This is a genomic window from Streptomyces sp. NPDC012827 (genome assembly GCF_042900905.1).
In the GTDB taxonomy this organism is placed as follows: domain Bacteria; phylum Actinomycetota; class Actinomycetes; order Streptomycetales; family Streptomycetaceae; genus Streptomyces; species Streptomyces gulbargensis.
Genome location: NZ_JBIBBY010000003.1, coordinates 400065 through 456718, shown reverse-complemented (window position 1 = coordinate 456718; position 56654 = coordinate 400065). Strand labels below are relative to the sequence as shown.

48 protein-coding genes and 2 tRNA genes (1 of these 50 only partly in view) are annotated in these 56654 nt (G+C 73.8%); 14 read left to right on the top strand and 36 right to left on the bottom strand.

What is annotated here, in order from left to right; translation table 11 throughout:
• A protein-coding gene (locus ACFY60_RS08600) for a putative bifunctional diguanylate cyclase/phosphodiesterase (protein ID WP_388608977.1) crosses the window boundary here: on the bottom strand, nucleotides 1–128 show its 5' portion. It extends 1912 nt beyond the left edge of the window; 128 of the gene's 2040 nt are visible here — the first part of the coding sequence; it begins with the start codon at nucleotides 126–128; its stop codon lies off the left edge, out of view.
• Nucleotides 129–483: 355 nt separating this feature from the next.
• On the opposite strand from ACFY60_RS08600, the gene ACFY60_RS08595 reads away from it, so the two are divergent.
• Nucleotides 484–1734 (top strand): M6 family metalloprotease domain-containing protein, encoded by a 1251-nt coding sequence (locus tag ACFY60_RS08595; RefSeq protein WP_388609230.1) that lies wholly within the window; start codon nucleotides 484–486, stop codon nucleotides 1732–1734.
• Between the two features lie 67 nt (nucleotides 1735–1801).
• Here ACFY60_RS08595 and ACFY60_RS08590 read toward each other — a convergent pair.
• The 6 genes from ACFY60_RS08590 to ACFY60_RS08565 form a co-directional block, all read right to left on the bottom strand.
• A tRNA-Lys gene (locus ACFY60_RS08590) sits at nucleotides 1802–1875 on the bottom strand.
• Entirely contained in the window at nucleotides 1866–2492 is a 627-nt protein-coding gene (locus ACFY60_RS08585) for a hypothetical protein (RefSeq protein ID WP_388608975.1), read from the bottom strand. Before ACFY60_RS08585 ends, ACFY60_RS08590 begins: the two co-directional genes overlap by 10 nt.
• Before the next feature lie 174 nt (nucleotides 2493–2666).
• Entirely contained in the window at nucleotides 2667–3023 is a 357-nt protein-coding gene (locus ACFY60_RS08580) for a hypothetical protein (RefSeq protein ID WP_388608973.1), read from the bottom strand.
• A 106-nt stretch (nucleotides 3024–3129) separates the two neighbouring features.
• Entirely contained in the window at nucleotides 3130–4461 is a 1332-nt protein-coding gene (locus tag ACFY60_RS08575) for an AAA domain-containing protein (RefSeq protein WP_388608971.1), read from the bottom strand.
• Nucleotides 4458–6050 (bottom strand): hypothetical protein, encoded by a 1593-nt coding sequence (locus tag ACFY60_RS08570; RefSeq protein ID WP_388608970.1) that lies wholly within the window; start codon nucleotides 6048–6050, stop codon nucleotides 4458–4460. Before ACFY60_RS08570 ends, ACFY60_RS08575 begins: the two co-directional genes overlap by 4 nt.
• Nucleotides 6041–7171 carry a hypothetical protein gene (locus ACFY60_RS08565; RefSeq protein WP_388608968.1) on the bottom strand — a complete coding sequence of 377 codons (1131 nt, stop codon included), beginning with the start codon at nucleotides 7169–7171 and terminating at the stop codon, nucleotides 6041–6043. Before ACFY60_RS08565 ends, ACFY60_RS08570 begins: the two co-directional genes overlap by 10 nt.
• A gap of 158 nt (nucleotides 7172–7329) precedes the next feature.
• Here ACFY60_RS08565 and ACFY60_RS08560 point away from each other — a divergent pair, with 158 nt between their 5' ends.
• A complete protein-coding gene (locus ACFY60_RS08560; protein WP_309052771.1) occupies nucleotides 7330–7926 on the top strand; it encodes a histidine phosphatase family protein in 597 nt (198 codons plus the stop codon).
• A 164-nt stretch (nucleotides 7927–8090) separates the two neighbouring features.
• Here ACFY60_RS08560 and ACFY60_RS08555 read toward each other — a convergent pair whose 3' ends face one another.
• Nucleotides 8091–9380, bottom strand: coding sequence for a tetratricopeptide repeat protein (locus ACFY60_RS08555; RefSeq protein WP_388608967.1), 1290 nt, complete (start codon nucleotides 9378–9380; stop codon nucleotides 8091–8093).
• A 225-nt stretch (nucleotides 9381–9605) separates the two neighbouring features.
• Here ACFY60_RS08555 and ACFY60_RS08550 point away from each other — a divergent pair, with 225 nt between their 5' ends.
• The gene (locus ACFY60_RS08550; protein WP_388608965.1) at nucleotides 9606–10064 is read left to right on the top strand and encodes a hypothetical protein; all 459 of its coding nucleotides are present in this window, start codon (nucleotides 9606–9608) and stop codon (nucleotides 10062–10064) included.
• Nucleotides 10065–10307: 243 nt separating this feature from the next.
• On the top strand, nucleotides 10308–11174 hold the full coding sequence (locus ACFY60_RS08545; RefSeq protein WP_388608963.1) for a spermidine synthase: 867 nt from the start codon (nucleotides 10308–10310) through the stop codon (nucleotides 11172–11174).
• Nucleotides 11175–11187: 13 nt separating this feature from the next.
• Here ACFY60_RS08545 and ACFY60_RS08540 read toward each other — a convergent pair whose 3' ends face one another.
• Nucleotides 11188–11769: a hypothetical protein gene (locus tag ACFY60_RS08540; protein ID WP_388608962.1), complete on the bottom strand. Its 582-nt coding sequence runs from the start codon at nucleotides 11767–11769 to the stop codon at nucleotides 11188–11190.
• A 78-nt stretch (nucleotides 11770–11847) separates the two neighbouring features.
• On the opposite strand from ACFY60_RS08540, the gene ACFY60_RS08535 reads away from it, so the two are divergent.
• Nucleotides 11848–12600, top strand: a complete 753-nt coding sequence (locus tag ACFY60_RS08535; protein WP_388608961.1) for a response regulator transcription factor — start codon at nucleotides 11848–11850, stop codon at nucleotides 12598–12600.
• Complete coding sequence (locus ACFY60_RS08530; RefSeq protein WP_388608959.1) at nucleotides 12597–14000, top strand: ATP-binding protein; 1404 nt, start codon at nucleotides 12597–12599, stop codon at nucleotides 13998–14000. Before ACFY60_RS08535 ends, ACFY60_RS08530 begins: the two co-directional genes overlap by 4 nt.
• Before the next feature lie 231 nt (nucleotides 14001–14231).
• On the opposite strand, the gene ACFY60_RS08525 is transcribed toward ACFY60_RS08530, so the two are convergent.
• The 5 genes from ACFY60_RS08525 to ACFY60_RS08505 all read right to left on the bottom strand — a co-directional run bounded on the left by ACFY60_RS08525 (nucleotide 14232) and on the right by ACFY60_RS08505 (nucleotide 21046).
• Nucleotides 14232–15887, bottom strand: coding sequence for a bifunctional aspartate transaminase/aspartate 4-decarboxylase (locus ACFY60_RS08525; RefSeq protein ID WP_388608957.1), 1656 nt, complete (start codon nucleotides 15885–15887; stop codon nucleotides 14232–14234).
• A 73-nt stretch (nucleotides 15888–15960) separates the two neighbouring features.
• The gene (aspT, locus tag ACFY60_RS08520; protein WP_388608955.1) at nucleotides 15961–17643 is read right to left on the bottom strand and encodes an aspartate-alanine antiporter; all 1683 of its coding nucleotides are present in this window, start codon (nucleotides 17641–17643) and stop codon (nucleotides 15961–15963) included.
• Between the two features lie 154 nt (nucleotides 17644–17797).
• A complete protein-coding gene (locus ACFY60_RS08515; protein WP_388608953.1) occupies nucleotides 17798–18655 on the bottom strand; it encodes a carbohydrate ABC transporter permease in 858 nt (285 codons plus the stop codon).
• Nucleotides 18622–19629 (bottom strand): carbohydrate ABC transporter permease, encoded by a 1008-nt coding sequence (locus tag ACFY60_RS08510; RefSeq protein WP_388609229.1) that lies wholly within the window; start codon nucleotides 19627–19629, stop codon nucleotides 18622–18624. The genes ACFY60_RS08515 and ACFY60_RS08510 overlap by 34 nt, the downstream gene beginning before the upstream one ends.
• A 91-nt stretch (nucleotides 19630–19720) precedes the next feature.
• Nucleotides 19721–21046: an ABC transporter substrate-binding protein gene (locus ACFY60_RS08505; RefSeq protein WP_388608951.1), complete on the bottom strand. Its 1326-nt coding sequence runs from the start codon at nucleotides 21044–21046 to the stop codon at nucleotides 19721–19723.
• Nucleotides 21047–21224: 178 nt separating this feature from the next.
• On the opposite strand from ACFY60_RS08505, the gene ACFY60_RS08500 reads away from it, so the two are divergent.
• Nucleotides 21225–23903 carry a cellulose binding domain-containing protein gene (locus tag ACFY60_RS08500; RefSeq protein ID WP_388608948.1) on the top strand — a complete coding sequence of 893 codons (2679 nt, stop codon included), beginning with the start codon at nucleotides 21225–21227 and terminating at the stop codon, nucleotides 23901–23903.
• Between the two features lie 93 nt (nucleotides 23904–23996).
• On the opposite strand, the gene ACFY60_RS08495 is transcribed toward ACFY60_RS08500, so the two are convergent.
• The 5 genes from ACFY60_RS08495 to ACFY60_RS08475 form a co-directional block, all read right to left on the bottom strand.
• Entirely contained in the window at nucleotides 23997–24443 is a 447-nt protein-coding gene (locus tag ACFY60_RS08495) for a hypothetical protein (protein WP_388608947.1), read from the bottom strand.
• A gap of 103 nt (nucleotides 24444–24546) precedes the next feature.
• Nucleotides 24547–24619, bottom strand: a tRNA-His gene (locus tag ACFY60_RS08490).
• A 105-nt stretch (nucleotides 24620–24724) separates the two neighbouring features.
• Complete coding sequence (orn, locus tag ACFY60_RS08485) at nucleotides 24725–25327, bottom strand: oligoribonuclease (RefSeq protein ID WP_309050206.1); 603 nt, start codon at nucleotides 25325–25327, stop codon at nucleotides 24725–24727.
• Nucleotides 25328–25468: 141 nt separating this feature from the next.
• Nucleotides 25469–26638 carry a helix-turn-helix domain-containing protein gene (locus ACFY60_RS08480; protein WP_388608945.1) on the bottom strand — a complete coding sequence of 390 codons (1170 nt, stop codon included), beginning with the start codon at nucleotides 26636–26638 and terminating at the stop codon, nucleotides 25469–25471.
• Between the two features lie 377 nt (nucleotides 26639–27015).
• Nucleotides 27016–27417, bottom strand: a complete 402-nt coding sequence (locus tag ACFY60_RS08475; protein WP_388608942.1) for a hypothetical protein — start codon at nucleotides 27415–27417, stop codon at nucleotides 27016–27018.
• A 341-nt stretch (nucleotides 27418–27758) separates the two neighbouring features.
• Here ACFY60_RS08475 and ACFY60_RS08470 point away from each other — a divergent pair, with 341 nt between their 5' ends.
• Entirely contained in the window at nucleotides 27759–28280 is a 522-nt protein-coding gene (locus ACFY60_RS08470) for a universal stress protein (RefSeq protein WP_309050209.1), read from the top strand.
• Nucleotides 28281–28458: 178 nt separating this feature from the next.
• Here the strand turns inward: ACFY60_RS08470 and glmS are convergent, their stop codons facing one another.
• Nucleotides 28459–30276: a glutamine--fructose-6-phosphate transaminase (isomerizing) gene (gene glmS / locus ACFY60_RS08465; RefSeq protein WP_388608939.1), complete on the bottom strand. Its 1818-nt coding sequence runs from the start codon at nucleotides 30274–30276 to the stop codon at nucleotides 28459–28461.
• Nucleotides 30277–30356: 80 nt separating this feature from the next.
• Entirely contained in the window at nucleotides 30357–30632 is a 276-nt protein-coding gene (locus ACFY60_RS08460; protein ID WP_309050211.1) for a hypothetical protein, read from the bottom strand.
• Nucleotides 30633–30825: 193 nt separating this feature from the next.
• Here ACFY60_RS08460 and ACFY60_RS08455 point away from each other — a divergent pair, with 193 nt between their 5' ends.
• Complete coding sequence (locus ACFY60_RS08455; protein ID WP_388608937.1) at nucleotides 30826–32484, top strand: beta-N-acetylhexosaminidase; 1659 nt, start codon at nucleotides 30826–30828, stop codon at nucleotides 32482–32484.
• A 53-nt stretch (nucleotides 32485–32537) separates the two neighbouring features.
• Here the strand turns inward: ACFY60_RS08455 and ACFY60_RS08450 are convergent, their stop codons facing one another.
• The 6 genes from ACFY60_RS08450 to ACFY60_RS08425 all read right to left on the bottom strand — a co-directional run bounded on the left by ACFY60_RS08450 (nucleotide 32538) and on the right by ACFY60_RS08425 (nucleotide 39608).
• The gene (locus ACFY60_RS08450; RefSeq protein ID WP_388608935.1) at nucleotides 32538–34322 is read right to left on the bottom strand and encodes an IucA/IucC family protein; all 1785 of its coding nucleotides are present in this window, start codon (nucleotides 34320–34322) and stop codon (nucleotides 32538–32540) included.
• Nucleotides 34319–34849 carry a GNAT family N-acetyltransferase gene (locus ACFY60_RS08445; RefSeq protein ID WP_388608933.1) on the bottom strand — a complete coding sequence of 177 codons (531 nt, stop codon included), beginning with the start codon at nucleotides 34847–34849 and terminating at the stop codon, nucleotides 34319–34321. Before ACFY60_RS08445 ends, ACFY60_RS08450 begins: the two co-directional genes overlap by 4 nt.
• The gene (locus tag ACFY60_RS08440; RefSeq protein ID WP_388608931.1) at nucleotides 34846–36129 is read right to left on the bottom strand and encodes a lysine N(6)-hydroxylase/L-ornithine N(5)-oxygenase family protein; all 1284 of its coding nucleotides are present in this window, start codon (nucleotides 36127–36129) and stop codon (nucleotides 34846–34848) included. The genes ACFY60_RS08445 and ACFY60_RS08440 overlap by 4 nt, the downstream gene beginning before the upstream one ends.
• A complete protein-coding gene (locus ACFY60_RS08435) occupies nucleotides 36116–37555 on the bottom strand; it encodes a pyridoxal phosphate-dependent decarboxylase family protein (RefSeq protein ID WP_388608930.1) in 1440 nt (479 codons plus the stop codon). Before ACFY60_RS08435 ends, ACFY60_RS08440 begins: the two co-directional genes overlap by 14 nt.
• 143 nt (nucleotides 37556–37698) lie before the next feature.
• Nucleotides 37699–38550, bottom strand: coding sequence for a siderophore-interacting protein (locus tag ACFY60_RS08430; RefSeq protein ID WP_388608928.1), 852 nt, complete (start codon nucleotides 38548–38550; stop codon nucleotides 37699–37701).
• 2 nt (nucleotides 38551–38552) lie between these two features.
• A complete protein-coding gene (locus tag ACFY60_RS08425) occupies nucleotides 38553–39608 on the bottom strand; it encodes an ABC transporter substrate-binding protein (RefSeq protein WP_388608926.1) in 1056 nt (351 codons plus the stop codon).
• 194 nt (nucleotides 39609–39802) lie between these two features.
• Here ACFY60_RS08425 and ACFY60_RS08420 point away from each other — a divergent pair, with 194 nt between their 5' ends.
• A complete protein-coding gene (locus tag ACFY60_RS08420) occupies nucleotides 39803–41449 on the top strand; it encodes a hypothetical protein (protein ID WP_388608924.1) in 1647 nt (548 codons plus the stop codon).
• A 38-nt stretch (nucleotides 41450–41487) separates the two neighbouring features.
• Here the strand turns inward: ACFY60_RS08420 and ACFY60_RS08415 are convergent, their stop codons facing one another.
• From ACFY60_RS08415 to ACFY60_RS08400, 4 genes are read right to left on the bottom strand one after another with little or no spacing between them, the layout of a single operon-like run.
• Entirely contained in the window at nucleotides 41488–42648 is a 1161-nt protein-coding gene (locus ACFY60_RS08415; protein ID WP_309054052.1) for an acyl-CoA dehydrogenase family protein, read from the bottom strand.
• Nucleotide 42649: 1 nt separating this feature from the next.
• Complete coding sequence (locus ACFY60_RS08410; RefSeq protein WP_388608922.1) at nucleotides 42650–43588, bottom strand: hydroxymethylglutaryl-CoA lyase; 939 nt, start codon at nucleotides 43586–43588, stop codon at nucleotides 42650–42652.
• Nucleotides 43585–45579, bottom strand: a complete 1995-nt coding sequence (locus tag ACFY60_RS08405; RefSeq protein WP_388608920.1) for a biotin carboxylase N-terminal domain-containing protein — start codon at nucleotides 45577–45579, stop codon at nucleotides 43585–43587. Before ACFY60_RS08405 ends, ACFY60_RS08410 begins: the two co-directional genes overlap by 4 nt.
• 14 nt (nucleotides 45580–45593) lie before the next feature.
• On the bottom strand, nucleotides 45594–47201 hold the full coding sequence (locus ACFY60_RS08400) for a carboxyl transferase domain-containing protein (RefSeq protein ID WP_388608918.1): 1608 nt from the start codon (nucleotides 47199–47201) through the stop codon (nucleotides 45594–45596).
• 89 nt (nucleotides 47202–47290) lie between these two features.
• Between ACFY60_RS08400 and ACFY60_RS08395 the strand changes: the two genes are divergently transcribed.
• Together ACFY60_RS08395 and ACFY60_RS08390 are read left to right on the top strand one after the other, a co-directional pair.
• On the top strand, nucleotides 47291–47878 hold the full coding sequence (locus ACFY60_RS08395; protein WP_388608917.1) for a TetR/AcrR family transcriptional regulator: 588 nt from the start codon (nucleotides 47291–47293) through the stop codon (nucleotides 47876–47878).
• A 105-nt stretch (nucleotides 47879–47983) separates the two neighbouring features.
• A complete protein-coding gene (locus ACFY60_RS08390) occupies nucleotides 47984–48766 on the top strand; it encodes a phosphatase (protein ID WP_388608915.1) in 783 nt (260 codons plus the stop codon).
• Between the two features lie 76 nt (nucleotides 48767–48842).
• On the opposite strand, the gene ACFY60_RS08385 is transcribed toward ACFY60_RS08390, so the two are convergent.
• From ACFY60_RS08385 to ACFY60_RS08370, 4 genes are all read right to left on the bottom strand, one after another.
• The gene (locus tag ACFY60_RS08385; RefSeq protein ID WP_388608913.1) at nucleotides 48843–49787 is read right to left on the bottom strand and encodes a cation diffusion facilitator family transporter; all 945 of its coding nucleotides are present in this window, start codon (nucleotides 49785–49787) and stop codon (nucleotides 48843–48845) included.
• Between the two features lie 21 nt (nucleotides 49788–49808).
• Entirely contained in the window at nucleotides 49809–50681 is an 873-nt protein-coding gene (locus ACFY60_RS08380; RefSeq protein WP_388608910.1) for an acyl-CoA thioesterase, read from the bottom strand.
• On the bottom strand, nucleotides 50682–51839 hold the full coding sequence (locus tag ACFY60_RS08375) for an acyl-CoA dehydrogenase family protein (protein WP_309052499.1): 1158 nt from the start codon (nucleotides 51837–51839) through the stop codon (nucleotides 50682–50684).
• Nucleotides 51840–51939: 100 nt separating this feature from the next.
• Nucleotides 51940–53112 carry a helix-turn-helix domain-containing protein gene (locus ACFY60_RS08370; RefSeq protein WP_388608908.1) on the bottom strand — a complete coding sequence of 391 codons (1173 nt, stop codon included), beginning with the start codon at nucleotides 53110–53112 and terminating at the stop codon, nucleotides 51940–51942.
• A 164-nt stretch (nucleotides 53113–53276) separates the two neighbouring features.
• On the opposite strand from ACFY60_RS08370, the gene ACFY60_RS08365 reads away from it, so the two are divergent.
• Nucleotides 53277–53885: a hypothetical protein gene (locus tag ACFY60_RS08365; protein ID WP_388608906.1), complete on the top strand. Its 609-nt coding sequence runs from the start codon at nucleotides 53277–53279 to the stop codon at nucleotides 53883–53885.
• Between the two features lie 6 nt (nucleotides 53886–53891).
• On the opposite strand, the gene ACFY60_RS08360 is transcribed toward ACFY60_RS08365, so the two are convergent.
• Complete coding sequence (locus tag ACFY60_RS08360; RefSeq protein WP_388608904.1) at nucleotides 53892–55403, bottom strand: PucR family transcriptional regulator; 1512 nt, start codon at nucleotides 55401–55403, stop codon at nucleotides 53892–53894.
• A gap of 119 nt (nucleotides 55404–55522) precedes the next feature.
• Between ACFY60_RS08360 and speB the strand changes: the two genes are divergently transcribed.
• The gene (gene speB / locus ACFY60_RS08355; RefSeq protein WP_309053322.1) at nucleotides 55523–56500 is read left to right on the top strand and encodes an agmatinase; all 978 of its coding nucleotides are present in this window, start codon (nucleotides 55523–55525) and stop codon (nucleotides 56498–56500) included.
• The last annotated feature ends 154 nt before the right edge of the window (nucleotides 56501–56654 follow it).

The following is a 56654-nucleotide window of genomic DNA, read 5'->3' as shown; positions in this document are numbered from 1 at the left end:
CGGCGTAGGGCAGGAGGCTCGGTGCGGGGGTCGGCGTTGGGGTCGACGTGACGCTCCGTGAGCGTGGGCTCGGCGGGCGTCACGCCCGGCGGCTCAGGATGCACCGGTCCTTCGGGGGTTCCGCTCACCGCTCGCTCCCGTAGTGCAGTCGGGCCGTTCACATGTGGTCGGGATGGTCGGCCAAGGAAAGTGAGCCGATCATAGAGGCAGGCCGGGGGGCCCTTCCAGCTTCCGGGGCCTCCGCAGGGGCCCCGGCGGCTGTGAGGCTCCCCACCGTCCGGCCCTGCCCGATCGTTTCTGCTCGGGTCTGACACGGGTCGACGGCGACCTGATCGAATGTGACTTTCCGTGAACTGTTCTCCGCTCGTGTCGCGTCGACCGCGCGAGGCGCACTCACCCGACCGGGGCAGCGGAAACATGCGAAACCTCGCAAACCACCACAAGGTGGGTGGGGTGTCCCGCATTGCCGAACCGGAGGTCCACGTGAGGGGTCAGCAGCCACCCGGGGGAGTGGAACGCGCACGGCTGCGCGCCGGCGCGGCGGCCTTCACCGCCCTCACCGCCCTCGCCGCCACGGGCCTGGTCGCGGGCCCCGCCTCCGGCGCGCCCTGGGCCGGCCCCTGCGCCCTGCCCCGTACCACCGCGCACCACTCGCTCGGCCTCGACACCTGGAACGACGCGTATCCGCGCCCCGCCCGCACCCTCGACGCCGTCATGATCTTCCTGTCGTTCCCGGACGCCACCCCGCTCACCACCCCCGCCGAACTGGCCGCCGACCACTTCCCTGCCACCAGCGACTACTTCGCCCGCTCCTCCTACGGCCGGTTCACCCTCCGCGCGCACCCCCAGGCCACCTGGACGCCGATGCCGCGCGCATCGACCTCCTACGCCATACGGCGGGACTGGGACCCGGGAAAACGCGCCGCCTATCTGCGGGACGCGATCGCCGCCGCCGACGAGACCGTGGACTTCTCGCGGTACGACATCGTCTACCTGGTCGCCGACCCCGACGCGCCCGGCGTGGACTCCGACGCCACCAAGGTCGTCAACCTCGAACGGCCCCTGGAGGTCGACGGCGCGGGCATCGAGCGGGTGGTCACCGTCTTCGAACGCCACCCGCCCGACCGGAACGTCCTCGCGCACGAGACCGGTCACGTCTTCGACCTGCCCGACCTCTACCGCCGCCCGGCCGACGGCAGGGGCGACTGGGACACCCACGTCGGGGACTGGGACGTCATGGGCAGCCAGTTCGGGCTCGCCCCCGACCTCTTCGCCTGGCACAAGTGGAAGCTCGGCTGGCTCACCCGCGCCCAGGTGACCTGCGTCCAGGGCACCGAACCCCGGGTGGTCGGTCTGGAGCCGGTCGCCGCCGGGCCCAGCGCCGGCGGCAGCGTCGGTACCCGGCTCGCCGTCGTCCGCACCGGCCGGGACAGCGCCCTCGCGATCGAGGCCCGCGCCGCCACCGGCAACGACACCGACACCTGCACCGAGGGGGTCCTCGTCTACCGGGTCGACGGCGGTGCGGCCTCCGGTGACGGTCCGGTCGAGGTGGTCGACGCCCACCCCGCCACCGAGGCCTGCTGGGAGCGGTCCGTCTACCCGCCGCTCGCGGACGCCCCCCTGGAGGAGGGCGAGGCGCTCACCGTGCCGGGCACGCCGGTCCGGGTGGAGGTCGTGGAGCGCACCCGCACCGGCGACTGGACGGTCAAGATCAGCCCGGCCGCGACCCGCTGAACCCCGCCGCGGCCTTCTCCGGAGCACGAAGAAGCCCCCCGCCTGCGCGAGGGGCTTCTTCTGTCGGTGCGCCGCCAGGGACTCGAACCCCGGACCCGCTGATTAAGAGTCAGCTGCTCTAACCAACTGAGCTAGCGGCGCCTGCTGACGTCGTAGACATTAGCACCCGGACCGGCGGGAGGAAAAATCGATACCCGCACGTCGGCGGCGGAGGCCGCCCGGACGGCCCGCACGCACGCCCACAGCACGACCTCGGGCCCGGGCAGCCACGGGTACCGGGTGTCGGGGGCGACCAGCCAGCGCGGCCCCGCCGTACCGGCGGGCGCGAGCGCCGGCACCGTCACCGCGTCCCCGACCCCGAGGCAGAGCGGCCGGGGCACGGCGTCGCCCCACTCCTCCCACTCCAGGAGCGCCGGTAGACGCTGGGCCGTCCCGGGCGCGGCGAACAGCAGCATCCGCCCCCGGTGGACGGCGACCGGCCCCGAACCGGGCCCCTCCTCCCACAGGCGGTCCAGCATGCGGCGCCCGAAGACCGGGTCCACGTTGACGACGTCGAAGAGCGTCCCGCAGGGCAGCACGGCCGGTGAGGCCGGCCGGGCCTCCCAGCGCTCCAGGGCCCCACCCCGGTCCCCGGCGGCCGAGGCCAGCCAGGCGGCCCCCGCGGTGGTCACCCGGGCGGTCTGGTGGCGCCCGTCGTCGCCCTCGCGCAGGAAGCGGAAGATGTCGTGCGGGGTCTCGTCGCGCAGCCAGGTCGTCATGCGTCCACATCTACCCGGGGTGACGATCCGGTCGCCGAGAGTTCCGGAAATCCCGGACAGGAGCCCCGGCGGGGGAGTACCGTACGCCCCGCATATGCCAGACGGCCGGTGCCTCCGGACCGGTCCGGCCCCGCCCGGCGACCCCTTCGTGCGCCCCCGGCCCCCGGCCGCCCCTCAGTCCTCCGCCGGGCGTCCGTTCGTACGGATCAGGTCGCGGCCGAACTCGATCATCTTGCGGGCGTAGTCCTCGGTCCACTCCGCCCGCTCCGCCACGGCCGCCACCGTCAGCCGGTCGAACCGCTTCGGGTCGGCCAGCTGCGCCGCCGCCACCGCCTGGAACTCGATCGCCCGGTCCGTCGCCGCCCGGAAGGCCAGCGTCAGCTCCGTCGCCCGGGCGAGCAGCTCCTTCGGGTCCTCGATCGACTCCAGGTCGAAGAAGTGCTCCGGGTCGGCGGTCGCCTCGGCAGGCTCGAAGATCAGCGGAGTCGGCCTGAGCCGCCGCTGACCGCTCCGTTCCGCGGATTCCGCCATCGCACTTCTCCTCCTCGCGCACACGGACGGCCCGGAACCCCGGGCCGTCCTCCATTGTCCCGCGCCCCGCAAGGGCGCGTCGTGGCCCACGCTCCGGGCCCCGGCCTCACGGTGACCAGCTCACCCGGTGCTCGGCCAGATGGGACAGGACCGCGTGGTTCGCCTCCCAGCCGTCCGGGAACTTCACCGTGACGCCCAGCTGCACCGGCTCCGTCGACGGATGCTCGTCCAGCAGCTCCGCCACGCCCGCCCGGCACACCACCACGCACGCGTGGCGGTGGCGCGAGGCCAGCACGCACAGACGGCCCGTCTCCAGGTGGAAGGCGGTCGCGTCCGGGCGCCCGGAGAGCGGGTGGAGGACGACCGTCACGTCGTACTCGCGCCCCTGCAGACGGTTCGCCGTGTCCACCGTCACCCCCGACACGCCCAGCTCCGTCAGCGCCGCCCGCACCGCCGCCGCCTGGTCGCGGTGGGCGGTGCCGACCGCGATCCGGTCCGGGGTCAGCGGCACCGGGTGCTCCGACCGCTCCGAGACCGCCGCCCCGCCCCGGTCCAGGAGCCGCCGCACCACCAGGGCGACCGCGCCGACCGCCTCCGGGTCGGTGCGCGGGGTGTGCCGGGCCGGCAGTTCGAGCAGCCCCCACCCCGAGGCGGCGGCCTCGTCCAGGACCCGGTCCGGACCCGAACCGTCCGAGGCCACGCCGAAGGAGAGCCGCCGGTCCCCGTGGCCGGTACCGCTGCGGAACGGCGTGTACGGGTAGAAGGCGTCCGACACCAGCGGCGCCGCCGAGGCGGGCAGCCGCCAGGACACCGGCAGCCGGTGCTGCGGCAGCTCCGGGTTGTGCGCGAGCAGGGTGGAGACGGCCGAGGCCGACGGGTCGTACGAGAGCCCCGCCCACTGGTCCGCGCCCACCACCGAGAACGGGTCCAGCTGCCCCGGATCGCCCACGAACAGCGCCCGCTCGAAGAGGCCCGCCACCGCGAGCAGCGCGTCCGAACGCATCTGGTACGCCTCGTCCACGATGGCGTACGACCACGGCTCCACGTTCTTCACGTGCGCCCACTTCGCGGCGGTCGAGATCACCACCGGCAGCCCGGTCAGTTCCCCCGGCTTCGCCGACTTCCGGACCTGCGGCAGGTCGTCGAGCGCCTTGTCGTACGCGTCGCGGTCGTTCGAGTGGAGCCGCCCCACCTCCAGGTCGGGCTGCTTCTCGGCCAGCCGCAGCACCAGGTCGTCCACCTGGGCGTTCGTCTGGGCCACCACCATCAGCGGCCGTCCGGCGGCCGCCAGCTCCAGGGCCGCCCGCACCACCAGGGTCGACTTGCCGGCGCCCGGCGGGGAGTCGACCACCACACCCCGGGAGGTGCCGTGCAGGGTGTCGGCCAAAATCGCGGACGTCGCCCGCGCCGCCTCGGCACCGGGATCGAACAGGGTCACAGCAGGTCCTCGGGGGTCACGGCGTCGGGCAGTTCGGCGGTGTCGGCACCGGCGGGCGGCCCGCCGTGCGTCCAGGGCGTCTCGTCCGGGTCCGGCAGCCGCGGCCCCACCCGCTGGTCGTGCTCGAACAGGGTCCAGGCCAGCAGCTCGCCCTTCTCCGGCACCGAGCCCTCGGCCGGCTCCTTCGACCGGCCCATCCGGTCGAGCAGCCGCAGCACCAGCGCCCCGTCCTCCTCGTACCGGACGAACTCCGCCGCCTGCGGCTTGCCCTCCAGGGAACGGAAGACCTTCACCCCCTCGGCCAGGTGCGGCCGGTCGTCCGTGCGGACCGTGAGCAGCGGGCGCGGCGCCGGCCGCTTCGACTCCGTCCACGCCATCGTCACCTCCACCACCTCGGCGGCGAACGCCTCGCCCGCGAGCCGGCGCCCGGCCAGGACCAGCGGATCGTCCAGGGCCTCCTGCGCCTCCAGCTGCGCCTGCGCCCGCTCCCGGGCCGCGAGCTTCGCCGCCGCCGCGACCGCGCTGTCCCGGCGCGGCTGGGGCGGCTCACCCGCGGCGACCCGGTCCCGGTGGGCGGTGAAGGACCAGCGGTCACCCGTCCAGCGCTCGGCCACCCGGGCCCCCTCCGGCAGCCCGCGCAGCAGCCCGAGCGCCCGCCACACCGCGTCCCACGTGGGCTCCAGCTGGGAGGCGACGAGGCGCCGCAGCTCCCGCTCGGCCCGGTGCAGCCCGGCGAGACCGCGGTCGGCCGCCTCGCCGTCCTCGGCCGCGCCGAGCGCCTGCCGGGCCCGGTCGTAGCGCTCGATCGCGGGCGCGAGGAGCCGGTTGTCGAAGGCCGGATCGGTGGCCGGCCCGGCCGGCGGGCACAGGAGCCCGCCGTCCGCGTCCCGGCCCAGCTCGGCCCGCAGGGCCGCCTCCGCGCCCGACGCGCCCTCCGGCGGGTCGATCCAGGCGAGCAGCGCGGCCAGGTGCTGGTCCTCCAGGGAGGACTGGCCGGTCGCCCAGTGCCGGTTCAGCAGGTCGGTCGCCGCGAGCAGCAGGGAGGAACCGGGCACCCGGGCCCGCTCCCCGTAGTGGGTCAGCCAGCGCCCGAGCAGCGGCACCCGGGGCGGCGCCGGGAACGGCGCGTCCGGGTCCTGCTCGGCCGTCCGCCGGAAACGCATGGACCGCCCGAGGAGCCGTACGTACTCGACGCCCGCCCGGCTCGGCACGATCAGCTGCGGCGCGTCCGCGCACAGCTCGGCCTCGACCCTGGTCCGCCTGCCGGTCGCGGGATCCGTCTCGTTGCGTTCGACGATCTCCACGACGTCCGTGTACGCGTCGAGGTACGGCAGGACCTCCTCCGCCAGGTCGGCGAGGAACGCGAACCGCAGCTCCCGGTCCCGGGGCTGCGGCACCACCAGGAGCCGGGGCCGCTCGGGATCGGTGCCGACCAGGGCGCCGAGCGGGGCGCCCGCCTCACCGGCGGTGGTCAGCGGGACGAGGACGAGCGGCCGGTCGGACAGGTGCCGGTGCCGGACGGTGGCCAGCGGCTGCGCACGCCCGGACTCCACCGCCTCCAGCCGGGCCAGGGTGGCGATCAGCGACATGCGGCGGCCCCCGTCCCCGCGAGGGCCTCGTCGCGCAGGGCCCGGGCCCTGCGCAGGGCCGCCACCGCGGGATCGCCGGGGTCGCCCTCCTCGCCGCGCGCCGCCGCCAGCACGGCGCCGACCGTGGTCAGGCCGCCGAGCTCACCCCGTACCGAACGGCCCAGGGTCTCCACGGCGCCCGCCTCACGGGCGCGTGCCCGGCAGTGGAAGGCCAGCTCGCAGGCGGACAGGCACTCCGGGGCGTAGGCGTGGGGCACGCACTCCACCGCCTCGGCCAGTTCCGCCGCCGAACGCTCCGTCACATCGAAGCCGGTGCCTTCCGGCAGCGCGTCCGCGATCTCCTCGATGCGGGTCAGCCGGGCCAGCTGGCGGCGGGTGACCGCCCGCTGCTTGCGGACGTCGACCCGGGAGGCCGTGGGCGCGTTGGAGAAGTCCCGGGGGCAGACCAGCAGCACCGTGTGCGCCACCTCCGCGCCCTCGGTCACCGCCGCCGTCCGCTCCAGGGCCAGCACGTACACGGCGGCCTGGCGGGCGGCGGCGCCCACCTTCGCCGCGTCGGCCGCGCCGTCGATCATCGGGAAGGACTTGATCTCCACGACCGTCCACCGCCCGTCGGGACGGACCAGGACCGCGTCGGGCTCCAGGTACACGGGCGATCCGGCCACCTCCAGGACCAGCATGGGATGGTCGAGCAGCGACCAGCCGCCGGCGGCGGTCGCCTCCCGCAGCGCGAGCGCCGTCCGGGCGGCCCGCCCCTGCGGCCCGGACGCCGCCAGATCCGGTACGGAGACGGTGCCGGGGTCCTCCACGCCGAGCAGGCGCAGCAGCTCGCGCCCGCCGTCCGCCTTGACCTTCGCCTCGAAGGAGTTGCCCCGCACGATCGCGAACTGCGACTGCCCGAACGGCGCCGGCGAGCCGAGCTTGGAGGCCAGGGCCGCCTTGTCGACACCCGCCCCGTCGAGCAGGGCGCGCCGGCGGCAACCGGGGTTGGCGGCGAGCGCCGCCAGCGCCCGCGCGTCCAGCGGGCGCGGCGCGACCGCCGGTCCGCGCAGCTCGGCGAGCAGCTGCCGGAGGGGTGGCTGCGGCGATCGGGACGGGCCGTGGTCCAGGGAAGTGCTCACCCGTGGAAGTCTCGCATCCGCCACCGACAACCGGGGGCGGTTCCGCCACGGAGCCGGCCGCCGTGACGGGTACGGGGCCCGCCCCGGCGGGTGCCGTACCGGCCTGGGCGATGATGGAGGGGAATCCCTTGAACCGTGAACCTCTGGAGAGCCCTTCCATGGCACCGCGCATCCTGCTCGCCCGGCACGGCCAGACCGAGTGGTCGCTTCTCGGCCGGCACACCGGCAGGACCGACATCCCGCTGCTCGACGAGGGCCGGCGCGGCGCGAAGCTGCTCGGCGAGCGCCTGCACCGGGGGCCGTGGCAGGGCCTGCCCGGCGTCGAGGTGCGCACCAGCCCGCTGGTCCGGGCGAGCGAGACCTGCGCGCTCGCCGGCTTCGCCGACCGGGCCGAGCCGTGGGACGCGCTCATGGAGTGGGACTACGGCGCGTACGAAGGGCTGACGCCCGCGCAGATCCACGAGCGCCGGCCCGGCTGGCTGATCTGGCGCGACGGCGTCCCCGAGGGCGAGACGCTGGAGCAGCTCTCCGCCCGCGCCGACGAGATCGTCGCCTGGGCGCGCTCGGCCGACCGGGACGTCCTCGTCTTCGCCCACGGCCACATCCTGCGCTCGATCGGCGCGCGCTGGCTGGGCGAGGACGTCTCCTTCGCCTCCCGCATCCGCCTCGACCCGACGAGCCTGTCCGTACTCGGCTGGGCGTACGGCGCCCCGGCGATCGAACGCTGGAACGACACGGGCCACCTGGAGCGCTAGGCCCCCGGGCCGGGGCCGCCGCCGTGCTGGCCGGCCCGGTCCGGTAGCGCGCCGCCGAGTCCTGGCGCGGAGCCACTCGGTGCCTGAACCGACCGCGCCGGGTCGCTTCCGGGTCCCGGCCCCGGCCACCCGCGTCCGGCCCCGAGCCGTACCGCCGCCGCTTCTCAGTACGCGGCCAGGACCCGGCGGGTGTCGGTGAGGAGGCCGTCGATGCGGGCGGAGGCGATGCCCGCCAGGGACTCCTCCACGCGGCGGGCCTCCGCCTCCGCCTCGTCCGGGCGGCCCGCGCGGGCCAGGTTTCCGGCGAGCTGCGCGCGGTAGAGCGCGAGGTTGCGGGCGAAGTGCGGGTTCTGCAGGACGGTGGCGCGGTGGGCGTGGCGGGCCGCGCGGCCCCAGTCGCCCAGCGCCGACCAGCAGTGCGCCTCCAGGGACTCCCGCTCCGGTTCGCCGAAGAACGACATCCACTCGGGGTCGTCGTCGGCCGTGCCCCGCTCGAAGTGGGTGTGGGCGCGGCCGAGGGCCTCCTCGCAGGCCGACCGGTCCCCGAGGCAGGCCCAGGCGGCGGCCTCCCGCAGGCAGAGCAGGGAGAGCAGCCGGGCCGAGCCCAGCGGCCGGGCCGCCCGCAGCCCGGCCTGCGCGGCGCGGACCGCTTCGCGGTGCCGGCCGGTGTCCCGGGCCAGGAAGGACGTGTTGCAGAAGGCGTGGGCCTCCAGCGCCGCGTTACCGGCGACCCGCGCGGTGGCGAGCGCCTCGGCGTAGTGGGAGCGCGCGTCCTCGTGGCGGCCGGAGTCGTGCGCCAGCCAGCCCACGGAGAGCGACAGTTCACCGGCACCGGCGTGCAGCCGGTCCTCGGTGGAGCGGCGGGCCGTGGTTCCCGCGTCCAGCAGGGCGTAGGCGCTGCGCAGCGGCTGCGCGGCGACCTTGTACAGCCCGTCGCCGCCGTGCCGGTCGTCCAGCAGCCGGATCTGGCGTACGGCCTCCTCGACGGCCCGCACCTCGGCCTCGCCGATCCGGTGGCCGCTGCCGCGGGGGGCGGGGATCGCGACGGCCGTGCCGCCGAGTCCCAGCGAGGCGGCCGCCAGGGCGGCGGTCCCGCTCGTCATGAATGCGCGACGCAGCACGTCGCTCTCCTCATCGTTCCGGGTCGTGACGGCGGGGGGCGGTGGCACCGCGGCCGTGAGCGCCTGCCGTCGGCCGCGCACCGCCTCCCGTGCGGAGAAGCCCAGGTCGGCGAGGGTCAGTCCGGGGAACATGTGCAGGAAGACCCGCTCGTACGCGTAGTTGGGGCAGCGGATCTCGCCCGCCTCCACGCGCCCGATGTAGCGGGCGTCGCACGCGACCTGTTCGCCGATCTCCCGCGCCGCCCGGCGGACCGCGGCGGCGAACTCCGCCGGCGAGTGCTGTCCGCGGAGCCGCCGGAAGGCGAGATTGGGAACTGCCCGTGACATGGCCATGGCCGAGCCCTCTCCTGGTGCTGCCGGGTGTTCCGGCGGCAAGAACGTACCTGCTGTGACCGGATGCGTACGCTGAGTTTGACCACAAAGCGGATATCTCGCCCGCGATCTGCCATGAACTGCCATCCTTTGCGGCGGCGTGCCGCCGTAGCCGTTGACGCGTACGGGCGTTGAACCGTATGGAGAGACGGAACGCGTCTCCTCCGGAGCGAGGAGGGGTCCCCCATGTCGGAGATCGGATCGCAGTCGGCCGCCGCCACCTGGCCCGCGCCCGCCCCGGAGACCGGCGCGGCGCCCCCCGCCACCGGGCCCGCCGGCCCCTGCGACCTGGTGACCGTGCCGGTCCGCCAGGGCCTGGAGGCCGTCGACATCCTGCGGCGCGGCGGTGCCCCGGTGGTCGGGCCGGTGCTGCACGACGGGGACTGCGACACCCTCGGCTTCCTGGTGCCGCCCGGGACGGCGGCCGCCTGGGACATGCCGGGCAGCGCCTGTACGCAGACCTCCGGCCGGGGACTGCGCCTGCCGGAACTTCCCGAACTGCCCGAACCGGCGGGCGACGCGCCGCGCCCGGCCGGCTGGCTGCTGCCGCCGGGGGACAGCGGCACGGTCACCGACCCGGCGGTCCTGCGCGAGGCCCTCGGACAGGCGGCCCGCATGATCGAAGCGGCCGACGGCTGCCGCTGACCCGCTGATCCACCCGGCACCCGTCTTCGCGGAACCCGCCGGCGATCGCCACGGAGCCGCACCACCCGCCGTCGCAGGACGTCGCACCGCGCACGTCACGCCCGCCACGCCCGTACCGGCCCCAGGTCACCGACCCGCTCCCGGCCCGGGCCTTCCGTCATGCCCGCAGCACGCCACGGCCCACGCTCCGGGCGCCGGCCGCCTCCGGGGCACCGGCACCGGCCGGGCGCGGATAATGGGGCCGTGGCCAGGAACAAGCAGCGGGACCGGGCGGCCGGAGCCGCGTCCGTCGTCGAGACCGTCGACGGCGGCCTCGCCGAACTCATACCCGACCGGGAACGGCCCCGCGCCTGGACGCTGCTCATCGACGGCGCCCCCCAGTCGCACGTCGATCTGGACGACCCGGCCCACCTCTCCTTCGAGTACCAGCGGCGCCTCGGCCACGTCGCCGACCTCGCCGCCCCGCCGAACCGGCCGCTCCAGGCCGTCCACCTCGGCGGCGGCGCCTTCACCCTCGCCCGGTACGTCGCCGCGACCCGGCCCCGCTCCACCCAGCAGATCGTGGAGATCGACGCGCCGCTGGTCCAGCTGGTCCGGCGCGCCCTGCCGCTCGACCCCGGGGCCCGCGTCCGCGTCCGGTCCACCGACGCCCGCGCCGGGCTCGGCAAGGTGCCGGACGGCTGGGCGGACCTGATCATCGCGGACGTCTTCAGCGGGGCCCGCACCCCCGCCCACCTCACCAGCACCGAGTTCCTCACCGAGGTACGCAGGGCCCTGCGGCCCGGCGGTCTCTACGCGGCGAACCTCGCCGACGGCCCGCCCCTGGCCCATCTGCGCGGCCAGGTCGCCACGGCCGCGGGCGTCTTTCCCGAACTGGCGCTCGTCGCCGACCCGACCGTGCTGCGCGGCCGGCGCTTCGGCAACGCGGTGCTGGTCGCCTCCGACCGGGAACTCCCGGTCGCGGAGCTGACCCGCCGGGTCGCCGGCGACCCGCACCCGGGCCGGGTCGAACACGGCCGCGCCCTCACCGACTTCACCGGCGGGGCGGCCCCCGTCACCGACGCCGGCGCCAAGCCGTCCCCCGTGCCGCCGCCCTCCGTCTTCCGGTAGGACGGGACGGCGACTACGCCCGCCGGTCCTCGATCTGCACGCGGGGCGCGGTGTCGTGCCACACGCAGAACACCGACTGCTCCCGGCCGTCGCGGGTGAACGTGACCCGGATCCAGGACGGCTGCTTCCACACCTGCATCCGCCAGCCGGACGCGGGCGTCGCCGACACCAGCTCGGCCGAGGACTCCCCGAGATCGAAGGTGACCCGGCCGCCGTCCACCGTGTAGCCCCGCGCGCGGGACGGCGGAGCGGCCGGCGGGGTCGTCGCCGGCGCCGCGGGCGCGGACGACGGAGGAGCGGAGGACGGTGCACGGGTGCCTGCGCCCCCGTCCCCCGACGGTTCCGGGGTGGCGGGGCCGGAGGAGGCCGGCGACGGCGGCGGAGGCGAGGAAGGAGGCGGGGAGGGGCGGTGGGTGGAGGACGCCCGCTGTTCCTCGCCGCCGGTGGCGACGGCCGGCAGGGGCAGCGCGCGGGGCGGGTCGTAGGCGGTGCCGGCCAGCACCGTGTGCACCCCCCACCAGGACAGGGTGACCGCCGCGCCGGTGGCGAGCGACCAGGCCAGCGCGTGCACGAGTCCTCTTCGCATCCGGGCCATACTGCACCACCCCGCGCCGGCGCGGGCGGTCGGGTGGACCCGCGTAGCCCGTCCCCCGGATGGCGTACGGTGCCGCCCATGGCAAGTGTGCTCGTGGTCGAGGACGACCCGTTCGTGCGCTCCGCCCTCATCAGGCACCTGACGGCGCTGCCCGCGGAATCCCACACCGTACGGAGCGTCGGCACGGCTCTGGAGGCGCTGCGCGAGGTCGCCCATGTCCGCTTCGACGTCGTGATCCTGGACCTCGGACTGCCCGATCTGGACGGGGCCGAGGCGCTGAAGATGCTGCGCGGCATCACCGACGTACCGGTGATCATCGCGACGGCCCGGGACGACGAGGCCGAGATCGTACGGCTCCTCAACGCGGGTGCCGACGACTACCTCACCAAGCCGTTCTCGGTGGACCACCTCTCGGCCCGGATGGCCGCGGTCCTGCGCAGGGCGCGGGCCGGGAGCGGGGAGGTGCCCCCGTCGAGGGTGCTCAGGGTCGGCGGGCTCACCGTCGATCCGTTGCGGCGTCAGGCCGAACTGGACGGGGCCGTGCTCGATCTGACCCGGCGCGAGTTCGACCTGCTGGCCTACCTCGCCGGGCGGCCCGGCGTGGTCGTCCCGCGCAGGGAGCTGCTCGCGGAGGTGTGGCGGCAGGCGTACGGGGACGACCAGACCATCGACGTCCATCTGTCGTGGCTGCGCCGGAAGCTGGGCGAGACGGCGGCGCGCCCGCGCTACCTGCACACCCTGCGCGGGGTCGGGGTGAAGCTCGAACCGCCCCGGGAGGCCGGGGCGGGGGCGGGAACGGGCCCGGACGGCGGCGCGGGGCCGCGCTCGTGAGATGGGCCCTCGTCAAGGTGGCCCTCGCGGTCACCGTCATGGTCGTCGTCGCCTTCGCCGTCCCCCTCGGCCTGGTCGTCGCCGAGATGGCCCGCGACCGGGCCTTCTCCAACGCCGAGCGCAAGGCCGCCGGTCTCGCCCCGGTCCTCGCCATCACCACCGACCGCGCCGAACTGGAGAGGGCCGTCGCCACCACCGAGGACGGGGCCGCCGGGCGCCTCGCCGTCCACGTGCCCGGTGCCGGGCCGGGCGGGCGGGCCCTGGAGATCGGCGCCCGCCGGGCCGGTACGGCCGACCTCGCCACCACGCGCGCGCTCGGCCGCGCCTCCATCACCGAGGTGCCGGGCGGCTTCGCGCTGCTCCAGCCCACGGCGGTCGGCAGCGGCCAGGTCGCGGTCGTCGAACTCTTCGTGCCCGAGGGCGAGGTCAGCAACGGCGTCGCCACCGCCTGGCTCGTTCTCGCCGGGGTCGGCGCCGCCCTCGTCGTCGGTTCCGTCGCCGTCGCCGACCGGCTCGGCGTCCGCATGGTCCGGCCCGCCCAGCGCCTCGCGGGCGCCGCCCACGACCTGGGCGAGGGGAAGCTCGGCGCGCGCGTCCCCGAGGAGGGGCCGCCGGAACTCAAGTCGGCCGCCGTCGCGTTCAACGCCATGGCCGACCAGGTCGTCCAGCTGCTCGCCAACGAACGCGAACTGGCCGCCGACCTCTCCCACCGGTTGCGCACCCCGCTCACGGTGCTGCGGCTCAACGCGGCCTCGCTCGGCTCGGGGCCGGCCGCCGACCAGACCAGGGCCGCCGTCGAACAGCTGGAACGCGAGGTCGACACCATCATCCGTACGGCCCGGGAGGCGAAGCCGCAGACCCAGGCCACCGGCGCGGGTGCGGGCTGCGACGCGGCCGAGGTGGTCCGCGAGCGCATGGGGTTCTGGTCGGCGCTCGCCGAGGACGAGGGGCGCCGGGTCCGGGTCGCGGGCGTGGACCGGCCGGTCCGCATCCCCGTCGCCCGGCCCGAACTCGCCGCCGCGCTCGACGCGCTCCTCGGCAACGTCTTCCGGCACACCCCGGAGGGCACCGCCTTCTCCGTCGACCTGCACAACGGCGAGGACGCCGTCATCGTCCTCGTCTCCGACGCCGGCCCGGGCATCGCCGACCCGGCCGCCGCGATCGCCCGCGGCAACAGCGGGGAACGGGCCGGTTCGACCGGGCTCGGCCTGGACATCGTGCGCCGCATGGCCGAATCCACGGGCGGCGACGTCAGGATCGGCCACTCGGTGCTCGGCGGCACCGAGGTCCGCATCTGGATCGGTCTGGGCACCCGCCGGGCCGGTGACTCCGGTGGCCGCCGCGGCCGCAGGACGCCGCGCCGCGGCCGGCGCCCCGCGGCGGGCGTCCGGGGGGCCTGACCTTTCGTCGAGCCGATGCCCGCCTTAAGCGGACCCTAAGAAACCGCCTGGGGCCGCCGGGGCGCCCCCGCCCCCGCTAGCCTGCCGCCGTACCTGTCGAAGACCCCGCCCCGCACCCGTACGCCTGTCCCTCCACCGCCCCGAACCGCCGCCACCCCTCCCCCTCCCCCCACGCCGCGCGCCCCGGCCGGTACCACCCCACCGCCGGCCGGGGCGCGCTCCCGGTCCCGCTCAGCCGGCCGCCCGCGCGGTCCTCCACTCCTCCTCGTAGTCGTCGAAGATCCTGCGCAGCTGGTGGCCGATCTTCAGGTAGTCGAGGTCCTCGAGATTGGCGAGCGAGACGCGCACGGACCACTCGGGGCCGTCGAAGCCGCCGCCGTTCAGCAGGACCACGCCGGTCTGTTCGGCCAGCCGGAACAGCGGGTCCACCGGCTCGTAGTTCTTCACCAGGAAGTCCGCGAAGTCCTTCCCGTGCACCCGTTCCGCCTCCGCGAGCAGGTCCAGCTCGACGTAGTACGCGGCCCGCAGCGGATCGTCGGCGATCTTCATCCGCGCGCCTTCGAGGAGCAGATCGAGCCGCCGGCGCACGATCCCCCGGATCCGTTCCTTGTACACCTGGCCCTCTTCCAGGAGGTCGAAGAGGGAGAAGAGGACCATCATCACCTGCTGCGGGAGCGAGAGCCCGGCGGTGTGGTTGAGCGCGACCTGGCGCGAGTCGGCGACCAGCCGGTCGATGAAGCGGATCTTCTCCGGCTCCAGGCTGAGCGTGCCGTACCGCCGGTTCAGGCGCTCCTTCTCCTCCTGCGGCAGGTTCGCCAGCATCTCGTCGACGACGTTGTCGTCGTTCAGGCCGATGACGCCGAGGCGGTGGCCGGTGCAGCCGTAGTGCTTGGAGTACGAGTAGACGAGGAGCGTGTTGCGGGGCAGGTCGGCCGCGAGCGAGCGGAAGCCCTCCACGAAGGTGCCGTACACGTCGTCCGTGACGATCAGCAGGTTCGGGTTGCGGGTGGCGACGATCTCCCGCAGCTGCGTCGTGACCCGCTCGCTCAGCGCCAGGGACGGCGGGTTGGACGGGTTGACGACGCAGACCAGCTTCACCGACGGGTCGGCCAGCTTCTCGATCTCCTCCGCCGGGTAGCGCCATTCGCGCACGCCCGTTCCGGCGAACCGGGACGCCTCGACCTGGACGACGTCGAACGCGTACGTGTCCAGCTCGGGGATCTCGATGTACGGGGTGAAGACCGGCACCATCAACGCGATCCGGTCGCCCTTGCGCAGGATCCCGTTCTTCACCAGGGAGTCGAAGACGTAGCACATGGCGGCCGTGCCGCCCTCGGTGGCGAACAGCGACAGGTTGCCGGCCGGCGGCCGTCCGCCGAACACCTCGTCGGCCAGGTACCCGCGCACGACCTGCTCGGTGTGGGTGAGGATGCGGTCCGGTACGGGGTAGTTGTCGCCGATCGAGCCGTCGGTCAGCTCGTGCACGAAGGCGTCCTTGTCGAAGCCGAAGCGTTCCACCGCGTACTCCACGCACCGCCGGAGCAGGTCGATGCCCGGCAGGTCCGGGTGCCGCCGGACGAAGGCGTCGAAGCGGGCGCCCGAGCCTGCGCGCTCCGGCATGCCGCCGAGGTCGTCGGCGGTCCACACCCGGCGGGACTCCGAGAGGGCGAAGTGGCCGAGGGCCAGGAAGGCCTCCCGGGGGCCGGTCGCGACCCAGTTGGGGTTGCCGCGGCCCGCGTTGAGCATCTGCGTCTGCGAGGTGCCCTTCTGGCCCGGCTCACCGGCCTGCGCGGCCTGTGCGATCCGGATGAAGGTGTCCTTCAGCTCGAACGGCGAGAGCTGCGCGAAGGCCCGGATCTGCTCACGGGTGAAGGTGGTCTGGGGCACGGCGGGGTGTCCTTTCCGTCCGTCGGGGGCGGGAGCGGGCGGCTCGGGGGCCGGGGGTCCGGGGCGGCGCCCCTCACGCGCCGAGGATGCCGACGAGCAGCGGGCCGGTGAGGGGGAGCAGGAAGTTCGAGAGCGTGTACGTGATCGTGTAACCGAGCATCGGGACGGAGCTCTGGGCGACCTGCGTGACGGAGGTGATCGCCGGGGTGGAGCACTGCTGGCCCGCGATGGCGCCGATCAGCAGCGGCTTCTCGATCTTCAGGAGCTTGCGGCCGACGATCAGCGAGACGGTGGCCGGGACGAGGACCATGGCGATCCCGGCGAACGGCAGGAGCGCGCCGTACTGCTTGAGCAGCGGCCAGGCCTGCGGGCCCGACACCAGTCCCGTGCAGGCGATGAAGATCGCGAGGCCCATGTCCTTCAGGGTCGTCGCGGCCTGGGGCGGGAAGGCGCCGAAGGTCTGGGTGCGGGAGCGGAACCAGCCGAAGAGGAGGCCGGAGACGAGACAGCCGCCACCGGTGCCGAGCGACATCGGGACGTCACCGAAGCGGACCACGACCTGGCCGAGGAGCGAACCGCAGGCGATGCCGAGGCCGAGGTAGATGAAGTCGGTGGCGTCGTTCCTGACGGTCGCCCCGATCTTCGTCGCCAGCTTGCCGAGGCCCGAGCGGGAGCCGACCAGGGTGAGGACGTCGCCGCGATGCAGGACCGTCTCGGGGGTGGCCGGCAGGTTCTGGTCACCGCGCAGGACGTCCGTCACGTACACGCCCCCGGAGGTGAACTCCGGGTGCTCCCGGGTGAGGGTGTCGATCGAGGTGCCGGCCAGGGCCTTGTCGGTCAGGGAGACCTGGGTGGTGGCGAGCGGGGTGTCGAGACCGGGGACGGCCGGGGTCTCCGGTCCGATGATCCGGCCCGCCTCGATGATGTGGGAGCGCCGGCCGACGGTCAGCACCAGGTCGGACAGGGTCAGCGTGAAACCGGGCGGGGGAGGGGTGAGGACCTTGCTGCCCCGCTTGACCGCCTCGACGGTGACCCGGCCGCCCAGCCGGTGCTCCAGGTCGGTGACGGTCGTGCCGTCCGCCTGGGTGACGAGGAACGTACGGCCGACCAGGCCCGGCAGCGCCTCGCGCTCGCCGGCCTCGAGCCCCCCGCCGGACCCGCGCATCTTCTCCCACAGCTCCCGGGAGGCGTCGCGGAGGCTGATCCGCATCAGCATCGGCATGACCTGGCTGGTGTAGATCACGATGGTGATGAGGCCGAACAGGTAGCAGACGGTGTACGCGGTGGCCACATGGCCCTGGTACTGGGTGATCTGCTGCTGCGTCAGGTCGGAGAGCTTGCCGATCGCCTCCGTGGCCGTACCGACGACCGCCGACTCGGTGGCGGCTCCGGCGAGGATGCCGGAGGCGGTGCCGACGTCCAGGTCGAAGGCCTTGGCGAGGCCGAGCGCGATGCCGACGACGCAGACCACCTCGATGAGGCAGAGGGCGAAGAACCGCAGGCTCCTGCGGTTGAGGTGGGCGAAGAACTGCGGTCCCGCCATGTAGCCGAGCGCGAAAATGAACAGCGCGAAGAAGATCGTCTTCACGTCGTCGGAGACGGTGACCTTCGTCCAGGCGCCGAGCAGCAGGGCGACGATCAGGGTGCCGCAGATGCCGCCGAGCGTGAGCGGGCCGACCCGGAGCTTGCCGAGCAGGTATCCGGCGGCGAGGCAGAGGAAGAGGGCGAGTTCGGGGTGGTCGCGCAGGACTCCCATGCGGCCTCACTCCGGCCGGGGGAGCGCACCCGCGAAGGGGGCGTACAGGGAGATCTCGGGCATAAGGGGAAGCTAACAGGGGGCACGGGGAAGTGGATCATCACCTCACCCGTCCGGGTGAGACGGCGCCGGACCCGCCGGAAGGAGACGTGGCTCAGCCCTTCACCGCGCCCCGCATCACCCCGCCCACGATCTGCCGCCCGAACACCGCCAGGACCACCAGCAGCGGCAGGGTCCCCAGGAGCGCCCCCGCCATCACCACCGACTGGTCCGGCACGTGCCCCCGCCCGAGGCCCGTCAGCGCCACCTGCACCGTCGGGTTCCCCGTCTGCGTCAGGACCAGGACCGGCCAGAAGAAGTCGTTCCACGCCGCCACGAAGGACAGCATCCCGAGGACCGCCGCCGCCGGACGCGCCGCCGGCAGCACCAGATGCCACAGCACCCGGACCGTCCCCGCCCCGTCGACCCGCGCCGCCTCCAGGAGTTCACCCGGCAGCGCCCGCCGCAGGTGCTGGCGCATGAAGAACACCCCGAAGGCGGAGACCAGGGCCGGCAGGATCACCGCCTGGAGCCCGTCGGTCCAGCGCAGCCGCGCCACGAGCAGATAGAGCGGTACGACGCCGAGCTGCGGCGGGACCAGCATCGTCGCCCCGACCAGGAACAGCAGGGCGCCCCGGAAGCGGAAGCGCAGGTGCGCGAAGGCGAAGCCCGCCAGGATCGAGAACAGCACCGTGCCGGCCGCGACCGTCGAGGCGACCACGGCGGTGTTGCCGATCGCCGCACCGAGCCCGCCCTCGGTCCAGGCGATCCCCAGGTTCCGCGGCAGGTTCCGCCCGAACCACAGCGGCGGCGGCGCGGCGGCCAGCCGCGTACTGGTCCGGGAGGCGGCGACCGCCGTCCACAGCAGCGGGAAGAGGGAGACGGCGGTGAGGACCGCGAGCAGCGCGTACGTGACGGGCCCGGCCCGCTCCGGCCGGCTCACCGCGCGGCCTCCCGCCGCCGCCCGGCCCACCGGACGGCCCCGAAGAGGACCACCAGGACCAGCAGCATGGCCCAGGCGATGGCCGCCGCCCGCCCGAGGTGCAGGTTCACCCAGCCCTGCTCGTACAGGTAGAGCCCCAGTGTCTGGTACTGCCGGTCGGCCCCGCCGGAGGCGCCCGCCCCGCTGTTGAACAGCAGCGGCTCGCCGAACAGCTGGGTCGCGCCGATCGTCGAGACGAGCACCGTGAAGAGGAGCGCGGGCCGCAGCCCGGGCAGCGTCACGTGCACGAACTGCCGCCACCGCGAGGCCCCGTCCAGCGCCGCCGCCTCGTACAGCTCGCGCGGGACGGTCTGCATCGCCGCCAGGTAGATGAGCGCGTTGTAGCCGGTCCACCGCCAGATCACGATCGACGCCACCGCGAACTTCGCGGCCCACGAGCCGTTCTGCCAGTCCACCGGCCCGGCACCGGCCAGGCCGAGGAGCCAGTTCACCATCCCCTGGTCCCGCCCGAAGAGGAGCGCGAAGACCAGCGTCGCCGCGGCCACCGAGGTGGCGTAGGGGGCGAGTGCCACGACCCGGAAGAAAACCCGTCCGCGCATCCGTACGTCGAGCAGGTGCGCCACGCCGAGGGCCAGCAGCAGCTGGGGCACGGTGGCGAGGAGCCCGATGACGGCGGTGTTGCCCAGGGCGTTCCAGAAGTACTCGTCCCCGAGGAGCCGCGTGTAGTTGTGCGCACCGGCCCACCGGCCCTCGGCGGGCGCGGTCAGCTCGACCCGGTGCAGCGAGGTCCATCCGGTGGCGAGCAGCGGGAACAGCCCGAAGGCCCCGAAGAGGACGAAGAACGGCGCGACGAGGAGGTACGGCGCCCACCCCGGCCACGCGGCGGACGACCGGGGGCGGGACGCGGTCCGTGCCCGGCCGGCCCGTCCGGCGGACGCCCGTACGGGCAGGGACGGAGCGGCGGACTCCGGTACGGCTCCGCCCGCGCCCCCGCCCGCGGTCATGCCCCCGGCCGTCGGCCCCGCCCACACCCCCGTCCCCGCCGTCGTCACCCCCGACGGCGGCGGAAGCGGCTTCGCCCCGGTCACGGCCGCCTCACCGGTCCAGGGCGTTGTCGATGGCCCGCAGCGCCGCGTCCCAGGCCGACGCGGGGGAGCGGCCGGTCTGGTCGACCTGGAGCATCCCGGTGTCGGCGAGGATCTGCGCGACCAGGGCGTCCTTCGGGCCGACCGGGGCGCGCGGCACCCCCCGGGCCGCCGCGGCGAAGATCTCGCCGACCGGGGCGTCCCCGAAGTACGGGTGCCGGGCCCCGGCGACCTCCGGCAGGGCGTAGGCGGCCGAGGCGCTCGGGAAGCTGCCGCGCAGCGCGAAGAGACGGGCCTGCTGGGCGGGGGCGGTCAGCCAGGCGGCGAGCCGGGCGGCCTCCTTCCGGTGCTTCCCGGCGGACGGGACGACGAGGAAGGAACCGCCCCAGCTGCCCGGCCGGGGCGCCGCCGCCACGTCCCAGCGGCCCCGCCCCGCGGGCCCCGCCTTGTCCTGGATGTAGCCGAGCATCCAGGCCGGGCAGGCGACCGTCGCGAACGCGCCCCGGGCGAAGGCCTGGTCCCAGTCGGGGGTGAACTGCTGGAGCCGGGCGGTCAGTCCCTCCCGGGCGAACTCGGCCGCCAGGTCCCAGGCCTCCCGTACGGCCGGGTTGTCCGCCACCACCAGCCGGCCGCGCCCGTCGTGGAACCGCAGGGCCGCCCCGGCGGTGACCGCCGCCATCACCCCGGAGGCGGAGTCGGTGAACGCGACGCCCTCCGGGGCGCGGGCGGCGAACCGGCGCCCCGCCGCCAGGTACTTGCCCCAGTCCCCGGCCCACATCCGCCCCACCTCCTCCCGCCCGGTGGGCAGCCCGGCCCGCGCGAAGTGGTCCTTGCGGTAGCACACGGCCTGCGGGCCGATGTCGGTGCCGAGTCCCAGCGTGCGGCCGTCCGGCCCGGTGGCCTGCGCCCACTTCCACGGCAGGAACGCGGCCCGGTCCACCCCCGGCGCCGTACCGAGCTCCTCCAGCCGCCCGCCCTGGGTGGCGACGACCTCGGCGATGTTGCCGACCTCGACGGCCTGGACGTCGGCGAGACCGGACCCGGCCGTCAGGTGGGTGAGGAGCTGCGGGTAGTAGACGTCGTTGCGGGCGAGGGAGGTCTGGCGGACGGCGATGTCCGGGTGGAGCCGCATGTACGTGTCGTAGAGCCCGGCCTCCTGGAGACCGAAGGTGCCGAACACCCCCACCGTGAGCGTGATCCGCCGCCCCTCCCCGGACACCGGCTGCCGCACCCCGGCCGGGGCCGGTCCGGGCGGGTCGGTGGCGCAGCCCGCCGACAGGACCGTGGCCAGCAGCAGCCCCACGACCGGCCGGAACGCACCGCTCCACCTCCACATGAGGCCCGACCGTAACGGTCCGCGCGCCCCGGGCCGGGGAACCGGCCCGGGAGGGCCACCCGGCCGGTCGAATCCCGTCGAACGCCTTCGACGGGTCACGGACCTTGACCCCGTTCCGGCGGGCTGCCGATATTGGGAGCGCTCCCACGCCCCCGCCCCCTTCATCGACGGGATCCCCATGCGCAGAACACGACCCGGCCCCCGCCGGCTGCTCGCCGGCCTCGCCCTGGCCGCGGGCCTCCTCGCCGGCGCGCTCCCCGCGACCGCCGCACCCGAGACACCCGCCCGCCCCGCCACCTCCGCCCCCACGGCGGCGGCTCCCGCGTACACCTGGAAGAACGTCCGGATCGACGGCGGCGGCTTCGTCCCCGGCATCGTCTTCAACCGGGCCGAGAAGAACCTCGTCTACGCCCGCACCGACATCGGCGGCGCCTACCGCTGGAACCAGGCCGACTCCTCCTGGATCCCGCTCCTCGACCACGTCGGCTGGGACGACTGGGGGCACACCGGTGTCGTCGGTCTCGCCACCGACTCCGTCGACCCCGACCGCGTCTACGCCGCCGTCGGCACCTACACCAACGACTGGGACCCCGGCAACGGCGCCGTCCTCCGCTCCACCGACCGAGGCGCCACCTGGCGCCGCGCCGACCTCCCGTTCAAGCTCGGCGGCAACATGCCCGGCCGCGGCATGGGCGAGCGCCTCGCGATCGACCCGCACCGCAACAGCGTGCTCTACCTCGGCGCCCCGAGCGGCCACGGCCTCTGGCGCTCCACCGACTCCGGCGCCACCTGGGCGAAGGTCACCTCCTTCACCAACCCCGGCGGCTTCCAGCAGGACCCCACCGACACCAGCGGCTACAACTCCGACCAGCAGGGCATCGTCTGGATCACCTTCGACGAGTCCACCGGCACCCCCGGCACCGCCACCAGGACGATCTACGCGGGCGTCGGCGACAAGGACAACGCGGTCTACCGTTCCACCGACGCCGGCGCCACCTGGAGCCGGCTGCCCGGCCAGCCCACCGGCCTCCTCGCCCACAAGGGCGTCCTCGACGCCAGGAACGGCCACCTCTACCTCGCCTACAGCGACCGGGCCGGCCCGTACGACGGCGGCAAGGGACAGGTCTGGCGGTACGCCACCGCCACCGGCACCTGGACCGACATCAGCCCCGTCGCCGAGGCCGACACCCACTACGGCTTCAGCGGCCTGACCGTCGACCGGAGCGACCCGGGCACCCTGATGGTCGCCGCCTACAGCTCCTGGTGGCCCGACACCCAGATCTTCCGCTCCACCGACTCCGGCGCCACCTGGACCCGGGCCTGGGACTACAGTTCCTATCCGACCCGCGCCAACCGGTACACGATGGACGTCTCCTCCGTGCCCTGGCTCACCTGGGGCGCCAGCCCGGCCCCGCCCGAGCAGACACCCAAACTCGGCTGGATGACCGAGGCCCTGGAGATCGACCCCTTCGACCCGGACCGCATGATGTACGGCACCGGCGCCACCGTCTACGGCACCACCGAGCTCACGAAGTGGGACCGGAACACCCCCTTCACCATCCGGCCCATGGTCCGGGGCCTGGAGGAGACCGCCGTCCTCGACCTCATCGCGCCCCCGTCCGGCGCCCCGCTCATCAGCGCCCTCGGTGACGTCGGCGGCTTCCGCCACACCGACCTCGGCCAGGTCCCGTCGATGATGTTCACCTCACCCACCTTCACCTCCACCACGAGCCTCGACTACGCCGAGGCCGACCCGAACACGGTCGTGCGCTCCGGCCATCTCGACGGCGGCCCCCGGATCGCCTTCTCCACCGACAACGGCGCGCACTGGGTCGCCGGACGCGAGCCCGCCGGCGTCACCGGCGGCGGCACGGTCGCCGCGGCCGCCGACGGCCGCCGCTTCGTCTGGAGCCCGGACGGCACCGCCGGTGTCCACACCACCGCCGGCCAGGGCGCCTCCTGGACGGCGTCCGCCGGCATCCCGGCCGGCGCCACCGTCGAATCGGACCGCGTCGACCCGAACACCTTCTACGGCTTCAAGGGCGGCACCTTCTACGTCTCCACCGACGGCGGCCTCACCTTCACCGCCCGCGCCACGGGCCTGCCCGCCAAGGGCGACGTCCGCTTCAAGGCCCTGCCGGGGAAGAAAGGCGACGTCTGGCTGGCCGGCGGCGCCCCCGACGCCGCGTACGGCCTCTGGCACTCCACCGACGGCGGCGCCACCTTCACGCGCGTCGCCGGGGTCGACCAGGCCGACGCGATCGGCTTCGGCAAGGCCGCCCCCGGGGCCTCCTATCCGGCGCTCTACACCAGCGCGAAGATCGGCGGCGTGCGCGGCGTCTTCCGGTCCGACGACGCCGGCGCGCACTGGGTCCGCATCAACGACGACGCCCACCAGTGGGGCTGGACCGGCGCCACCATCACCGGCGACCCGCGCGTCCACGGCCGGGTGTACGTCGCCACCAACGGGCGCGGCATCATCCAGGGCGACACGGGAGGGACCGGCCCCGGCCCCACGGACCCGCCCGCCCCGGCGGGCGCCTGCAAGGTCGCGTACAAGGTGACGAACCAGTGGCAGGGCGGCTTCCAGGCCGACGTCACCCTGACCAACACCTCCACCGCACCCTGGACCGGCTGGACGCTCGGCTGGACCTTCGCCGCGGGCCAGACCGTCGGCCAGGCGTGGAACGCGACGGCCACCCAGAACGGCGCCGCCGTCACCGTGAGGAACACCGGCTGGAACGGGACCGTCCCGGCCGGGGCCTCCGCCTCCTTCGGCTTCACCGGCGGCTGGACCGGCACCAACCCCGCACCCGCCGCCTTCAGCCTGGGAGGCGCGCCGTGCGCGACGGGCTGACCGGCCCGCCGGCCGACTGCCGCTGAGAGGGAAGAAGGCCGGGGCCCCGGTTCGTTCGAACAGGGGCCCCGGCCTTCCCGGGAAGAGGACGGTTCAGGCCGCGAGGGGCGCCTTCCGGGGTCCGCCGCGGAGCCCGAGGACGCACGCGGCGCCCGCGGTCAGCGCGAGGAGCACCATCACCGCGTTCACCACCACGTCCGGACCCGCGTCCTGCGCCAGGGCGTTGGACGTCGCCGCCCACACGACGCACACCTGGGTGACGGCCACCAGGCCGAAGCCCACGGCACGCGCCCACACGGGGCCCCTGTGCGCGAAGGAGGCGAGCCCGAGCGCGGCCGCTCCCCAGAGCAGCAGCAGGACCGTCAGTCCTTCGGCGGCGAGGAGGAGACCGCCGCCGAGACCGCCGTATCCTCCGGCGTCCGTGTGGTCGATCTCGGAGGTGTCCACCGTGAAGACGGCCAGGGCGAACTGGAGGAGGAGCAGGTAGCACACCTCCAGAACGAGGATCAGCGCACCTGCCCGCCTGACGAAAAGAGTCACTGATCGCTCCTCACGAGCCTGCCGCTCTTGATGATCCACAGCTTGCCGTTGCGGGAACGACTCAGGCCCCCGGTTCGGAAGAACCGGGGGCCTGAGTCGACAGGGTGAGTAACGGGACTCGAACCCGCGACATCCTGGACCACAACCAGGTGCTCTACCAGCTGAGCTATACCCACCACGACCGGCGGTTTTCCCGAAGGTTTCCCCGACCGGCCGAGAAGAAGTCTACAGGGTCCTGGAGGGTGCTCGCGCCCGCATTGACGACGGGCGCGAGCGAGGGGTCACGCGCCGGGTACGACGTGGCGGGCCGCGATCCCCTTCGCGGTCTCCGAGTCGGGTCCGGGCTGCGGCACGAAGATCGCCTCCCGGTAGTAGCGGAGCTCCGCGATGGACTCGCGGATGTCGGCGAGCGCCCGGTGGTTGCCGCTCTTCTCCGGACTGTTGAAGTACGCCCTCGGGTACCAGCGGCGGGCCAGCTCCTTGACCGAGGAGACATCGACGATCCGGTAGTGCAGATGGCTCTCCAGCGCCGGCATGTCCCGTGCGAGGAAGCCGCGGTCGGTGGAGACCGAGTTCCCGCAGAGCGGTGCCTTGCCGGGCTCCTTCACGTGCTCGCGGATGTACGCCAGCACCTGGGCCTCCGCGTCGGCGAGCGTGGTGCCGCCGGGCAGGGCGTCCAGCAGCCCCGAGGACGTGTGCATCCGGCGCACGATCTCGGGCATGGTCTCCAGGGCCGCGTCCGGCGGGCGGATCACGATGTCCACCCCTTCGCCGAGCACGTTCAGTTCCGAGTCGGTGACCAGCGCGGCCACCTCGATGAGTGCGTCGTCCGTCAGCGAGAGCCCGGTCATCTCGCAGTCGATCCACACCATGCGATCGTTCATGTGTCCCACCTTAGGGGGCGTGGCGTCTCACGGGGGGAGCAGGCCGACGGGCCCCCGGGGAGGTGTCCCCGGGGGCCCGTCGTTCCCTGCGGCGCGCGGCTTGTGGCCACGCCGGTCTCGGTGCCGCTGCCCGCGGCGGTGCTACGGGGCGCTGCGCTGTCCCGGCAGGGCGGGCCTGCTGGGGGCGTAGGCGTCCGACTGCGGCTTGCCGGGCTCCATCGGACCGCCCGGCCGGCGCATGCCGGAGGCGACCTGCGCGGGCACCACCTGTTCGAGCACCGCCGTGGCGGGCTCACCCTGCGGACGCCTGGCCCGGTACGCGGCCCGGTAGGCGGCCGGCGAGGAGCCGAGCTGCCGCCGGAAGTGGCCGCGCAGGGCCACCGGTGAACGGAAGCCGCACCGGCCGGCCACCTCGTCGACCGAGTAGTCGGAGGTCTCCAGGAGGCGCTGCGCCTGGAGCACCCGCTGGGTGATCAGCCACTGGAGCGGGGCGGACCCCGTCAGCGAGCGGAACCGGCGGTCGAAGGTCCGCCGGGACATGTACGCCCGCGCGGCGAGCGTCTCCACGTCGAACTGCTCGTGGAGGTGCTCCAGCGCCCAGGCGACGACCTCGGCCAGCGGGTCGGCGCCGATCTCCTCGGGTAAAGACCTGTCGAGGTAGCGCTCCTGCCCGCCGCTGCGCCGCGGCGGGACGACCAGCCGGCGCGCCAGGGCGCCCGCGGCCTCCGTGCCGTGGTCGGACCGCACGATGTGCAGACAGAGGTCGATCCCGGCCGCGGTCCCGGCGGAGGTGAGCACGTCACCGTCGTCGACGAAGAGCTCCCGCGGGTCCACGTGGACCGACGGGTAGCGCTTGGCCAGCGTCGGCGCGTACATCCAGTGCGTGGTCGCCGGGCGGCCGTCGAGCAGGCCGGCCGCGGCGAGCACGAACGCGCCGGTGCACAGGCCGACGATCCTCGCCCCTTCCTCATGGGCGCGGCGCAGCGCCTCCAGTGCCTCCGGCGGCGGCGGGGAGGTGATCGACCGCCAGGCCGGGACGACGACCGTCCCCGCCCGGGCGATGGCCTCCAGGCCGTACGGAGCGGTGAGTTCGAGCCCACCGGTGGTCCGCAGGGGGCCCTCCTCGCCGGCGCAGACGAGCAGCCGGTAGCGGGGGACACCCGCGTCCTGTCGGTCGATGCCGAACACGGAGAGCGGGATGGAGCTCTCGAAGATGGGGCCGCCGCTGAACAGCAGCACCGCGACGACTTCGCGACGGCGGCGCCCGGACAGCTTCCGTGCGACCTCCGGTACGGCGGAGTCCTGGCTCATCAGGCTAAGCCCCCCTCGGTGTTGGCGTCTCCCTGGTCGTGTCGCACCTGCACGTTTCCCCTCGGTTTTGCGCGAGGCCCCAGTCTTCGGTACCCATGATCGAATCTACTGCGTCCCATGGCACCGCCGTGACAAGTTCTCCATCCGGCAGATTGTCGACAAGGCCACTTGGCGTGAAGCGATCGATGGCGAAGCGTTCCGCCCGGCGGCCCCGGACGGAAGGGCCACCGCGGCGAACGCCCCGTACGCGGAGGGTGTGAGCCCGTGTGGCGGGGCTTTCGGGCCCGTCGGGGCCTTCGGCGGAGGACCGTTCCGCCAAGGAATCGCCGAGAAGGGGAACTTGGCTGAAAACCGATGGGATCGGGTGTGCGAGCCTGTCAACTCGGTGGGTTCGTCCCTTTCCGCCGGCGGCTTCCGGCCCCCTCCCCGACCCCGCCGGAAGGCCCCCGCCCGGCCCGTGGACCGCGCTCGGAGCGACGCAGCAGCACCCGGCAGGCCGCGGTCACCGACACGAGCCCCAGGGCCGCGCCGGCCGCCCCGCCGAGGGAGGTGCCGTAGACGACGAGGACCACCGGCACCAGGGCGCAGCAGAAGACCGCCCAGCGGACCAGTTCGTCGGCGGGGCCGGCCGCCGTGCCCGCCTCCGCGGTCCCGGCCGGCCGCCGCGCGGGGGCGGCCGGAGCCTGCGCGCGCGCCGCCCGGCGGCGCCCCCCGGGTACGGCGGGACGGCCGGCGTCCGGCGTCCTGGCGGGGCTCGACGGTACGGGCACGGGCGGCACGGGCGGTCTCCCTGGGTCGGTGGGCCGGACCTGTGGCAACGAGGAACGGAACACTCCGATCACTGTGAGCGACGTCCGATTGGCCCCCGTACGGACGCTTGTAGAACCCACCCGGCATTGCCAGAAGCCGAACCGCTCGTGCATGCTCCCTGGAACGCCGTCCTCAAGCGGCGCGCAAGCCGGGCGTGCTACGGCGGGCCCTGGGCAGGAGAGGAGTCTCGCCGTACCCTTGGGGGTATGGGCTTGGGAAGATGATTCCCGGACACAGCTCCGCCGCCACCCGTTGTTCCTCCCCCCCTTCACCGTCCCTTCCCACGAGGACCCTCTTCGCCGAGACACCGATGGCCGGTCACGAATTCTTCGAACCCGCGGACCGCAAGCGCGTCGCCGATTCCACGGTCGACCCCCTCGCGGTGGAACAGCCACGCCACTCCTGCGACCCGGCCTTCCGGCACGGGGTGGTCGTCGGCTTCGACGGCTCCACGTCCAGTGAGCGCGCTCTCGCCTACGCCATCGGCATGGCCCGGCGCTCGGGCTCCGGCCTGATCATCGTGCATGTGGCCAACCGGCTGCCGACCACCGTCTGGGCGGGCTGCGAGCCCCCCGTCTTCGTGGACGTCCCGGACCACCGCACGGAGGTGCTCGGTCTGGAGCTGGCCTGCGCCGATCACCTCTCCGAGGTCCCCTGGATCCTCGTCGAGCGCGGCGGGGACATCTGCCACGAGCTGGAGGAGGTCGGCCGCGAGTACTCGGCCGACGCGATCGTGGTCGGCTCCACGCACGGGATCGTCGGCCGGATCTTCGGCTCGGTGGCCGGCCGCCTGGCACGGCGCGCGCGGCGGCCCGTGATCGTCATCCCGTAACCCCCGCTCTCCCTGGTCCCGGGACGACCGTCCCCGGTCCTCGGCGGACCGGGCCCCGGAAAACGCGAACCGGCCCCCGCGCTCCTGGGATGCGCGGGGGCCGGTTCGCGTGTCCGGTCGATCCGCCGGGGGACAGGCCCGGCGGGCGGGGGCGGGGGGACAGGCCCCGCCCCGGCGACTACTCGACCGTGACGGACTTGGCGAGGTTCCGCGGCTTGTCGATGTCGCGGCCCATGGCGAGCGCCGTGTGGTAGGCGAACAGCTGGAGCGGGATGCCCATGAGGATGGGGTCGAGCTCGTCCTCGTTCTTGGGGACCACGATGGTGTGGTCGGCCTTCTCCTGGGGCTGGTGGGCGACGGCGAGGATGCGGCCGGAACGGGCCTTGATCTCCTCGAGGGCGGCGCGGTTCTTCTCGAGCAGGTCGTCGTCGGGGACGATGGCGACGGTGGGCAGGGCGGGCTCGATGAGGGCGAGCGGGCCGTGCTTGAGCTCGGAGGCGGGGTAGGCCTCGGCGTGGATGTAGGAGATCTCCTTGAGCTTCAGGGAGGCCTCCAGGGCGACGGGGTAGCCCCGGACGCGGCCGATGAACATCATCGACTGGGCGCCGGCGTACTCCTTGGCGAGCTCCTTGATCTCGTCCTCGGTCTTGAGGATCTCCTCGATCTGGGCGGGGAGCTTGCGCAGGCCTTCGATGATCCGCTTGCCGTCAGTGACGGACAGGTCGCGGATGCGGCCGAGGTGGAGGGCGAGGAGCGCGAAGGCGACGACGGTGTTGGTGAAGCACTTGGTGGAGACGACGCAGACCTCGGGTCCCGCGTGGACGTAGACGCCGCCGTCGGCCTCGCGGGCGATGGCGGAGCCGACGACGTTGACGACGCCGAGGACGCGGGCGCCCTTGCGCTTGAGCTCCTGGACGGCGGCGAGGACGTCGTAGGTCTCGCCGGACTGGGAGACCGCGATGTAGAGGGTGTCGGGGTCGACGACCGGGTTGCGGTAGCGGAACTCGGAGGCCGGCTCGGCGTCGGCGGGGATGCGGGCCATGCCCTCGATGAGGGAGGCGCCGATCATGCCGGCGTGGTACGAGGTGCCGCAGCCGAGGATCTTGATGCGGCGGATGGTGCGGGCCTCGCGCGGGTCGAGGTTGAGGCCGCCGAGGTGCACGGTGGAGAAGCGGTCGTCGATGCGGCCGCGCAGGACGCGGTCGACGGCGTCGGGCTGCTCCGAGATCTCCTTGTGCATGTACGTGTCGTGGCCGCCCATGTCGTAGGAGGCGGCCTCCCACTCCACGGTCTCCGGGGTGGCGGTGGTGGAGGCGCCGGCCACGGTGTAGGTGCGGAAGTCGTCGGCCTTGAGGGTGGCCATCTCGCCGTCGTCGAGGGTGACGACCTGGCGGGTGTGGGCGATGAGGGCGGCGACGTCGGAGGCGACCAGCATCTCCTTCTCGCCGATGCCGAGGATGACCGGCGAGCCGTTGCGGGCCACGACGATGCGGTCGTTGAAGTCGGCGTGCATGACGGCGATGCCGTAGGTGCCCTCGATGACCTTGAGCGCCTCGCGGACGCGGTCCTCCAGGGTCTCGGCCTGCGACCGGGCGATGAGGTGCGTGATGACCTCGGTGTCGGTCTCGGAGGCGAAGACGACGCCCTCGGCCTCCAGCTTGACGCGGAGCTCGGCGGCGTTGTCGACGATGCCGTTGTGGACGACGGCGACCTTGTTCTCGGGGTCCAGGTGCGGGTGCGAGTTGATGTCGCTCGGCGCGCCGTGGGTGGCCCAGCGGGTGTGGGCGATGCCGGTGGTGCCGGTGAAGCGCTTGGGGACGCGGGCTTCGAGGTCGCGGACGCGGCCCTTGGCCTTGACCATCTTCAGGCCGTTGGACTTGGGGCTGGTGATGACGAGGCCCGCGGAGTCGTAGCCGCGGTACTCGAGGCGCTGGAGGCCTTCGAGCAGCAGCGGCGCCACGTCGCGCTTACCGATGTAACCGACAATTCCACACATAAGGTGTAACCCCTCCGGTTGGTGATGGTGCAGTCCGCCCCGTGGACGACGGCCGGTCCGGCCGGTTCCGTCCGGCCGTCTCAGCCGTAGACGATCCGGCGCAGCTGCCGGAGCGAGAGCTCCGGTGGCGCCACGGCCCGGTGCGGCAGCTCCGCCGCGATCCGTTCGAAGATCTGGGCGTTCACGGCCCCGCCCGCCTGCAGTTCGCGGTGGCGGCGCCGGACGAACTCCTCGGTCGTCTCGTCGAAGTACGCCAGCACGTCGAGAACCACCCGGGTGGCCTCACCGCGCTGGAGCGCGGTGCTGCGCACCAGGTGGTCGATGAGGTCGTCGTGCGACGGGCGGCGTTCGAGCACCTGGAAATACTGAGGGGTGGCCCCGGTTTTCCGCAACATTCCTGCCCGGAATCGGGCAGGACCCTCATGATCGACGGAAAAAACGGGTGGCTTGGTCCAGACCTTGACCCCGTGTGAGGGGAGCGGTACGCAAGGGTGACAACCGGATATAGAGAACGACAGACGCGTTGATCACCTGAAGGGGAGCACGCCTGTGAGACAGCGCCGAAGGATTCCGCGCCTGATCGGTTCCCTGCTTCTGCTCGCCGTGGCCGCGGCCGCGGGCGGCGAGGCCTCCGCCGCCGGGAAACCCGCCCGGAAGGCGGCGCCCGCCCCCGGTCCCGCCGCGGGCGCCGCGGCCGAGCCCGAGGTCCGCCCGCTGGGCCGCATCATCCCCGTACCCGCCTCCGTCACCCCCGAGGGCGAGCCGTACACGCTCACCCGCACCACCCGCATCGGGGTGGACCAGAAGTCCCGGGAGGTCGGCCGCTACCTGGCCGGCCTCCTGCGTCCCTCCACCGGCTTCCCGCTGCCCGTCGTGGACGAGCGGGCCGCCGAGAGCGGCATCCGACTCCGCGTCAGCCCCGGCGAGACCGCCCTGGGCGCGGAGGGCTACCGGCTCCGCTCCGAACCCGGCGGCATCACCCTGACCGCCCGTGAGCCCGCCGGCCTCTTCCGCGGGGTGCAGACGCTCCGCCAGCAGCTGCCGGCGGCCGTGGAGCGCCGGACCGTCCAGCCGGGCCCCTGGAAGATCGCGGGCGGCACCGTCACCGACACCCCGCGCTACGCGTACCGGGGAGCGATGCTCGACGTCTCCCGGCACTTCTTCACCGTGGACGAGGTGAAGCGGTACATCGACCAGCTCGCCCTCTACAAGATCAACACGCTGCACCTGCACCTCACCGACGACCAGGGCTGGCGCATCGCCGTCGACTCCTGGCCCCGGCTCACCACGTACGGCGGCTCCACCGAGGTCGGCGGCGGCCCCGGCGGCTACTACACCAAGGAGGAGTACCAGGAGATCGTCCGCTACGCGGCCTCCCGCCACCAGGAGGTGATCCCGGAGATCGACATGCCGGGCCACACCAACGCGGCCCTCGCCTCCTACGCCGAGCTCAACTGCGACGGCGTCGCCCCGCCCCTCTACACCGGCATCAAGGTCGGCTTCAGCTCGCTGTGCGTGCCCAAGCCCGTCACGTACGACTTCGTGGACGACGTGATCCGCGAGATCGCCGCGCTCACCCCGGGCCGCTACCTGCACATCGGCGGCGACGAGGCGCACTCCACCAGCCACGCCGACTACGCCGCCTTCATGGAGCGGGTCCAGCCCGTCGTCGCGAAGTACGGCAAGACGGTCGTGGGCTGGCACCAGCTCACCGGCGCCACCCCCGCCGAGGGCGCCCTCGTCCAGTACTGGGGCCTGGACCGCACCCCGGCCGCCGAGAAGGAGAAGGTGGCCGCCGCCGCGCGCGGCGGCACCGGGCTGATCCTGTCGCCCGCCGACCGGGTGTACCTGGACATGAAGTACACGAAGGACACCCCGCTCGGTCTCGCCTGGGCCGGGTACGTGGAGGTCCGCCGCTCCTACGACTGGGACCCGGCGGCCTATCTCCCCGGCGCCCCGGCGAGCGCCGTGCGCGGCGTCGAGGCCCCGCTGTGGACGGAGACCCTGGAGACCCCGGCCCATCTGGACGTCATGGCCTTCCCGCGCCTGCCCGGCGTGGCCGAGCTCGGCTGGTCCCCGGCCGGGACCCACGACTGGGAGACGTACAAGGTGCGGCTCGCCGAGCAGGCCCCGCGCTTCGACGCGCTGGGCATCGGCTACCACCGCTCCCCGCAGGTCCCCTGGCCGACCGGCGGCTCGGGGGAATGACGGATGCGGGCCCCGGCGGAGGACCGTACTCCGCCGGGGCCCGCACCGGTCCGTCAGGCGAACCGCGCGATCGGGTTCACCAGGTCGCCGACGAGCTGGAGCGCCGCCGACGGGTCCGCCAGGTCCACCATCTGCTTGTTGTTGCGGAGCTGGAGGCGGTTGAGGGCCGAGAGGGCGAAGGTCTCGGCGAACATGTCGTACTGCGCGAAGCGGTCCGCCAACTCCGGCTTCGACTCCTGATAGCCCTTCACGCACTCGGCGACCGTCCGCCAGAAGGTGTCCTCGTCGACCACGCCCTCGGCGGCGAGGGTCGCGCCGAGGAAGCGGAAGAAGCAGTCGAAGACGTCCGTGAAGACGGACAGCAGCTTCATGTCCTCCGGGACCTCGGCGCGGACCCGCTCCACGGCGGGCGGCAGCACCGCGTCCGGGTCCATGACGACGATCTCCTCGGCGATGTCCTTGAAGATCGCCCGCGCGACCGCGCCCCGCTCGTCCAGGACGAGGATGACGTTCTCGCCGTGCGGCATGTACGCCAGGTCGTAGGCGTAGAAGCTGTGCAGGACCGGCAGCAGGTACGCGTCCAGGTAGCCGCGCAGCCAGGCCGCCGGCGCCAGGCCCGACTCCTTGATCAGCGCGCCGGCGAAGGAGGCGCCCGTGTGGTCCACGTGCAGCAGGGAGGCCATGGTCGCCAGGCGCTCGCCCTCGGCGAGGGACGGCACCGGAGACTCGCGCCAGAGCGCGGCCAGCATCTTGCGGTAGGGCGAGTAGCGGTCGGTGGCGGCCTCGTACTCCAGGTGCCGGTAGCCGACGGCCGCCCGCTCGCGGATGATCGAGAAACGGGCCGCCTGGAGGACGGAGTCCGACGCGATCAGCTGGGCCAGCCAGTCGTTGATGGCCGGGGTGGCCTCCATGTAGGCCGCCGACAGGCCCCGCATGAAGCCCATGTTGATCACCGACAGGGCCGTCTTGACGTAGTGCTTGGCCGGGTCGGTGGTGTTGAAGAAGGTACGGATCGACTGCTGCGCCAGGTAGGCGTCGGAGCCTTCGCCCAGGTACACCAGGCGCTGCTGCGCGACCTCGGCGGCGAAGGTGACGGACAGCTTGTTCCACCACTGCCAGGGGTGGACCGGCATGAGCAGGTAGTCGGCCAGGTCGAGGCCCCGCCCGGCGAGGGTCGCGGCGAAGCCGTCCACGGCCGCGTCGCCGAGTTCGGCGCGGATGAACGCCTCGTACTCGATGTCCGCCCCGGCGGTGAAGGTGGTGCGGTCGCGGCGCGCCGCCAGCCAGATCAGGTGGATCGGGTTCGCGGCCTCGGGGGCGTAGGCCCGGTACTCGTCGACGCCGAAGCCGAGGCGGCCGTTGTTGGCGACGAAGCAGGGGTGGCCCTCGGTCATCCCGGTCTCGACGGCCTGGAAGCCGGCGTGGGCCAGCTCGGCGGAGGTCACCGGCGGTTTGGTCGACTTGAACGCCGTCCCGGCCAGGGTGGAGGAGATCTCCTCCAGGTAGACGGGGAGGATCTCGTCGCTCAGGCCGAGGGAACCGCGCAGCTCGGTGACGAACTGGAGCGCGTCGAGCGGGAGCCGCTCGTCACCCCGGTGGCGGCTGATCGACTCGGCGTAGACCTGCCAGTGGTCGAGGGCGAACCGGTCGGCGGTGAAGCGGTACTCGGTGGCGCCGTCGTCGCTCAGGACGCGGTAGCGGCCCTCGCCCAGCTCCTGCGGGTTCAGCAGGCGCTCGTGGGTGAACTCGGCGAGCGCCTTGCGGATGAGGGCCCGGTTGGCGTCGGCCCAGCGCTCGGGGGTGAGGTGGGCGACGGGGTCGTGCTGGTCGCGGTTCATACGGCGGCTCCCACGGCGGCCTCGAAGTCGGCGCGGGTGCAGAAGCTCAGCAGGGCCTTCTTCTCCGGCTTCTGGATCTCGCGGTCGGGCACGAAGCCGACGGCCTCGTTGAGGGCGTGGACGGCCTTGTTGCGCACGTCGGGCTCGACGACCACGCGGGCGGTCGCCGGGTCGGCGAACAGCTCGGCCATGACGGCGGTGATCACCCGGCGGGTGAAGCCGTGCACGGGCGTGTCGGTGGGGGCGACGAGGAAGTGCATGCCGACGTCGCCGGGCAGCGGGTCGTAGAGGCCGACCAGCTCGACCTTCGAGGGGTCGTACCGCTCCATGAGGAAGGCGGGCTCCTCGTCCACCAGACCGATGAAGGCGTCGTGGTGCGGGTGGGCGGCGATCGCCATGTAGTCGCGCTCGACGTCCTCCAGGCGGTGGTCCTGCATCATCCAGAACCCGGCCTTGGGGTGGGTGACCCACGGGTGGATCAGCTCCGCGTCCTTGAGCGGGTCGAGGGGGCGTATCCGGACGGTCATACCGCGAACTCCTGGAAGGCGATGGTCTTCTCGACGGGGTAGTACTCGGAGCCGAGCATGGCTCCGATGATGTACGCGTTGCGGTACGGCCCCATGCCGAGGTCGGGCGAGGTGATGGAGTGCGTGTGCACGCCGGCGTTCTGGAGGAAGACCCCGCGGCCCGTCGTGTCGATCGCGTAGTTGCGGGCCACGTCGAAGCGGCCCTGGGAGTCCCAGCGGAGCCGGTCCCGGATCGGCTCCAGGAAGGCGGGGACGGCGTACTTGTAGCCGGTGGCGAGGATCAGGCCCTCGGTCTCCAGGGTGAAGTCCTTCTCCTGCTCCTCCTGGCGGAAGCCGAGCGTGTACGTGCCCGCCGTCCCGTCGTACGCGGCCGTGTGCAGCGCCGAGTTGGTGAGCAGGCGGGTGGGGACCGGGCCGCCCAGGTTCTTCTGGTAGAGCAGGTCGAAGATGGCGTCGATGAGCTCGCCGTCGATGCCCTTGAAGAGGCCCTTCTGCTCGGTCTCCAGGCGGTAGCGGGTCCGCTCGGGCAGCGCGTGGAAGTAGTCCACGTACTCGGGCGAGGTCATCTCCAGGGTGAGCTTGGTGTACTCCAGCGGGAAGAAGCGCGGGGAGCGGGTCACCCAGTTCAGCCGGTAGCCGTGGACGTCGATCTCGGAGAGGAGGTCGTAGTAGATCTCGGCGGCGCTCTGGCCGCTGCCGATCAGGGTGATCGACTTCTTCTTCTGCAGCTCCGCCTTGTTCGGCAGGTAGCGGGAGTTGTGGATGAGGTCGCCGCCGAGCCCGTGGCAGGACTCGGGAATGTACGGCGGGGTGCCGGTGCCGAGGACGAGCCGGCGGGCGCGGAACGTTTCTCCGGCCTCGGTGCGCACCACGTACTCCTCGCCGGCCTCGTCGAAGGTGACGGTGGCGACGGTGGTGGAGAAGCGGATGGAGGAGAGCTTTCCGGCGGCCCAGCGGCAGTAGTCGTTGTACTCGGTCCGCAGCGGGTAGAAGTTCTCGCGGATGTAGAACGAGTAGAGCCGGCCCTTCTCCTTCAGGTAGTTGAGGAAGGAGTACGGCGAGGTCGGGTCGGCGAGGGTCACCAGGTCCGACATGAACGGGGTCTGGAGGTGCGCGCCCTCCAGGAACATCCCCGAGTGCCACTCGAAGTCGGGCTTGGACTCCAGGAAGAGACCGTTCAGCTCGCCGATGGGCTCGGTCAGGCAGGCGAGGCCGAGGTTGAAGGGACCGAGCCCGATGCCGATGAAGTCGTACGTCTCGGGCGTCTCAGGCGTGGACAAGGTTCTCTCCCAGGTACTGCTCGGCGTGGCCGGCGATCAGATCGAGCACGGCGGCGATGTCGGCCGTGGTGGTCTCGGGGTTGAGCAAGGTGAACTTGAGGTACTGGCGGCCGTCGACCTTGGTGCCGGCGACCACGGCCTCGCCGGAGGCGAACAGGGCCTTGCGGGCGTAGAGGTTCGCCCGGTCGATCTCGGCGGGGGAGGTGACGTTCTCGGGGATGTAGCGGTAGACGAGGGTGGAGAGCTGCGGCTCGACCACGACGTCGTAGCGGGGGTCGGCGGCGAGCAGGGCGAAGCCCTCGCGGGCCAGGTCGCAGACCTCGTCGAAGAGTTCGCCGATGCCGTCGGCGCCCATCACGCGCAGGGTCATCCACAGCTTGAGCGCGTCGAAGCGGCGGGTGGTCTGGAGCGACTTGTCGACCTGGTTGGGGATCGCCTCCGCCACCGTACGGCGCGGGTTGAGGTAGTCCGCGTGGTAGGTCGCGTGGCGCAGGGTGGCACCGTCGCGGACCAGCACGGCGGAGGAGCTCACCGGCTGGAAGAAGGACTTGTGGTAGTCGACGGTGACGGAGTCCGCGCGCTCGATGCCGGCCAGGAGGTCGCGGCGCTTGAGGGAGGTGAGCAGCCCGCAGCCGTAGGCCGCGTCCACGTGCATCCAGGCGCCGTACTCCTCGGCCAGCGCGGCGATCTCGGGCAGCGGGTCGATGGAGCCGAAGTCGGTGGTGCCGGCGGTGGCGACGATCGCCATGGGGATCAGACCCTCGGCGCGGCAGGTCTCCAGCTCGGCGGCCAGGACGACGGACTGCATCCGCTTGTTCCGGTCGACGGGGACGGAGACGACCGCGTCGGCGCCGAGACCGAGGAGGGTGGCCGACTTCTGGACGGAGAAGTGGCTGCACTCGGAGGAGAAGATCCGCAGCTTCGACAGGTCGCGGGTGCCGGCCTCCTCGCGGGCCAGCAGCAGTGCCTGGAGGTTGGACTGGGTGCCGCCGCTGGTGAAGACGCCGTCGGCGAGCGGGCCGAGGCCGATGCGGCCGGCGGTCCAGTCGATGAGCTTGCGCTCGATGAGGGTGCCGCCCGCGCTCTGGTCCCAGGTGTCGAGGGAGGAGTTGACCGCCGACAGGATCGCCTCGCCGAGGACCGCGGGGATGACGACCGGGCAGTTGAGGTGGCCCAGGTAGCGCGGGTGGTGGAAGTAGACCGCGTCGCGGAGGTACACGTCCTCCAGCTCGTCCAGGGCGGCGGAGGCGTCGCCCAGCGGCCGGTCGAGGTCGACGGCGTCGATGACGGGCGCGAGCTCGGCGGGGGTGACTCCGGTGAACGGGCCGCGGGTCGTGGCGAGTTTGTTCGCCACCCGCTCGACTCCTTCGGTGACGGAGCGCCGGTAGCTCTCCGCCGTGGCGTCGTTGAGCAGGTGCGAGCGCATGTGGGGGGCCTCCGGGCAGCAGAGAGGGGCGAGGGGGACGATGCGTTAGTAAGGTTAGCCTAACCTAACTTTTCTTCGCAACGACCCCTCGCCCCTCTCGGAGCACGACAGTTGACGGGATGAAACGCCAGGTGAAGTGAGGGTTACGACTCTTCCAGGGTCTCGTCCGGGACCTCGCGCAGCGCGTCCTCGGACAGGCCCTTGCGCCAGTAGCCCACGAACGTGACCCGGCGGCGGTCCAGGCCCCGGTCGCGCACGAAGTGCCGCCGCAGCGCCTTGACCGAGCCGGACTCGCCCGCGATCCAGACGTAGGGGGCCTCGCCGGGCAGCGCCGTGCCCTCGATCGCCGCCACGGCGGACGGCGCCCCCTCCTCCCGTACGAGCCAGGTCACGGTGGCGTCCGCCTCCGTGGCCGGCTCGGTGCGGTCACCGGAGTACGGGACCTCCAGGAAGACCTGGGCCCGGGTCTCGGCCGGCAGCCACTCCAGGATGGCCGAGGCGGCCGGAAGCGCCGTCTCGTCCGCCCAGATGACCACCGAGTCGGCGTCCTCCGGCAGCCGGAAGCGGACACCGGTGTTGTCGGCGACCGCCGGGCCGAGCACGACCACCGGGTCGCCCGGCTTCGCGTGCTGCGCCCAGGTGCAGGCCGGGCCGCCGTCGGTGTGGACGGCGAAGTCGATGTCGACCTCGGGCACCGGCGCGGTGCGCTGCGCGCGGACCGTGTACGAGCGCATCACGGCCCGCTCGTCCGCCGGCATCGCCCGGTAGGCGCCCAGGATCGCGTACATGTCCGGGTTGTCCAGCGGCGGCAGGACCGGGGCCTCCTGGCCGGGGTGCGGCAGGAAGAGGGAGAGCGACTGGTCGCGGCCCCCGGAGGCGAAGTTCTTCAGGTCCTCACCGGTGAAGGTGACCCGGATCAGCGACGGGCCGAGCCGCCTCGTCCGGTCGACGCGCAGGGAGAAGAACTGGAACGGGGCGGTCTCGGCGGTCGTCACGGTCAGGCCACCTTCTTCGCGTTCTCCAGGGCCTTGGCCAGGTCCTCCAGGAGCGGGGCGCACTTGGCGTAGGAGTAGATCGGCTCGGTGACGCGCGGGTGCACCTGGCCGGCCTTGACGGCGGGCAGGGCGTTCCAGGTCGGCTTGGCCTTCAGCTGCTCCGGCTGCAGGGTGCCGGTGCGGTTGTCGAGCAGGATGACGTCCGCCTTGTACTTGTCCACCTGCTCCCAGCTCAGGCCCTCGAACCAGCCGCCCTCGTCCAGCTTGTCCGGGACGACGAGGGTGACGCCGAGCTCCTTGAAGTACAGCGTGTCGGTCGGACGGACCGGGGTGGAGACGTAGAAGAGGTCGGGGGAGCCGGAGCCGATCAGGACCTTGATGTCCTTCTTGCCCTGGGCGGCCTTGCGGACGCGCTCGGCGGCGGCCTCGAAACGGGCCTTGTCGGCCTTCACCTTGGCGCTCTGCACGTCGGCGCCGAGCGAGGCGGCCAGGTCGGCGTGGCGCTGGAGCACGGCGGGCATCGACCGGCCGGCGGCCCACAGGGCGACGCTCGGCGCGATGGAGAGGATCTTGTCCTTCTGCTCCGCCGGGACGTACCAGAGGTCGTTCTTCTCCCACATGTCCGTGATGAGGAGCTCCGGAGCGAGCTTCAGGTACTCCTCGATCTTGAACTCGCCCCAGACGTTGCCGATGACCTTGACCTTGGTGATGTCGAGGTCGCCCGCCTGGACGTCCGGCTTCTTCGCCTTGGTCTTCGGGTCCTCGACGTAGGTCGGGCCGAAGACGCCGGTGACCTCGACGCCGAAGTCCTTCAGGGCGGCGGCGGCACCGGTGAAGGCGACGATGTTCTTCGGGGTGGACTTCGCCTTGGCGACCTGGCCGCGGTCGTCCTTGAACTCCCAGGCGCCGGACTTGGCGGAGGCGGTGGCCGAGGCGCCGCCCTCCGTCTTCTTGTCCCCGCCGCCGCAGGCGGCGAGCGCGGCGCCGAGCCCGAGGGCGCCGCCGGCCGTGAGCAGGCCGCGACGGGTGAGATGGGTGGCTCGGGCGTTGCTGGGCATGGCGGTGTCGCTTTCGGTACGTGCCGGGGTCGGCCTGGGCAAGTCGAGGGTAGGTTAGCCTAACCTCACGTCGGCTCGACAGGGTGGTCCACCGCGGAGACGTGTGAGGCGCGCTACTCCTGACGAGGCGACGGGCACGGCCCTCGCGGCGCGCCGCACGGCGGCTCCCCCGCGCCCCGCGCAGGGTTGACGGGGTGACCACCTCCGAAGTGACCGCGACACCCCGGGCCCCGGACACCGCCGCGCGCCCCGGCGGCCCCCGGCCGCGGTGGCCGGTCGCGTCGCCCGCCGTGCCCGCCGCCGTCTTCGTCCTCGTCCAACTGGCCCTGGTCGCCCCCGGATCCGGCCTCGGCTGGGACGAGGCGGTGTACGTCAGCCAGGTCGGCGGCAACGCCCCGCCCGCGTACTTCAGCGCGCCCCGGGCCCGTGGCATCAGCTACCTCGTCGCACCGGTGGCGGCCGTCACCGCCTCCACGACCGCGATCCGTGTCTACCTCGCCGTGCTCTCGGGAGCGGCGCTCTGGGCGGCGCTGCGGGTATGGCGCGGTCTCCTGCCCGCCCCGGTCCTCACCACGGCGGGCGCCCTGTTCGCCGGGCTGTGGGTCACCCTGTTCTACGGCCCGCGCGTGATGCCCAACCTCTGGTGCGCGTTCGGCGCGCTGGCCGCCGTCGGCTGCTTCCTGCGCGCGACGGGCGGGGCGGTGGCCCCGGTGACGGCCGCCACCGGTGCGGCGCCCTCGGAGACCGCGCCCGGCCGAGACCGTACGGTCACCGCAGAGCGTGCGGCGGCCGGGAGTCGTACGGCTGTCCGGGGCCGCGCCGCCCTGGCCGGCCTCGGGGCAGCCGTCGCCGCCGTCACCCTGCTGCGCCCCGCCGACGGCTTCTGGCTCGTCCTGCCGCTCCTCGCCGTGGCCCTGGCCGCGCCCGCCGTCCGGCGGCGGCGCCGGGCGGTGGTGGCCGTCCTCGCCGTCGCGCCGCTGCTCGGCGCGGTCCCCTGGATCGCCGAGGCGCACGCGCGCTACGGCGGCCTGGCCGCCCGGCTGCGGCGCGCGGGCGAGATCCAGGGCTCCCTGGGCTGGAACCTGGCCGTGGACGACCACGTCCGGGCCCTGGCCGGGCGCACCCTCTGCCGCCCCTGCGACGTGCCGTGGGAACACCCGGTCACGGCGGTGTGGTGGTTCCTGCTTCCCCTGGCCGTCCTCGGCGGCGTCGTCGCGGCGCTGCGGGCCGACCCGGCCGGGCGGGGCGTCGCCTCCGTGCTGGCGACCGTGACGGCGGCCTCGCTGGCGGCGCCGTACCTCTTCACCCTCGGCTACGCCGCCCCCCGCTTCCTGCTGCCGGCCTACGCCCTGCTCGCGCTGCCCGCCGCCGAGTGCGCCCTGTTCCTGCGCACCGCGCTCCGCCCCGCGTGGCGGCCGGCGGCCACGGCCCTGCTCGCCGCCGCCCTCCTCGCCCATCTCGCCGTCCAGTACGCCGTGCTCGACCGCGCCGTCACCAACAGCCGCTCCGTACGCGCCCAGTTCACCACCGTCGCCACCGCCCTGCACGGGCTCGGCGTCCGGCCGCCCTGTCTGGTCAGCGGGCACGAGTACGTCCTGATCGGCTACTACGCGGGCTGTGCCTCCCGCCAGCCGGCCGGCCACGACGCGGCCATCACCCCGGCCGGCATCACCGCCGCCGCCCGCCGCGTCCCGGTCGCCGTCGTCGTCCGCGCCGGCACCCCGCCACCGCCCTACGCCCGCGCCTGGCGGCTCGCACCGCTGCCGTCCGCCCGGGGCTGGGAACGCTACGAGGCCTACGTCTCGCCCGCCCCGGCACGCGACGGCGCCCGCCACCCCTGAGGGGGCGGCGGGCGCGGTCACGCGGCGGGCCGGAAAGGTCAGGCGGGCAGACCCAGTTCCCGGGCGATCAGCATCCGCTGGACCTCGCTGGTGCCCTCGCCGATCTCCAGGATCTTCGAGTCGCGCCACATGCGGGCCACCGGGTACTCGTTCATGAAGCCGTAGCCGCCGTGGACCTGCGTCGCCTCACGGGCGTTGTCCACCGCCACCGTGGAGGAGTACAGCTTCGCGAGCGCCGCCTCCTTCTTGAACGGCTCGCCGAGCACCAGCCGCGAGGCCGCGTCCCGCCAGCCGACCCGCGCCATGTGCGCGCGCATCTCCATATCGGCGATCTTGAACTGGATGGCCTGGTTCTCCGCGATCGGACGGCCGAAGGCCTGGCGCTCCTTCGCGTACTTCACCGACTCGTCGACACAGCCCTGCGCGAGACCGGTGGCGAGCGCCGCGATCGCGATGCGGCCCTCGTCCAGGATGCGGAGGAACTGGGCGTAGCCACGCCCCTCCTCGCCCAGCAGGTTCTCCACCGGGACCCGCACGTCGTCGAAGGACAGCTCCCGGGTGTCCGAGGCGTTCCACCCGACCTTCGAGTACGGCGCGGCGACCGTGAAGCCCGGCGTGCCCGCCGGGACGATGATCGAGGAGATCAGCGGGCGGCCGTCCGGCTTGCGGCCGGTGACCGCCGTGACCGTCACCAGACCCGTGATGTCCGTACCGGAGTTGGTGATGAAGCACTTCGAACCGTTGATGACCCAGTGGTCGCCGTCCCGGACGGCGGTGGTCCGGGTGCCGCCCGCGTCCGAACCGGCCCCCGGCTCGGTCAGACCGAACGCGCCGAGCACCTCACCGGAGCACAGCTTCGGCAGCCACTCCCGCTTCTGCTCCTCGGTGCCGAAGCGGTAGACCGGCATCGCGCCGAGCGAGACGCCCGCCTCCAGCGTGATGGCCACGGAGGAGTCGACCCGCGCCAGCTCCTCCAGGGCGATCCCCAGCGCCAGGTAGTCGCCGCCCATGCCGCCGTACTCCTCGGGGAACGGCAGCCCGAACAGGCCCATGCGGCCCATCTCGCGGACGATCTCGTACGGGAAGGCGTGCCGCTCGTAGTAGTCGCCGATCTTCGGGGCGACGACGTCGTGGGCGAACTCCTCCACGGTACGGCGGAGTTCCTCGTGCTCAGCGGAGAGCCGGTGGTCGAGGGACATGTCAGGACTCCTTGTGGGAGAGCGCGCGAACGGTACGGGAAGGGCTCGGGCGGCCCAGTTGTTCGGCCATCCACCCGCTCGTGGCGGTGAGGGCGGCCAGGTCGACCCCGGTCTCGACACCGAGGCCGTCGAGCATCCACACGAGGTCCTCGGTGGCCAGGTTGCCGGTGGCGGACTTCGCGTACGGGCAGCCGCCGAGACCGCCCGCCGACGCGTCGACGGTGGTCACCCCGTGCCGCAGCGCGGCCAGGGTGTTGGACAGCGCCTGCCCGTAGGTGTCGTGGAAGTGCACGGCGATACGGGAGGTGGTCACCCCGGCCTCGTTCAGCGCGGTCAGCAGCGCCCCGACGTGGCCGGGCGTGGCGACGCCGATGGTGTCGCCGAGGCTCAGCTCGTCGCAGCCCATGTCGGCGAGGGCCTTGGTGACGCGGACGACCTGCTCGATCGGGACGGCGCCCTCCCACGGGTCGCCGAAGCACATCGACAGATAGCCGCGGACCCTGAGGCCCGCCTCCACGGCCCGGGTGACGGTCGGCGCGAACATCGCGAGCGCCTCGTCGACGGTCCGGTTGAGGTTGGCCTTCGCGAAGGACTCGGTGGCCGAGGCGAAGACGGCGACCTCCCGGGCCCCGAGCGCGAGGGCCCGGTCGAGCCCCCGCTCGTTCGGCACGAGGACCGGCAGCCGTACGGGCAGGTCCCGCACCTGCGGGAACAACTCCTCCGCGTCCGCCAGTTGGGGCACCCACTTCGGGTGCACGAGGCTGGTCGCCTCGACCGTGGACAGCCCGGCGGCGGCGAGCCGACGGATGAACTCGGCCTTCACGGCGGTCGGCACGGCCGTCTTCTCGTTCTGCAGACCGTCGCGCGGCCCCACCTCGTGGATCCGGACCCGGGCCGGGAGCGCCGGATCGGGCACGGTCATGGGCAGACCCGTGGTCATGCGTCCTCCTCGTCGCGGGGCGTCACCACGGCCAGGATCTGGTCCATGGCGACGGTGCTGCCGGGCGTCACGTCCAGCTCGGAGACCGTGCCGGCGTGCGGGGCGGAGATGACGTGCTCCATCTTCATCGCCTCGACGACGAGCAGGCTCTGTCCGGCCTCCACCTCGTCCCCGACCGCCACCTTGACGACGGTGACCGTGCCGGGCATGGGGGCGGCGAGCGTGTCCGCCCCGCCGTGCCGGGCACCGGAGAGCGCGGCCGCCACCGGGTCGTGGTCCAGGACGTGCCAGGAGTCGCCGTCCCGGCCCAGCCACAGCCCCTCGGGGGAGGCCGCGACCGCGAACCGGTGGGTGGCGCCGTCGAGGTGGAGCGCGAACTCCCCGGGCACGGCCGGCGCGAGCGCCGCCGTGACGGCCGGGCCCTCCGCGTCGAGCAGCAGCTCGGCGGACCGGGCCGTGCCGCGCACCCGGACCGGCACCGGCTCGTTCCCCGGCACCCGGAACGGGCGCGCCGTCCAGGCGGGCGTCCCGCCGAGGCGCCAGCCCGTCCGCGCGTCGAAGGGGTCGGCCCAGCCGGCCGGCTCCCCGGCGGCGGGCGGGAACTGCCGCAGCAGCGCCGCCGCCGCGTACACCTCCGCCGGCACGCCGGACGGCACGAGGCTCTCCGCGTCCCGCTCCACCAGACCGGTGTCCAAGTCGCCGGAGACCACGTCCGGATGGGCGAGGAGACGGCGCAGGAAGCCCGCGTTGGTGGGCACGCCGAGCGTGACGAGCTCCCCGAGCGCCGCGCGGAGCTTGCGCAGGGCGGTGGGCCGGTCGGGCGCGTGGACGATGACCTTCGACAGCATCGGGTCGTAGAGGCTGGAGACCTCCGTGCCCTCGCTGAGGCCGGAGTCCGTCCGCACCCCCGCCCCGGCGGGCTCGCGCAGCGCGAGGACCGTGCCGCCGGACGGCAGGAAACCGCGCGCCGGGTCCTCGGCGCAGATCCGGGCCTCGATCGCCCAGCCGTCGAGCCGGATGTCGTCCTGCGCGAAGGGCAGCGGTTCGCCCGCCGCCACCCGCAGCTGCCACTCCACCAGGTCCACGCCGGTGATCAGCTCGGTCACCGGGTGCTCGACCTGGAGCCGGGTGTTCATCTCCATGAAGTAGTACTGGGACGGGTCGCCGCCCGGGACGATGAACTCGACCGTGCCCGCGCCCACATAGCCGCAGGACCGGGCCGCCTCCACGGCCGCCGCGCCCATCGCGGCCCGCGTCCGCGGGTCCAGCAGGACGCTCGGCGCCTCCTCGATGATCTTCTGGTGGCGGCGCTGGAGCGAGCACTCGCGCTCACCGAGGTGGACCACGTTCCCGTGGGTGTCGGCGAGGACCTGGATCTCGATGTGCCGGGGGCGGTCGATCCACCGCTCCACGAGCAGCGTGTCGTCGCCGAAGGAGGACCGGGCCTCGCGCCGGGCCGCCGCGATCTCGTCGTCCAGGACCGCGAGGTCCCGCACGAGCCGCATGCCCTTGCCGCCGCCGCCCGCGCTCGGCTTGAGCAGCACCGGCGGGCCCATCTCCCGGGCGGTCTCGGCCAGGTCGGGGTCGGCGGCGCCGGGCACCACCGGCACCCCGGCCGCCTTCACGGTCTCCTTGGCGCGGATCTTGTCGCCCATGAGGGCGATCGCCTCGGCGGACGGGCCGATGAAGACCAGGCCGGCCTCGGCGCAGGCCCGCGCGAAGGCCGCGTTCTCCGCGAGGAAGCCGTAGCCGGGGTGGACGGCCTGCGCGCCGGTCCGCCGGGCCGCGTCGAGCAGGGCGGGCACGGACAGGTACGACTCGGCGGCCGGCGGCGGCCCGAGCCGTACCGCCGTGTCCGCCTCCCGCACGTGCCGGGCGTCGGCGTCCGCGTCGCTGTAGACGGCCACCGAGCGCACGCCGAGCGCCCGCAGGGTGCGGATGACGCGGACGGCGATCTCGCCCCGGTTGGCCACAAGGACGGTGTCGAACATCGTGTGGGGTCCCCTCACATCCGGAAGACGCCGAACTGGGGGTCCCCCAGGGGCGCGTTGGCACAGGCGGTCAGGGCGAGGCCGAGGACCTGCCGGGTCTCCGTCGGGTCGATGATCCCGTCGTCCCACAGCCGGGCGGTCGCGTAGTAGGCGCTGCCCTGCGTCTCGTACTGCTCCCGGATCGGGGCCTTGAAGGCCTCTTCCTCCTCCGCGCTCCACCCGTCACCGAGCTGGTCGCGCTTGACCGTCGCGAGCACGGACGCGGCCTGCTCGCCGCCCATGACCGAGATCTTGGCGTTGGGCCACATCCACAGGAAGCGGGGGGAGTAGGCGCGGCCGCACATCGAGTAGTTGCCCGCGCCGTAGGAGCCGCCGATGACCACGGTCAGCTTCGGCACCCGCGTGGTGGCCACGGCCGTCACCATCTTGGCGCCGTGCTTGGCGATGCCGCCGTGCTCGTACGCCTTGCCGACCATGAAGCCGGTGATGTTCTGGAGGAAGACGAGCGGGATGCCGCGCTGGTCGCACAGCTCGATGAAGTGCGCGCCCTTCTGGGCCGACTCGGCGAACAGGATGCCGTTGTTGGCGACGATGCCGACCGGGTGCCCGTGGATCCGGGCGAAGCCGGTGACGAGCGTCTGCCCGTACTCGGCCTTGAACTCCTGGAAGCGGGAGCCGTCCACCACCCGTGCGATGACCTCGCGCACGTCGTACGGGGTGCGGGAGTCCACCGGCACCGCCCCGTACAGCCCGTACGGGTCGACCTTCGGCTCCTCGGACGGTTCGACCGACCAGGGCAGCGGACCGCGCTCGGGCAGGGTGGCGACGATGTTCCGCACGATCCTGAGGGCGTGGGCGTCGTCCTCGGCGAGGTGGTCGGTGACGCCGGAGGTGCGGGAGTGGACCTCGCCGCCGCCCAGCTCCTCCGCCGTGACGACCTCGCCGGTGGCCGCCTTCACCAGCGGCGGGCCGCCGAGGAAGATCGTGCCCTGGTTCCGCACGATCACGGCCTCGTCGCTCATCGCGGGCACGTACGCGCCGCCGGCCGTGCAGGAACCCATCACCGCAGCGATCTGCGGGATGCCGGCGCCGGACATGCGGGCCTGGTTGTAGAAGATGCGGCCGAAGTGCTCCCGGTCGGGGAAGACCTCGTCCTGCATGGGGAGGAAGGCGCCGCCCGAGTCGACCAGGTAGAGGCAGGGGAGACGATTCTCCAGGGCGACCTCCTGGGCGCGGAGGTGCTTCTTCACGGTCATCGGGTAGTAGGTGCCGCCCTTGACCGTGGCGTCGTTGGCGACGATCACGCACTCGCGCCCGCTGACCCGGCCGATGCCCGCGATGACGCCCGCGGCCGGGGCCTGGTCGCCGTACATGCCGTTCGCCGCGAGGGGGGCCAGCTCCAGGAAGGGCGAGCCCGGGTCGAGCAGGGTGTCCACCCGCTCGCGCGGCAGCAGCTTCCCGCGCGCGGTGTGCCGGGCACGGGCCTTCTCACCGCCGCCGAGGGCCGCCCGGGCGAGCGTGGCGCGCAGGGTGGCGGCCAGCTCGTGGTGGGCGGCCTCGTTGGCCTGCCAGGCCGGCGAGGCGGGGTCCGCCGCGCTCGTCAGCACAGGTGCCTGCTGCATCGACCGATCTCCCTTGTGTTCGGTTAATGAGCGTTAACGTATGGCGCTCAGGTTAACGACCGCTAACCGGGTTGTCTAGAATCGAATCCATGACCACGAGCCCGGCCCGCACCGACGCCCCCACGCGACGCGAGCAGATCCTCAAGGAGGCCGCCCGCCTCTTCGCCGCGCGCGGCTTCCACGGCGTCGGCGTGGACGAGATAGGAGCCGCCGTCGGCATCAGCGGCCCCGGGCTCTACCGCCACTTCCCCGGCAAGGACGCGATGCTCGCCGAGCTGCTCGTCGGCATCAGCGAGCGGCTCCTCGACGGCGGGCGCCTGCGGGTGCGCGGGGCGGAGGGCGAGCCCGAGGCCGTCCTCGCCTCCCTCATCGACGGCCACATCGACTTCGCCCTCGACGACCGGCCGCTCATCACCCTCCACGACCGGGAGCTCGACCGGCTCAAGGACGAGGACCGCAAGCGGGTCCGGCAGCTCCAGCGGCAGTACGTCGAGCTGTGGGTGGCGGTCGTACGGGAGCTGCACCCGGGCGTCCCCGAGAGCGAGGCGCGCACGGCGGTCCACGCGGTCTTCGGCCTGCTGAACTCGACCCCGCACCTCGCCGCCCTCGGACGCGCCGACATGGAGGCCCTCCTGCGCCGCCTGGCCCACGGCGCCTTCGCCGCCCTGGCGCCCTGACCCGCGCCCCCACGGGCCCCCGGCCCGGTCCGCCAGGTGGGACGCGTGCCCCCGACGGGCCGGAGCGGAGGACCCGCGGGGCCCGCGCCCGGCAGAATGGCCGGCATGCCGATACTCAGCCGCCCCGCCCTCGTCGAGCACCTCGTCCGCACCCGTATCGCGGGCGACGTCGCCACGCCCCGCGACAACAACCTCTCCCACTACCGCAAGCTGGCCAACGGCGACCGCCACTACTGGCTCGGCCTGGAGCTCGGCGACCGGTGGGCGGACGAGCAGGACGTCCTCGCCGTGATGGCCGAGCGCTGCGGCGTCGTCGACGACCCCGCCCACCGCACCGGCCAGGACACCATCGACCCCGAACTCACCGTCGACGCCCTCGACCGCATGGCCGCCCGGCTGCGCAAGGCCGCCGCCGGCCGCGAGCGGGTCCTCTTCGCCACCGGCCACCCCGGCGCCCTGATCGACGCGCACAGCCGGGTCGCCGCCGCGCTGCGCGCCCAGGGCTGCGACATCGTGCGCATCCCCGGCGGTCTCATCGCCGACGAGGGGTACGTCGTGCAGTTCGCCGACGTCGCCGTCTTCGAACGCGGCGCGAGCCTCTGGCACACCCACTCGCCCGAGCCGATGAACGCGATCCTGGACGGCCTGGAGGCCCTCGGAGAGCCCGCGCCCGACCTGGTCGTGGCCGACCACGGCTGGGCCGGCCGGGCCGGGCAGCGCGGGATCGACTCCGTCGGGTACGCCGACTGCAACGACCCGGCCCTCTTCATCGGCGAGGCCGAGGGGACCATGCAGGTCACCGTGCCGCTGGACGACCACGTGGTCGACCCGCGCTCCTACGAGCCCCTGACGGCCTACCTGCTGCACGCGGCGGGCCTGCTCGCCTGACCCCCGGCGGGCGGCACCCGGTCCGTCCGGCCCCCCGTCTCCGCCCGGGACCGCCGGCACCCGGTCCGGGCCGGGATCACGCGCGGGTGGCCGGGGTCGGGTCCAGGTAGACGCGGCGGATGGCGGGGAACCGTTCCCGCAGCCGCCGCTCCGCCGTCTCGCAGGCCCGCTCCACCTCGGCCGCCGACACCACGTCCCGGAAGTCGACCTTCGCCGCGACCATCACCTCGCCCGGCCCCTGGATCAGGGTAATCAGGTCGAGGACACCCACCACGTGCGGCACGGAGAGCAGCTCCGCGCGGACCTCCTCGCGCATCGGGCGGGGCAGCGGCCGGCCGATGAGGAGCTGGGCGTTGGAGCGGCCCAGCACCCAGGCCACGTACACGAGCAGGACGCCGATGAGGATCGAGGCGACGCCGTCCCAGACGCCGGACCCGGTGAGCTGCCCCCCGAGCAGACCGCCGGCCGCCAGCATCAGCCCGGACAGGGCGGCGGAGTCCTCCAGGACGACCGCCTTGACGGTGGTGTCGGGGGTGAGCCGCAGATAGGTGGCGAAGGGGGTGCCCCGGCGGTCCGCCTCGGCCCGCACCTGCCGGATCCCGGTCCGCAGGGAGAACGCCTCCAGGACGAAGGCGACGGCGAGGACGACGTACGACAGCAGCGGGTCGCCCAGCTCCTCGCCGTGCAGGAGAGTGTGGATCCCGTCGTAGACGGAGAAGACGGCGCCGCCGACGAAGGTGGCGACCGCCGCCAGCATCGCCCACACGTACCGCTCGCCCGCGTGGCCGACCGGATGGTCCTCGTCGGCCGGCTTCTCGCTCCGCTTGAGCGCGGTCAGGAGCATGACCTCGGTGACCGTGTCGGCGAAGGAGTGCGCCGCCTCCGAGAGCATCGCGCTCGACCCGCTGACGACGCCCGCGACGGCCTTCGCGGCGGCGATGCCGAGGTTGGCCGCCGCCGCCACGAGCACCGTGACGGTGCTCTCCCCGTTGCCCGTTTCCTTCCTCGTCCGCGTCTTCATGACATCGGACCGTATGCCCGGTCAGTCGCGCGGGACGCGAACGACACCCTCCTGGATGACCGAGATCGCCAGCCGGCCGTCCCGCGTCCAGATCCTGGCCTGGCCGAGCCCGCGCCCGGCGGAGGAGGACGGCGACTCCTGGTCGTACAGCAGCCACTCGTCCGCGCGGAAGGGCCGGTGGAACCACATGGCGTGGTCCAGGGAGGCCCCGACCACGTCGCCGACGGCCCAGCCGCCGCGCCCGTGGGCGAGCAGGACGGAGTCGAGCAGCGTCATGTCGGAGACGTACGTGGCGAGGACGACGTGCAGCAGCGGGTCGTCGGACAGCTTGCCGCGGGTGCGGAACCACACCTGGGAGCGCGGCTCGCGCGGCTGCCCGACCGAGCCCCAGGGCGGGGTGTCGGCGTAGCGCAGGTCGACGGCGGCCCTGGCCTCGATCAGCCGGTCCGCGATCTCGGCCGGCAGGTGCCGGGGGAGCGTCTCGGCGGCCGTGGGCAGCGAGTCGGGGTCCGGCGCGGCCGGCATCCGCGCCTGGTGGTCGAGCCCCTCCTCGTACGCCTGGAAGGAGGCGGAGAGGTGGAAGACCGGCTGGCCGTGCTGGACGGCGACCACCCGGCGGGTGGTGAAGGAGCGGCCGTCGCGGATGCGGTCGACGTCGTAGACGATCGGCGCGCCCGGGTCGCCGGGGCGCAGGAAGTACGCGTGGAGCGAGTGGGCGAGCCGGTCCTCGGGGACCGTCCGCCCGGCCGCCACCAGAGCCTGGGCGGCCACCTGGCCGCCGAAGACGCGGGGGACGAGGGCGGAGCGGGACTCGCCCCGGAAGATGTCCCGCTCGATCCGCTCCAGGTCGAGCAGATCGAGCAGGGCATCCAGTGCGTCGTGCGCCTCGGGCACTTACAGGCCCATCGACTTCGCGATGATCGTCTTCATGATCTCGCTGGTGCCGCCGTAGATGCGGTTGACGCGGTTGTCGGCGTACAGGCGGGCGATCGGGTACTCGTTCATGTAGCCGTAGCCGCCGTGCAGCTGGAGGCAGCGGTCGATCACGCGGTGCGCGACCTCGGTGCAGAACAGCTTGGCGGAGGCGGCCTCGGCGGGCGTCAGCTCGCCGGCGTCCAGGGCCTCCAGGGCGCGGTCGGCGACGGCCTCGGCCGCGTCCACCTCGGCCTGGCAGGCGGCCAGCTCGAACTTGGTGTTCTGGAAGGAGGCGACCGGCTTGCCGAAGACGGTGCGGTCGGTGACGTACTGCTGGGCGAACCGGATGGCGGCCTTGGCCTGGGCGTAGGCGCCGAAGGCGATGCCCCAGCGCTCGGAGGCCAGGTTGTGGCCGAGGTAGGAGAAGCCCTTGCCCTCCTCGCCGAGGAGGTCCTCGACCGGCACCTTCACGTCGACGAAGGCCAGCTCGGCGGTGTCGGAGGTGCGCAGGCCCAGCTTGTCCAGCTTGCGGCCGATGGAGTAGCCCTCGGACTTGGTGTCGACGGCGAAGAGGGAGATGCCGAAGCGGCGGTCCTCGGCGCTCGGGGCGGAGGTGCGGGCGCAGACGATCACGCGGTCGGCGTGGACGCCGCCGGTGATGAAGGTCTTGGCGCCGTTGAGGACGTAGTGGGTGCCGTCCTCGGAGAGCTTGGCGGTGGTCTTCATGCCCGCGACGTCGGAGCCGGTGCCCGGCTCGGTCATCGCGAGGGCCCACATCTCCTCGCCGCTGACGAACTTCGGCAGGTAGCGCTTCTTCTGGTCCTCGGTGGCCAGCATCTTCAGGTACGGCAGCGCGAGGAGGACGTGCACGCCGGAGCCGCCGAACTGGACGCCCGCGCGGGCGGTCTCCTCGTAGAGGACCGCCTCGAACTTGTGGGTGTCGAGGCCGGCGCCGCCGAACTCCTCCGGCACGTTGATGCCGAAGACGCCCAGCTCGCCCAGCTTGTAGTAGAAGTCACGCGGAGCCTGGCCGGCCGCGAACCACTCGTCGTAGACGGGTACGACCTCGGCCTCGATGAAGGCGCGGATGGTCTCCCGGAACGCCTCGTGGTCCTCGTTGAATACGGTACGGCGCACGAGCCGCCTCCTTCGTCGCTGCCGATTGTCTAAGCGCTTGCTCAGCCTGTCTCGATCCGAAGTTACCCAGCGGTCACCCGCTCTGTCCAGAGCGCCGCCCTCAGGAGGCCTCACCGGCGATCCACCGGCGGCCCACGGAGTCGTACGCGTACGAGGACCCGCCCCCGGCACCGCTCGTACGGAAGGGCTCCCCGCCCCGCTCACCGATCCGCGCCGTCCCCGAGCGGCCCTGGGAACTCCACTCCAGCTCCAGGTACCAGCGGCAGTCGCAGCCCGCGGTCCGGGCGGTGACCAGCAGCTCCTCCGGGTCCGCGGCGCCGACCGTGTACGGCAGCGCGACCGCCGGGATCGTCCGGGGCTCGGCGCCGGTGGCGTCGAGGCCCGCCACGGGCCGGGCGAGGGGGCGGGGCGCGTCCAGGTCGACGGCGAAGTGGCGCGGGCTGACGCCGCCACCGCACCCGTCGTCCATCCGGTACGCCGGCCACGGCAGCGGCGCGGCCCGGCCGACCACCCGCACGTGCACCGCCTGCACGACGACGGCGGCCGAGGTCCGCCCCTGGAGGGAGAGCCGCACCAGCGTCTCGCCGCCGTGCACCGCACCGTGCGCGCCGGCCCAGGCGGCGGCGTCCTGCGCGGGCGGCGGCGGGGCGACCCGCCCGGGAGCGCGGTCCACCAGATACGTGTGACCGCAGCCGCCCCGCCACACGTGCGAGGAGGCGGCCCACGTGAACGGTGGCGGCTCCACCGCCTCCGGCTCCTGCCCGGAGAACAGGAGTACGGCTCCGAGGACGAGCGCGACGACCCCGGCCACCACCCCACCGGCCCGCGCCACCCCCCGCGCCCACCCGCCGCGGTCCCGGGGGACGGCGGAGTCCGGCCGGGGGCGGGTCTCCGGCTGATCCGCGACGGCCCGCTGATCCGCGACGGCCCCGGGCGCCGTGACGGCCCACGGGTGCTGCTGCCGGGGGGCCGCCGGGTCCCCGGACGGCTGCGCGGGCCGGGGCGGCGTGGGCCTCCCGGGCAGGCGGGTGCGGGCGGCGCGCCGCCAGGCCTCCTCCAGGGCCCGCCGCTCCTCCCCGTCCGCCCCGCACAGCAGGGCGAGGCGGTCGACCACGGCGAACTCCTCCGGGACGGTCGTCCCCGAGCAGTAGCGGTGGAGGGTGGACGCGCTGACGCTCAGACGCCGGCCCAGCGCCTCGTAACTCCTTCCGTCCCGCGCCTTCAGCGCCCGCACGAGCCCCGCGAACTCCTCGACGGCGGCGTCCTTCGGCATTCCATCCCCTTCGACCCTGCGTCCCACCCTTTACGTCCCTGCACGTCAGCGGGGGTGGAATGGTTCCGGGACGGACGGGGGGCGCGGCACCGTTGCAGGCGGGCGGGCACCGGCCCGACGCTGGTCGAGCACGGACCGAACAACCCGACGGGGGATCCACCACCATGAACAAGCTCCGTACCGCGCTCGCCACCGCCGCCACTGCCGCCCTGGGCCTCGCGGCGCTCGCCACGGCCCCGGCGCAGGCCGCCGCCCAGCCCGCCTTCCTCACCGCCTCCGAGATGCCGAAGTCGTCGACGCCGTGGACCGCCTCCAAGGTCTTCGCCGGCGTCCCGGAGAACGGTGGCACCCTCTGCGCCCCGTACAAGATCCCGGCGCAGAACAGCAGCTACCGCGACTTCAGCAACGATCTCGACGCCTACGGCGTCCAGATCACCAACGTCGCCCGCACCGAGGCCGACGCCGTGAAGCTGGTCGACACCCTCCGCAAGGCCCTCGCCGGCTGCGGCCCCCTGCTCGAGCAGCAGAACCCGGGCCTGGACGCCGTCAGCACGTACCACGGCAAGCTCGCCGTCGAGGAGGGCGCCTGGGTCTACAGCCTGGACACCGCCGACCCGCAGGTCGGCAACTCCGACATCCACCTCTTCTCCGTCGGCCGCGACGGCCGCACGGTCACCCTCGTCCGCTGGGGACAGATGGGTGACCTCAAGGACGCCCCGCTGACCGCCTTCCGCACCACGACGAAGACCGCCGTCAACAAGCTCCAGCCCTGACGGCCACTACACGGCGGGGCCGCCGCCGACCTTGAACGCCAGCCACAGCTCCATCCGTACGTCCGGATCGTCCAGGTCCCGGTCGAGGAGCGCCGCGCAGCGCGCCACACGCTGGCGGACGGTGTTGCGGTGGACGCCCAGGGCGACGGCGGTCCGGTCCCAGTTGCCGTGCAGGGAGAGCCAGCCGCGCAGGGTCTCCGCCAGGGGGACGGAGAGCGGCGCGAGCAGCGCCCGCGCGTGGGCGGCGGCCTCGCCCTGATCCATCAGGGCCGTGAACCCGCCCGGGCGGTGCCGCGCCACGGCCACCCGCGTGGCCTCGGCCCGCCGCAGCGCCCGCGCCGCCTGCGCGTCTCCCACCGGCAGCGCCTCCGCCCCGACGGGCGCCCCGACCCCGAGCGTCCACCCGGGCTGCGCGGTGACGGGCGACGAGGCGGGGAGGAGGAGCCGTACGGTGCCGGCCACGGCGGGGGCGGTCCCCGCCGGGGCCGCCGCGCCGTCCCGGTCCGCCGGTGCCGGCCACGGCCCCGCGTCCACCAGGGGTGTCCCCAGGGCCGCCGCCAGGCTCGCCGCCGCGAAGGGGGTGCCGTCGCCGCCGTGGGCGTGGACCACCACCCACGGGCCCGGGCCGAGCGCGGCCGCCGCCTCGGCCGGGGGCGCGCCGAGGAGGAGGCGGACCAGGGCGCCGTCCCGGACCGAGGCGTCCGCGCCCCGGTAGGGGGCCGTGAGCAGGGAGAGCAGGACCGCCGCGACGCCCGCGATCGTGTGGTCGCCGGGGCCGAGCCGTTCCGTCGCGACGCCGAGCGCGAGGCCGTCCCCGCCGCCGAGCGCGTACGCCGCCAGCCGCAGTCCGCCGCCGTCGCCGCTCGCCGAGGCGGGGCCGCCCGGCCGGGGCCCGACCACACCGGCCAGCTCCGCCAGCGCCCGCGCCGCCCGCGCCGGGACCGGCCGGCCCGCCGCGGCCGACTCCGTACCGTCCCGCCCGAAGAGGACCGCCCGGCCGCCCAGCCGGGAGGCCAGCGCGCCGAGCACCGCCGGGACCGGGGCCGGGCGGGCGGCGGCCGCGGCGAGGGACTGCTGCGCCTCCGTCACCCGGCGCAGCTCGTGCAGCCGGGCCTCCGCCATCAGCCGCCACAGCGCCCGCGCCACCGCCGTGAACGGCGTCTCGGGCGGCACCTCGACCAGCGGCAGCCCGTGCCGGGCGCAGGCCGCGACCAGCTCCGCCGGCACCGTGTCGTACACCGGCGTGACCCCGAAGCCGAGCGCCGCGGCGCCCGCCTCCACCACCCGTTCCACGAACCGCGCCGGGTCCTCCAGCTGCACGCCCGCCGTCAGGAGCAGCTCGCCGCCGAGCAGGTACGGGTACGGGTCGGCCATCTCCGAGGTGTGCACCCAGTGGAGGGACGCGTCCTGCGGGCCGGTGAGCAGTCGCAGGCCCAGTTCCCTGCGGGCGAGCAGCGCGGCGAGCGGCACCGGCGGAGCCGGGGGAGTGGAGGCGGGGTGCGCGGCGCTCGTCGTCATGGACCCTTCGTACACCAAACACTCGTAGAGTGGAGGAAACGCACACTTCTGCGCCGCTCCTCCGGCGCCTACCGTCGTGCCCGAAGAACCATCCCCTCGCCTTCCCCGGAGGACCGGCCATGAGCAGCAGCGACCAGAACACCCCGCGCGGCCCGATCGACTCGTCCCGCATCCCGCGGTACGCGGGCCCCGCGACGTTCGCGCGGCTGCCGCGGCTCGACGAGGTCGGCACCGCCGATGTCGCCGTGGTCGGCATCCCCTTCGACAGCGGCGTCTCCTACCGCCCCGGCGCCCGCTTCGGCGGCAACGCCATCCGCGAGGCCTCCCGCCTGCTGCGCCCCTACAACCCGGCGCAGGACGCCTCCCCGTTCGCCCTCGCCCAGGTCGCGGACGCCGGTGACATCGCCGCCAACCCGTTCAACATCAACGAGGCCGTCGAGACCATCGAGGCCGCCGCCGACGACCTCCTCGCCACCGGCGCCCGCATGATGACCCTCGGCGGCGACCACACCGTCGCCCTGCCGCTGCTCCGTTCGGTCGCCAAGAAGCACGGCCCGGTCGCCCTGCTCCACTTCGACGCCCACCTCGACACGTGGGACACCTACTTCGGCGCCGAGTACACCCACGGCACCCCGTTCCGCCGGGCCGTCGAGGAAGGCATCCTCGACACCTCCGCCCTCTCGCACGTCGGCACCCGCGGCCCGCTCTACGGCAAGCAGGACCTCACCGACGACGAGAAGATGGGCTTCGGCATCGTCACCTCCGCCGACATCTACCGGCGCGGCGCCGACGAGGTCGCCGACCAGCTCCGCCAGCGCATCGGCGACCGCCCGCTCTACATCTCCATCGACATCGACTGCCTCGACCCGGCCCACGCCCCCGGCACCGGCACCCCGGAGGCGGGCGGCATGACCTCCCGCGAGCTCCTGGAGATCCTGCGCGGCCTGTCGTCCTGCAACCTGGTCGGCGCCGACGTCGTCGAGGTCGCCCCCGCGTACGACCACGCCGAGATCACCGCGGTCGCCGCCTCGCACACCGCGTACGAGCTGACCACGATCATGTCCCGCCAGATCGCGGCGGCCCGCGAGGCGAAGTAACCGCGCGGAGGCGGGGGGGGGGGGGGGGGGCCCCCCCCCCCCCCCCCCCCCCCCCCCCCCCCCCCCCCCCCCCCCCCCCCCCCCCCCCCCCCCCCCCCCCCCCCCCCCCCCCCCCGCCCCCCGCCCCCCCCCCCCCCCCCCCCCCCCCCCCCGC

What these genes read in the sequence shown, in the direction of transcription:
- ACFY60_RS08585 (WP_388608975.1), bottom strand. Translation starts at nt 2,492, where the DNA reads ATGACGACCTGGCTGCGCGACGAGACCCCGCACGACATCTTCCGCTTC.
- ACFY60_RS08580 (WP_388608973.1), bottom strand. Translation starts at nt 3,023, where the DNA reads ATGGCGGAATCCGCGGAACGGAGCGGTCAGCGGCGGCTCAGGCCGACT.
- ACFY60_RS08570 (WP_388608970.1), bottom strand. Translation starts at nt 6,050, where the DNA reads ATGTCGCTGATCGCCACCCTGGCCCGGCTGGAGGCGGTGGAGTCCGGG.
- ACFY60_RS08560 (WP_309052771.1), top strand. Translation starts at nt 7,330, where the DNA reads ATGGCACCGCGCATCCTGCTCGCCCGGCACGGCCAGACCGAGTGGTCG.
- ACFY60_RS08555 (WP_388608967.1), bottom strand. Translation starts at nt 9,380, where the DNA reads ATGGCCATGTCACGGGCAGTTCCCAATCTCGCCTTCCGGCGGCTCCGC.
- ACFY60_RS08550 (WP_388608965.1), top strand. Translation starts at nt 9,606, where the DNA reads ATGTCGGAGATCGGATCGCAGTCGGCCGCCGCCACCTGGCCCGCGCCC.
- ACFY60_RS08540 (WP_388608962.1), bottom strand. Translation starts at nt 11,769, where the DNA reads ATGGCCCGGATGCGAAGAGGACTCGTGCACGCGCTGGCCTGGTCGCTC.
- ACFY60_RS08535 (WP_388608961.1), top strand. Translation starts at nt 11,848, where the DNA reads ATGGCAAGTGTGCTCGTGGTCGAGGACGACCCGTTCGTGCGCTCCGCC.
- aspT (WP_388608955.1), bottom strand. Translation starts at nt 17,643, where the DNA reads ATGGGAGTCCTGCGCGACCACCCCGAACTCGCCCTCTTCCTCTGCCTC.
- ACFY60_RS08510 (WP_388609229.1), bottom strand. Translation starts at nt 19,629, where the DNA reads ATGACCGCGGGCGGGGGCGCGGGCGGAGCCGTACCGGAGTCCGCCGCT.
- ACFY60_RS08505 (WP_388608951.1), bottom strand. Translation starts at nt 21,046, where the DNA reads ATGTGGAGGTGGAGCGGTGCGTTCCGGCCGGTCGTGGGGCTGCTGCTG.
- ACFY60_RS08500 (WP_388608948.1), top strand. Translation starts at nt 21,225, where the DNA reads ATGCGCAGAACACGACCCGGCCCCCGCCGGCTGCTCGCCGGCCTCGCC.
- orn (WP_309050206.1), bottom strand. Translation starts at nt 25,327, where the DNA reads ATGAACGATCGCATGGTGTGGATCGACTGCGAGATGACCGGGCTCTCG.
- ACFY60_RS08480 (WP_388608945.1), bottom strand. Translation starts at nt 26,638, where the DNA reads ATGAGCCAGGACTCCGCCGTACCGGAGGTCGCACGGAAGCTGTCCGGG.
- ACFY60_RS08470 (WP_309050209.1), top strand. Translation starts at nt 27,759, where the DNA reads ATGGCCGGTCACGAATTCTTCGAACCCGCGGACCGCAAGCGCGTCGCC.
- glmS (WP_388608939.1), bottom strand. Translation starts at nt 30,276, where the DNA reads ATGTGTGGAATTGTCGGTTACATCGGTAAGCGCGACGTGGCGCCGCTG.
- ACFY60_RS08450 (WP_388608935.1), bottom strand. Translation starts at nt 34,322, where the DNA reads ATGAACCGCGACCAGCACGACCCCGTCGCCCACCTCACCCCCGAGCGC.
- ACFY60_RS08445 (WP_388608933.1), bottom strand. Translation starts at nt 34,849, where the DNA reads ATGACCGTCCGGATACGCCCCCTCGACCCGCTCAAGGACGCGGAGCTG.
- ACFY60_RS08435 (WP_388608930.1), bottom strand. Translation starts at nt 37,555, where the DNA reads ATGCGCTCGCACCTGCTCAACGACGCCACGGCGGAGAGCTACCGGCGC.
- ACFY60_RS08425 (WP_388608926.1), bottom strand. Translation starts at nt 39,608, where the DNA reads ATGCCCAGCAACGCCCGAGCCACCCATCTCACCCGTCGCGGCCTGCTC.
- ACFY60_RS08415 (WP_309054052.1), bottom strand. Translation starts at nt 42,648, where the DNA reads ATGTCCCTCGACCACCGGCTCTCCGCTGAGCACGAGGAACTCCGCCGT.
- ACFY60_RS08410 (WP_388608922.1), bottom strand. Translation starts at nt 43,588, where the DNA reads ATGACCACGGGTCTGCCCATGACCGTGCCCGATCCGGCGCTCCCGGCC.
- ACFY60_RS08405 (WP_388608920.1), bottom strand. Translation starts at nt 45,579, where the DNA reads ATGTTCGACACCGTCCTTGTGGCCAACCGGGGCGAGATCGCCGTCCGC.
- ACFY60_RS08400 (WP_388608918.1), bottom strand. Translation starts at nt 47,201, where the DNA reads ATGCAGCAGGCACCTGTGCTGACGAGCGCGGCGGACCCCGCCTCGCCG.
- ACFY60_RS08395 (WP_388608917.1), top strand. Translation starts at nt 47,291, where the DNA reads ATGACCACGAGCCCGGCCCGCACCGACGCCCCCACGCGACGCGAGCAG.
- ACFY60_RS08390 (WP_388608915.1), top strand. Translation starts at nt 47,984, where the DNA reads ATGCCGATACTCAGCCGCCCCGCCCTCGTCGAGCACCTCGTCCGCACC.
- ACFY60_RS08385 (WP_388608913.1), bottom strand. Translation starts at nt 49,787, where the DNA reads ATGAAGACGCGGACGAGGAAGGAAACGGGCAACGGGGAGAGCACCGTC.
- ACFY60_RS08370 (WP_388608908.1), bottom strand. Translation starts at nt 53,112, where the DNA reads ATGCCGAAGGACGCCGCCGTCGAGGAGTTCGCGGGGCTCGTGCGGGCG.
- ACFY60_RS08365 (WP_388608906.1), top strand. Translation starts at nt 53,277, where the DNA reads ATGAACAAGCTCCGTACCGCGCTCGCCACCGCCGCCACTGCCGCCCTG.
- ACFY60_RS08360 (WP_388608904.1), bottom strand. Translation starts at nt 55,403, where the DNA reads ATGACGACGAGCGCCGCGCACCCCGCCTCCACTCCCCCGGCTCCGCCG.
- speB (WP_309053322.1), top strand. Translation starts at nt 55,523, where the DNA reads ATGAGCAGCAGCGACCAGAACACCCCGCGCGGCCCGATCGACTCGTCC.